General features: G+C 69.6%; 51 protein-coding genes (1 of these 51 only partly in view). 29 read left to right on the top strand and 22 right to left on the bottom strand.

Going from position 1 to position 56,519, the window contains the following annotated elements; genetic code table 11:
- Positions 1-86: 86 nt before the first annotated feature.
- The 6 genes from rplS (at position 87) to ACWDRB_RS32800 (ending at position 5,950) form a co-directional block, all read left to right on the top strand.
- Complete coding sequence (rplS, locus tag ACWDRB_RS32825) at positions 87-449, top strand: 50S ribosomal protein L19 (RefSeq protein ID WP_185071559.1); 363 nt, start codon at positions 87-89, stop codon at positions 447-449.
- 139 nt (positions 450-588) lie between these two features.
- The gene (lepB, locus tag ACWDRB_RS32820; RefSeq protein ID WP_397368742.1) at positions 589-1,449 is read left to right on the top strand and encodes a signal peptidase I; all 861 of its coding nucleotides are present in this window, start codon (positions 589-591) and stop codon (positions 1,447-1,449) included.
- Positions 1,449-2,045: a signal peptidase I gene (lepB, locus tag ACWDRB_RS32815; RefSeq protein ID WP_449900248.1), complete on the top strand. Its 597-nt coding sequence runs from the start codon at positions 1,449-1,451 to the stop codon at positions 2,043-2,045. The genes lepB (ACWDRB_RS32820) and lepB (ACWDRB_RS32815) overlap by 1 nt, the downstream gene beginning before the upstream one ends.
- 52 nt (positions 2,046-2,097) lie before the next feature.
- Complete coding sequence (locus ACWDRB_RS32810) at positions 2,098-2,766, top strand: ribonuclease HII (RefSeq protein ID WP_350730342.1); 669 nt, start codon at positions 2,098-2,100, stop codon at positions 2,764-2,766.
- A 39-nt stretch (positions 2,767-2,805) separates the two neighbouring features.
- Positions 2,806-3,129 carry a DUF2469 domain-containing protein gene (locus ACWDRB_RS32805; RefSeq protein WP_026215037.1) on the top strand — a complete coding sequence of 108 codons (324 nt, stop codon included), beginning with the start codon at positions 2,806-2,808 and terminating at the stop codon, positions 3,127-3,129.
- A 745-nt stretch (positions 3,130-3,874) separates the two neighbouring features.
- A complete protein-coding gene (locus ACWDRB_RS32800) occupies positions 3,875-5,950 on the top strand; it encodes a peptidoglycan DD-metalloendopeptidase family protein (RefSeq protein WP_449900537.1) in 2,076 nt (691 codons plus the stop codon).
- Between the two features lie 69 nt (positions 5,951-6,019).
- Here the strand turns inward: ACWDRB_RS32800 and ACWDRB_RS32795 are convergent, their stop codons facing one another.
- Positions 6,020-6,913 carry a tyrosine recombinase XerC gene (locus ACWDRB_RS32795; protein WP_449900246.1) on the bottom strand — a complete coding sequence of 298 codons (894 nt, stop codon included), beginning with the start codon at positions 6,911-6,913 and terminating at the stop codon, positions 6,020-6,022.
- A gap of 1,868 nt (positions 6,914-8,781) precedes the next feature.
- The gene (dprA, locus tag ACWDRB_RS32790) at positions 8,782-10,044 is read right to left on the bottom strand and encodes a DNA-processing protein DprA (protein ID WP_449900244.1); all 1,263 of its coding nucleotides are present in this window, start codon (positions 10,042-10,044) and stop codon (positions 8,782-8,784) included.
- Between dprA and ACWDRB_RS32785 the strand changes: the two genes are divergently transcribed.
- Positions 10,043-10,411 (top strand): hypothetical protein, encoded by a 369-nt coding sequence (locus ACWDRB_RS32785; protein ID WP_449900241.1) that lies wholly within the window; start codon positions 10,043-10,045, stop codon positions 10,409-10,411. The genes dprA and ACWDRB_RS32785 overlap by 2 nt on opposite strands.
- Before the next feature lie 516 nt (positions 10,412-10,927).
- On the opposite strand, the gene ACWDRB_RS32780 is transcribed toward ACWDRB_RS32785, so the two are convergent.
- Genes ACWDRB_RS32780 through ACWDRB_RS32770 form a run of 3 tightly spaced genes read right to left on the bottom strand, consistent with a single transcriptional unit; the run spans position 10,928 to position 13,055 of the window.
- Positions 10,928-11,116: a hypothetical protein gene (locus ACWDRB_RS32780; RefSeq protein WP_449900239.1), complete on the bottom strand. Its 189-nt coding sequence runs from the start codon at positions 11,114-11,116 to the stop codon at positions 10,928-10,930.
- Positions 11,117-11,159: 43 nt separating this feature from the next.
- Positions 11,160-12,695 (bottom strand): YifB family Mg chelatase-like AAA ATPase, encoded by a 1,536-nt coding sequence (locus ACWDRB_RS32775; RefSeq protein WP_449900237.1) that lies wholly within the window; start codon positions 12,693-12,695, stop codon positions 11,160-11,162.
- A complete protein-coding gene (locus ACWDRB_RS32770; protein WP_363962937.1) occupies positions 12,696-13,055 on the bottom strand; it encodes a YraN family protein in 360 nt (119 codons plus the stop codon).
- Between the two features lie 245 nt (positions 13,056-13,300).
- Between ACWDRB_RS32770 and ACWDRB_RS32765 the strand changes: the two genes are divergently transcribed.
- Complete coding sequence (locus ACWDRB_RS32765; RefSeq protein ID WP_449900234.1) at positions 13,301-14,542, top strand: epoxide hydrolase family protein; 1,242 nt, start codon at positions 13,301-13,303, stop codon at positions 14,540-14,542.
- A gap of 84 nt (positions 14,543-14,626) precedes the next feature.
- Here ACWDRB_RS32765 and ACWDRB_RS32760 read toward each other — a convergent pair whose 3' ends face one another.
- Positions 14,627-15,934 carry an MFS transporter gene (locus tag ACWDRB_RS32760; RefSeq protein ID WP_449900534.1) on the bottom strand — a complete coding sequence of 436 codons (1,308 nt, stop codon included), beginning with the start codon at positions 15,932-15,934 and terminating at the stop codon, positions 14,627-14,629.
- A gap of 940 nt (positions 15,935-16,874) precedes the next feature.
- Between ACWDRB_RS32760 and ACWDRB_RS32755 the strand changes: the two genes are divergently transcribed.
- The 6 genes from ACWDRB_RS32755 (at position 16,875) to ACWDRB_RS32730 (ending at position 23,450) form a co-directional block, all read left to right on the top strand.
- Positions 16,875-17,483 (top strand): ArsR/SmtB family transcription factor, encoded by a 609-nt coding sequence (locus ACWDRB_RS32755; RefSeq protein WP_449900232.1) that lies wholly within the window; start codon positions 16,875-16,877, stop codon positions 17,481-17,483.
- A 593-nt stretch (positions 17,484-18,076) separates the two neighbouring features.
- Positions 18,077-19,021 (top strand): 30S ribosomal protein S2, encoded by a 945-nt coding sequence (rpsB, locus tag ACWDRB_RS32750; RefSeq protein ID WP_449900229.1) that lies wholly within the window; start codon positions 18,077-18,079, stop codon positions 19,019-19,021.
- Between the two features lie 925 nt (positions 19,022-19,946).
- Entirely contained in the window at positions 19,947-20,780 is an 834-nt protein-coding gene (gene tsf / locus ACWDRB_RS32745) for a translation elongation factor Ts (protein WP_449900226.1), read from the top strand.
- Positions 20,781-20,987: 207 nt separating this feature from the next.
- Positions 20,988-21,686, top strand: coding sequence for a UMP kinase (gene pyrH / locus ACWDRB_RS32740; protein ID WP_219912434.1), 699 nt, complete (start codon positions 20,988-20,990; stop codon positions 21,684-21,686).
- Positions 21,687-21,729: 43 nt separating this feature from the next.
- Positions 21,730-22,287 (top strand): ribosome recycling factor, encoded by a 558-nt coding sequence (gene frr, locus ACWDRB_RS32735; protein ID WP_192790776.1) that lies wholly within the window; start codon positions 21,730-21,732, stop codon positions 22,285-22,287.
- 323 nt (positions 22,288-22,610) lie between these two features.
- Positions 22,611-23,450: a phosphatidate cytidylyltransferase gene (locus ACWDRB_RS32730; protein WP_350739047.1), complete on the top strand. Its 840-nt coding sequence runs from the start codon at positions 22,611-22,613 to the stop codon at positions 23,448-23,450.
- Here the strand turns inward: ACWDRB_RS32730 and ACWDRB_RS32725 are convergent, their stop codons facing one another.
- A complete protein-coding gene (locus ACWDRB_RS32725) occupies positions 23,451-24,473 on the bottom strand; it encodes a suppressor of fused domain protein (protein WP_449900222.1) in 1,023 nt (340 codons plus the stop codon). It abuts the gene before it with no gap.
- Positions 24,474-24,593: 120 nt separating this feature from the next.
- Here ACWDRB_RS32725 and rlmN point away from each other — a divergent pair, with 120 nt between their 5' ends.
- Complete coding sequence (rlmN, locus tag ACWDRB_RS32720) at positions 24,594-25,694, top strand: 23S rRNA (adenine(2503)-C(2))-methyltransferase RlmN (RefSeq protein ID WP_449900220.1); 1,101 nt, start codon at positions 24,594-24,596, stop codon at positions 25,692-25,694.
- 34 nt (positions 25,695-25,728) lie between these two features.
- On the opposite strand, the gene ACWDRB_RS32715 is transcribed toward rlmN, so the two are convergent.
- From ACWDRB_RS32715 to ACWDRB_RS32705, 3 genes are read right to left on the bottom strand one after another with little or no spacing between them, the layout of a single operon-like run.
- Positions 25,729-26,436: an SGNH/GDSL hydrolase family protein gene (locus tag ACWDRB_RS32715; RefSeq protein ID WP_449900532.1), complete on the bottom strand. Its 708-nt coding sequence runs from the start codon at positions 26,434-26,436 to the stop codon at positions 25,729-25,731.
- A gap of 37 nt (positions 26,437-26,473) precedes the next feature.
- Positions 26,474-27,145: a hypothetical protein gene (locus ACWDRB_RS32710; RefSeq protein ID WP_397368729.1), complete on the bottom strand. Its 672-nt coding sequence runs from the start codon at positions 27,143-27,145 to the stop codon at positions 26,474-26,476.
- The gene (locus ACWDRB_RS32705) at positions 27,142-27,873 is read right to left on the bottom strand and encodes an ABC transporter ATP-binding protein (RefSeq protein ID WP_449900217.1); all 732 of its coding nucleotides are present in this window, start codon (positions 27,871-27,873) and stop codon (positions 27,142-27,144) included. The genes ACWDRB_RS32710 and ACWDRB_RS32705 overlap by 4 nt, the downstream gene beginning before the upstream one ends.
- Positions 27,874-27,957: 84 nt before the next feature.
- On the opposite strand from ACWDRB_RS32705, the gene ACWDRB_RS32700 reads away from it, so the two are divergent.
- Positions 27,958-28,512 (top strand): DivIVA domain-containing protein, encoded by a 555-nt coding sequence (locus tag ACWDRB_RS32700; protein ID WP_449900215.1) that lies wholly within the window; start codon positions 27,958-27,960, stop codon positions 28,510-28,512.
- Here ACWDRB_RS32700 and ACWDRB_RS32695 read toward each other — a convergent pair.
- Entirely contained in the window at positions 28,509-29,156 is a 648-nt protein-coding gene (locus tag ACWDRB_RS32695) for an HAD-IA family hydrolase (protein ID WP_449900213.1), read from the bottom strand. The two genes, ACWDRB_RS32700 and ACWDRB_RS32695, sit on opposite strands and share 4 nt — an antisense overlap.
- Positions 29,157-29,175: 19 nt before the next feature.
- Between ACWDRB_RS32695 and ACWDRB_RS32690 the strand changes: the two genes are divergently transcribed.
- Positions 29,176-29,658 (top strand): GNAT family N-acetyltransferase, encoded by a 483-nt coding sequence (locus ACWDRB_RS32690; RefSeq protein ID WP_449900211.1) that lies wholly within the window; start codon positions 29,176-29,178, stop codon positions 29,656-29,658.
- Positions 29,659-29,700: 42 nt separating this feature from the next.
- On the opposite strand, the gene ACWDRB_RS32685 is transcribed toward ACWDRB_RS32690, so the two are convergent.
- Both ACWDRB_RS32685 and ACWDRB_RS32680 read right to left on the bottom strand, forming a co-directional pair.
- Positions 29,701-31,239: an FAD-dependent monooxygenase gene (locus tag ACWDRB_RS32685; RefSeq protein WP_449900209.1), complete on the bottom strand. Its 1,539-nt coding sequence runs from the start codon at positions 31,237-31,239 to the stop codon at positions 29,701-29,703.
- The gene (locus ACWDRB_RS32680; RefSeq protein ID WP_449900207.1) at positions 31,236-31,694 is read right to left on the bottom strand and encodes a hypothetical protein; all 459 of its coding nucleotides are present in this window, start codon (positions 31,692-31,694) and stop codon (positions 31,236-31,238) included. Before ACWDRB_RS32680 ends, ACWDRB_RS32685 begins: the two co-directional genes overlap by 4 nt.
- Before the next feature lie 65 nt (positions 31,695-31,759).
- Between ACWDRB_RS32680 and ACWDRB_RS32675 the strand changes: the two genes are divergently transcribed.
- Complete coding sequence (locus ACWDRB_RS32675) at positions 31,760-32,356, top strand: PadR family transcriptional regulator (protein WP_350739020.1); 597 nt, start codon at positions 31,760-31,762, stop codon at positions 32,354-32,356.
- Here the strand turns inward: ACWDRB_RS32675 and ACWDRB_RS32670 are convergent.
- The 5 genes from ACWDRB_RS32670 to iolC form a co-directional block, all read right to left on the bottom strand.
- Positions 32,307-33,347, bottom strand: a complete 1,041-nt coding sequence (locus ACWDRB_RS32670; protein WP_449900203.1) for an AI-2E family transporter — start codon at positions 33,345-33,347, stop codon at positions 32,307-32,309. The genes ACWDRB_RS32675 and ACWDRB_RS32670 overlap by 50 nt on opposite strands.
- Before the next feature lie 61 nt (positions 33,348-33,408).
- Positions 33,409-35,244, bottom strand: a complete 1,836-nt coding sequence (iolD, locus tag ACWDRB_RS32665) for a 3D-(3,5/4)-trihydroxycyclohexane-1,2-dione acylhydrolase (decyclizing) (RefSeq protein WP_449900529.1) — start codon at positions 35,242-35,244, stop codon at positions 33,409-33,411.
- 5 nt (positions 35,245-35,249) lie between these two features.
- Positions 35,250-36,089, bottom strand: a complete 840-nt coding sequence (gene iolB / locus ACWDRB_RS32660; RefSeq protein ID WP_449900201.1) for a 5-deoxy-glucuronate isomerase — start codon at positions 36,087-36,089, stop codon at positions 35,250-35,252.
- Complete coding sequence (locus ACWDRB_RS32655; protein WP_449900199.1) at positions 36,086-36,991, bottom strand: Cgl0159 family (beta/alpha)8-fold protein; 906 nt, start codon at positions 36,989-36,991, stop codon at positions 36,086-36,088. Before ACWDRB_RS32655 ends, iolB begins: the two co-directional genes overlap by 4 nt.
- The gene (gene iolC / locus ACWDRB_RS32650; protein ID WP_350739009.1) at positions 36,988-37,926 is read right to left on the bottom strand and encodes a 5-dehydro-2-deoxygluconokinase; all 939 of its coding nucleotides are present in this window, start codon (positions 37,924-37,926) and stop codon (positions 36,988-36,990) included. Before iolC ends, ACWDRB_RS32655 begins: the two co-directional genes overlap by 4 nt.
- A 264-nt stretch (positions 37,927-38,190) precedes the next feature.
- Between iolC and ACWDRB_RS32645 the strand changes: the two genes are divergently transcribed.
- From ACWDRB_RS32645 to ACWDRB_RS32610, 8 genes are read left to right on the top strand one after another with little or no spacing between them, the layout of a single operon-like run.
- Positions 38,191-39,585: an extracellular solute-binding protein gene (locus ACWDRB_RS32645; RefSeq protein ID WP_449900197.1), complete on the top strand. Its 1,395-nt coding sequence runs from the start codon at positions 38,191-38,193 to the stop codon at positions 39,583-39,585.
- Positions 39,560-40,486, top strand: coding sequence for a carbohydrate ABC transporter permease (locus ACWDRB_RS32640; protein ID WP_350739004.1), 927 nt, complete (start codon positions 39,560-39,562; stop codon positions 40,484-40,486). The genes ACWDRB_RS32645 and ACWDRB_RS32640 overlap by 26 nt, the downstream gene beginning before the upstream one ends.
- Entirely contained in the window at positions 40,483-41,301 is an 819-nt protein-coding gene (locus tag ACWDRB_RS32635) for a carbohydrate ABC transporter permease (RefSeq protein ID WP_355209965.1), read from the top strand. Before ACWDRB_RS32640 ends, ACWDRB_RS32635 begins: the two co-directional genes overlap by 4 nt.
- The gene (locus tag ACWDRB_RS32630) at positions 41,301-42,365 is read left to right on the top strand and encodes an ABC transporter ATP-binding protein (RefSeq protein WP_449900194.1); all 1,065 of its coding nucleotides are present in this window, start codon (positions 41,301-41,303) and stop codon (positions 42,363-42,365) included. The genes ACWDRB_RS32635 and ACWDRB_RS32630 overlap by 1 nt, the downstream gene beginning before the upstream one ends.
- Complete coding sequence (locus ACWDRB_RS32625; protein WP_449900192.1) at positions 42,362-43,540, top strand: CehA/McbA family metallohydrolase; 1,179 nt, start codon at positions 42,362-42,364, stop codon at positions 43,538-43,540. Before ACWDRB_RS32630 ends, ACWDRB_RS32625 begins: the two co-directional genes overlap by 4 nt.
- Positions 43,531-44,427: a TIM barrel protein gene (locus tag ACWDRB_RS32620; RefSeq protein ID WP_449900189.1), complete on the top strand. Its 897-nt coding sequence runs from the start codon at positions 43,531-43,533 to the stop codon at positions 44,425-44,427. The genes ACWDRB_RS32625 and ACWDRB_RS32620 overlap by 10 nt, the downstream gene beginning before the upstream one ends.
- Complete coding sequence (locus ACWDRB_RS32615; protein ID WP_449900187.1) at positions 44,424-45,572, top strand: Gfo/Idh/MocA family protein; 1,149 nt, start codon at positions 44,424-44,426, stop codon at positions 45,570-45,572. The genes ACWDRB_RS32620 and ACWDRB_RS32615 overlap by 4 nt, the downstream gene beginning before the upstream one ends.
- Entirely contained in the window at positions 45,569-48,259 is a 2,691-nt protein-coding gene (locus ACWDRB_RS32610) for a glycoside hydrolase family 38 N-terminal domain-containing protein (protein WP_449900185.1), read from the top strand. Before ACWDRB_RS32615 ends, ACWDRB_RS32610 begins: the two co-directional genes overlap by 4 nt.
- A 28-nt stretch (positions 48,260-48,287) precedes the next feature.
- On the opposite strand, the gene ACWDRB_RS32605 is transcribed toward ACWDRB_RS32610, so the two are convergent.
- Both ACWDRB_RS32605 and ACWDRB_RS32600 read right to left on the bottom strand, forming a co-directional pair.
- Positions 48,288-50,093 (bottom strand): tetratricopeptide repeat protein, encoded by a 1,806-nt coding sequence (locus ACWDRB_RS32605; RefSeq protein ID WP_449900182.1) that lies wholly within the window; start codon positions 50,091-50,093, stop codon positions 48,288-48,290.
- Positions 50,090-51,031, bottom strand: coding sequence for an SIR2 family NAD-dependent protein deacylase (locus ACWDRB_RS32600; RefSeq protein ID WP_350738981.1), 942 nt, complete (start codon positions 51,029-51,031; stop codon positions 50,090-50,092). Before ACWDRB_RS32600 ends, ACWDRB_RS32605 begins: the two co-directional genes overlap by 4 nt.
- Before the next feature lie 304 nt (positions 51,032-51,335).
- On the opposite strand from ACWDRB_RS32600, the gene fxsT reads away from it, so the two are divergent.
- Positions 51,336-53,897: an FxSxx-COOH system tetratricopeptide repeat protein gene (gene fxsT, locus ACWDRB_RS32595; RefSeq protein WP_449900180.1), complete on the top strand. Its 2,562-nt coding sequence runs from the start codon at positions 51,336-51,338 to the stop codon at positions 53,895-53,897.
- Between the two features lie 4 nt (positions 53,898-53,901).
- Here fxsT and ACWDRB_RS32590 read toward each other — a convergent pair whose 3' ends face one another.
- Positions 53,902-55,107, bottom strand: coding sequence for an aKG-HExxH-type peptide beta-hydroxylase (locus tag ACWDRB_RS32590; protein ID WP_449900177.1), 1,206 nt, complete (start codon positions 55,105-55,107; stop codon positions 53,902-53,904).
- Positions 55,095-55,232 carry a hypothetical protein gene (locus ACWDRB_RS32585; protein ID WP_350738974.1) on the bottom strand — a complete coding sequence of 46 codons (138 nt, stop codon included), beginning with the start codon at positions 55,230-55,232 and terminating at the stop codon, positions 55,095-55,097. Before ACWDRB_RS32585 ends, ACWDRB_RS32590 begins: the two co-directional genes overlap by 13 nt.
- A gap of 248 nt (positions 55,233-55,480) precedes the next feature.
- On the opposite strand from ACWDRB_RS32585, the gene speB reads away from it, so the two are divergent.
- Together speB and ACWDRB_RS32575 are read left to right on the top strand one after the other, a co-directional pair.
- On the top strand, positions 55,481-56,413 hold the full coding sequence (gene speB / locus ACWDRB_RS32580; RefSeq protein ID WP_350738971.1) for an agmatinase: 933 nt from the start codon (positions 55,481-55,483) through the stop codon (positions 56,411-56,413).
- Positions 56,410-56,519 carry the beginning of a purine-cytosine permease family protein gene (locus ACWDRB_RS32575; RefSeq protein ID WP_449900174.1) on the top strand. The gene runs 1,387 nt beyond the window's last position, so the window shows 110 of its 1,497 coding nt (coding positions 1-110); the start codon lies at positions 56,410-56,412; its stop codon lies off the right edge, out of view. Before speB ends, ACWDRB_RS32575 begins: the two co-directional genes overlap by 4 nt.

Genomic DNA, 56,519 nt, shown 5'->3' with positions numbered 1-56,519 from the left:
GGGTTCATCACATCAGCAGGCGTGTCCGCCGCGAGCCACGGCCGGGTGGACCTCCGCGTGCTCGCGAGGACTTGAGGACAGCTCTCATGCACACGAAGATCCAGGAGCTCGAGAAGGCGACGCTGCGCAGCGACGTGCCGAGCTTCCGCCCCGGTGACACGCTCGAGGTTCACGTGCGAGTCGTCGAAGGAAACCGCTCCCGTATCCAGGTCTTCAAGGGCTTCGTGCTGCGCAGGCAGGGCAGCGGCGCCCGTGAGACCTTCACGGTCCGCAAGGTCAGCTACGGCGTCGGCGTCGAGCGCACCTTCCCCGTGCACAGCCCGGTCATCGAGAAGATCGTGCTCGTGACCCGCGGCGACGTGCGCCGGGCCAAGCTCTACTACATGCGCGACCTGCGCGGCAAGGCCGCCCGTATCCGCGAGAAGCGCGAGACGACGGCCGCCAAGTAGCCCGGTCTTTTCGTGGCCCGCGCACTCGCGCGGGCCATTCGGCTTTACAGGGCCGTTTCCTTTATGTGGAGCGACTCGTGCATGGGTGTAACGTCGGTCGAGGCTTGTCGAGCCGAAGCATCATCTAGGCTCGTCAGCGATGACTAGCGAGAGCCAGGAGCACGGCGCGGCGCGCCGCCCTGTCGAGGACGAGGTGGACGTGGTCGCCGAAGAGACTCAGAAGCCAGCAAAAGGCGAGAAAAAGGAGAAGAAGGGGTCGTTCTGGAAAGAGCTGCCCGTTCTTGTCGTCGTGGCCTTGGTGCTGGCCCTGATCATCAAGACGTTTGTGGTCCAGGCCTTCTACATTCCGTCGGAGTCGATGGAGAACACCCTGTTGAAAAACGACAGGGTTCTGGTCAACAAGCTCGTCTACCACACGCGTGACATCGAGCGCGGAGATGTGGTGGTCTTCTCGGGAGTCGACTCCTGGGACGGTGAGTTCCAGATGGAGGAGCCGTCCAACCCGGTCGCGGCCTTCTTCCGCTGGGTCGGCACGGCGTTCGGCATCGTGCCCGGCGAGAAGGACTACATCAAGCGGGTCATCGGCGTCGGTGGCGACCACGTGAAGTGCTGCGACTCCAAGAATCGCATCACGGTCAACGGCACGCCCATCGACGAGGAGAGCTATCTCTATCCGGGCAACGTGCCGTCCGACAAGTTCTTCAACATCACGGTGCCTGAGGGGCGGCTGTGGGTGATGGGAGACCACCGGTCGGTCTCGCTCGACTCCCGATCCCACACCGGTGACGCGGGCGGTGGCTCCATTCCCGTGAGCCAGGTCATCGGGCGGGCCTTCGTGATCGTCTGGCCGTTCAACCGGGCGACCTCGATCGACATTCCGGACACGTTCTCGCAGCCGGCGCTTCAGGCGCTCGGCGGCTCCGTACCGCTGGTCGCTGGGTTCGGGCTGGCCCTACCCTTGGTCCTGGTTCGTCGCCGCTGGAAGGGGAAGAGGCGCTGATGGCCGTCACCAAGAAGGCGGAGGGCGTGGGGAAAGAGAAGAAGAAGGGCGGCTTCCGCGAGACGGTGCTGCTGCTGGTCCTGGGCGTGGGCATCGCGCTGCTGCTGCAGGCGTTCGTGGTCGGCTCGTTCTACATCCCGTCCGTCTCGATGGAGAACACTCTGCTGGTCAACGACCGGGTCTTCGTCAACAAGCTGGCGGGCAAGCCCGAGCGCGGCGACATCGTGGTCTTCAAGGGCTGGACCACCGGTGAGGACACCATCAAGCGGGTCATCGGCGTCGGCGGCGACAAGGTGGTGTGCTGCGACTCCAAGAAGCGCATCACGGTCAACGGCACGCCGCTGGAGGAGACTTCCTACCTCTACCCCGGCGATTACGCTTCCGGCGATAAGTTCAACGTCACCGTGCCGTCCGGAAAGCTCTGGCTGATGGGCGACCACCGCAGCGCCTCGGCCGACTCGCGGGCCCACATGGACGAGGCCGGAGGCGGGTTCATCTCGGAGAACGACGTGATCGGCAAGGCCGTGGTGCGCTACTGGCCGCTGTCCCGGGGGTATCTCTTCTCCCGTCCTGACACTTTCGACAAGGTCAAATAGCGGTCGCTTTCGGTCGCGGTTCGCGGCGTTTGGGGCGTACGCTGCCTCTGTCATGACAGTTGCGTTCCGCCCTCGGCCAAGCGTCGTCCGGCGCGATTCCGGACTCTACGCCTATGAGCGGGCGCTCGCCCGCCGCGGCCTCACCCCCATCGCGGGCGTCGACGAGGCCGGCCGCGGCGCCTGCGCGGGGCCCCTCGTCGTCGCGGCCGTGATCCTGCGCAGGCAGATCGACGGCCTCGGCGACTCGAAGCTGCTGTCCCCGGCGGTGCGCGAACGGCTGTACGACCAGATCGTCCGCGTCTCCCACATCGGATTGGTGATCATCCCGCCGGGGGAGATCGACGCTAAAGGTCTTCACAAATGCAACGTTTCAGGAATGCGGCGGGCTGTCGCACAGTTGCCTTGTGACCCGGAGTACATCCTGACGGACGGCTTCCCGGTGCCGGGCCTCCCGGCGCCGTCGCTGGCCGTGTGGAAGGGGGACCAGGTGGCCGCATGCGTGGCGGCGGCGTCGATCGTGGCCAAGGTGACTCGAGACCGCCTCATGGTCGCGCTCGACGGGCGCTACCCGCAGTACGGTTTCGCCGTGCACAAGGGGTATGTCACACCAGGACACCGGCTGGCGCTGGAAACGCACGGGCCGTGTCCTGATCACCGATACTCCTTCGTCACGGTGGCGAGGGGGATGGGTGAAAATGAAATGGGGGCCGGGGTTGCCTGACCAGGCGAACCGGGGGACCGGTACGACAGGAGGACCGCGATGAGCGCAGAAGATCTCGAAAAGTACGAAACCGAGATGGAGCTGCAGCTTTACCGCGAATACCGGGATGTCGTCGGTTTGTTCACATACGTGGTCGAGACTGAGCGTCGGTTCTATCTGACCAACTCGGTCGACCTCGACGTCCGTACCGCGGAGAACGGCGACGTCTTCTTCGACGTGAAGATGCAGGACGCCTGGGTGTGGGACATGTACCGGCCGGCGCGGTTCGTGAAGAACGTTCGGGTGGTCACGTTTAAAGATGTGAACGTGGAAGAACTGGCCAAGGCAGACCTCGAGATGCCCAAGGAGGGGTTCTCGGGGTAACGAGGCGGGGGCCGTACCCTCTCGCAGCTTGACCGGCCGCCGGCGGCACGGCCCTGGACGGGCTCAGCCAGCACGCGCCCCACAACCTCACCACCAGGCGCCACAGACACCTCTCGCGGGCCACACGCGTGCTTCCCGCCGGGGAACCGCCGCCGTGGACTGTAACCGCGAGCCGTCACCATGGGACTGCAACGGCGAACCACCACCGTGGACTGCAACGGTCAGCCGCTACTGAGGACTGGGACCGGGCAGCCGCTACTGAGCGCTGCCCCGGCAAGCCGTCACCGTGCGCCATGCGAGGCGGCCAGCGCCGCGTACCCACGCTCATGAGCCCACCGCGCCCTATGGCGTCCCAGGGCGCCTCATGTCGGCGCTGTGGCGCCCGGATGGCTCAACGCGGCGTACAGCCCCCAAACCGCCACCCACATCGACCCCTGTGAGCCAGCCGCCAACCCTGGTGCGCCGGTCAGGTCGACTGACGCCGCGGACCACTCCCATGAGTGTCATCACTCAGGCCCCCAAGCTGCCATCTTGCATCGGCCGTTGCGAGCCAGGGGCTGAGGCCCTCACCGCTCGATGAGCGACGCAATCCACCGCCACAAGCCGCGATAACGCACAGCCGCGGCAACCCACGCATACCCGCAGGCCTGCCCACACCACCCACCGCACCGCGCTGCCCCACCGCACCGCGCTGCCCCACCGCACCGCGCTGCCCCACGGCGCCGAGCCCACAGCCACACCACCTATGCCCACGTGCGACCAACTGGCCAAAATGCCAGATCACCACAGCCATCGGCACTGCAAACCCTCACCCGACGAACCGGACCCACGGCCCCAGACCGCTGGCCCTCAGACCGTCGGCCCCTGCCTGACCCGAGCCTCGTCCACGGACCCGTGGCCCCCACCACGTGAGGCCCGTGCGACCGAGCCACCCGCCGACCAGCACAGCCGAGCCTCAGCCCCCACCCATCCCCGGACCCAGAACCGCGCCATCCAATACCGAGAATCGCAACCCCGCCCGCCGCAACCCCGCTATCCACAACCGAGCCCTGACCCACCCCCACCATCCCCAGAACCCCGTTCGCCTCCCAACCACCCCGACGCGCTCAACCAAACTCGCGCCATGACCTCTCTCCCTCCCACCCCGACAACCCACCCACCAGCATCAACAACCATCCTCACAACCCGAGGACGGCCCACCCACTCCACAGGGCCCGACACCCACCACCCCATCGGCGCCCTCACCCTGGGCAGCCTCCACCAAACACTCCACCCAAACAGAACGCCTTACCCACCCAAGGCAACACAGAGCACCCCACCACCGCCCACCCACCAGTTCCCCAAACCGGCCCAAGCTGCCGCATCATCTCCACCCCACCGCCCCCTCAATCCACCCCGAGAAGACGAACCACCCCACACTCACCAAGCCCCCATTCCCAGCCAAGAACCCACACCTCCCCGTACTGGCCAGGCCCCCACCCCCGGGCAAAAAGCCATGCCGCCCCACCCTCGCCAAACCCCCACACCACCCCCCACTGGCCAAGCCCTCACACCCAGGCAAAAGGCCACACCACCCCGCCCTCGCCAAGCCCCCGCACCCAGCCAAGAACCCGCAGCACCCCGTACCGGCCAGGCCCCCACACCCGGGCAAAGAGCCATGTCGCCCCACCCTCGCCATGCCCTCACGGCAGCCCAGGGCACCCTGACAATGCTGCTCTTCGCTGCCGCCGCGATCCTTCTTCTCCCCGCTCCCCCAGCGAGAGCATCTCCACCCACATGGCGCTGGCCACTGGACGGCCATCCCCGCGTGCTGCGCCGCTTCACCCCACCGCCCGAGCCCTGGCTTGCCGGACACCGCGGCATCGACCTGGCCGCTGCCCCATCCACCCCAGTCCTGGCAGCCGGCCCCGGCACAATCCGCTTCGCCGGCCCCGTAGCCGGAAAAGGTGTGGTCACCGTCGAACACGAGGGCGGCCTCCGTACGACGTACCTCCCTGTCAAAGCGTCCGTACGGCGAGGCGAACCCGTCGCCCCGGGATCCAGGCTCGGCGTCGTAGAAGCCTCATCAGGCCACTGCCGGGAATCTTGCCTGCACTGGGGCCTCCGACGCGGCACCCACTACCTCGATCCCCTCCTACTCCTGGGCCAGGCGACCATCCGCCTCCTCCCCTTCTGGCACGAAGACGAGAACCCGCTCCCGCCCGTGCATGAGCACTCTCTACGGGATGTCGACGAGCACGAACATTTCCTCCAACCGCCAGCCGGAGAGACCACCAGACCGCTAACCACCCAGCCAAGACGCTCCCCAGCCGCCCTCAGCCCTGCACCCCCAGCAACGCCGAGGGCCCTGGCCGCCACCCCACCCACCCTCATCTTGATCAAGCACGGGACCCACAGCCTGCCCCGGGACACCCCATCGCCAAGCCGTCACGACAGCACGGCAACTCAACACCACCCCCTGGCAGCCGCCGGCTCCTTCACACCCACCACCTCACGCCGGAGACACCACCCCGCTCTCGCCACCCCGACGCTCGACTTCCTGACCCGCTCGGCCTCGACCACCACCACGACATCGGCTATTGGCCTCGGCACCCTGCTAGGGATAGGACTCCTGATCACAGCCCTGCGCAGCCACAGACGTACTCGAACAGACCACCGTCCCCGAAGAAGGGGCCAGCACCGCGCCACCACAGGAGAAGAGCAAGGGCCCGCGAACACCGGCGCCCGGCACCGTGGTGAGAAGCACCCAGAGCCCAGCCGCTCCACAACCACCAACGCAAAGTCCGGCCGCCACCGCAAATCCGCGACCGACAGAAATTAGAAGATCATCCGACGACGCATCCCCCCAAACCATCGACGTACTCGCATGCTTGATCATCCCTTTCCCTCGTCAGGCCCTCGGATGCGCCTGTCGGTAAGCCGCCCGCAGCCGCTCGATCGAGACATGCGTATAGATCTGCGTGGTGTTCAGAGACGCATGGCCAAGCAACTCCTGAACACTCCGTAGATCCGCACCACCCTCAAGCAAGTGAGTCGCCGCACTGTGCCGCAACCCATGCGGCCCCATGTCCGGAGCCCCCTCCACCTGAGCCAGCCGCGCATGCACGACCCGCCGAATAGTCCCCGCATCGATGCGGCCACCCCGTACCCCAAGGAAGAGCGCAGCCCCTGACCGCGCCCGAACCCACAACGGCCGCCCGTGAATGCACCATTTGTCCACCGCCCGAAGAGCAGGCAGCCCAAAGGGCACAGACCGTTCCTTGCGCCCTTTTCCCAGGACCCGGATGACATGCCGATCCCGATCCACATCATCCACGTCGAGCCCGCACAACTCACTCACCCGCACACCGGTGGCGTACAGCAACTCAAGAAGGGCTTGATCTCGAAGTTCCTTCGGCTCCCCAGCCGAGGGCACCTCCAGGACGGCCTGCGCCTGCTCCGGAGCGAGAACAGCAGGCAACGGCCGAGCCGCCTTCGCGCTGCCCAGCAACAACCCCGGATCGGCCGCAAGCCAGCCGCGGCGGTAGCAGTAGGCGGTAAAGGTACGAACGCAAGCGGTCCGCCGCGCCAGCGTGGCCCGAGCCTTGCCGGCCCGATACTGCTCAGCCAGCCACTCACGAAGCACCCCGATATCAAGTCCTTCCAGCCGCCCATCCACATGATCAAGCAAGGAGTTCACGTCACTCAGATAGGCCCGCACCGTGTGCTGCGAAAGATCCCGCTCCATCCGCAGATGCCGCCCGAACTCCCCCACCACTTCTTCACGACCGACACCCCCACTCATCCCAGAACCCCCACTCCGATCCCTCCCACTGCCAAGCCATGACAGGCAGGAAAAACTTCACCGCCCCACTCAAGCTCAACCCCATCCCAGGAACAACTCATAACGACCGGAGTCAGAACAACACCTCACCTCTCAACCAGAAACCAACCCCGCCCGTGGTCAACCAGCACCTGGTTTGCCCTGTCTCAGGTCAATTCGCGTCAGGTTCGCCAGCCCCGGTGGTGCCCAGAACCCGATTGTGCGCCAGGCCAGGCCCTCGACCGGGGCCCGCAGCTGTCCATCCCGTCCCGCCCGAGCTAGCGGCACCTCGAAGACCCGTTCGAAGTCGGCCAGGTTGCAGGTTCTCGTCGGTGCCGTGGTGAACGGCTCCGGGCCCTCCACCCTGGCATGGACCACCTCCACTCAACCCGGGGCGCACCAGCGACTCCACCGAAGTCGGGGCGCACCAAGGCCTCCATCAAAGTCGGGCGGTTCACGCTGCCTTCCCGCGTTTGAGCCGACCCAGCACCATGGAGTGGAGTCACACCGCCTGGCCGCGCATCTTCGCCCTGGACCCTTTCGGCCATGACAGCAGTAGGCGCAGTGCCGCCTCAACTTGATCGTGGTTTGCACCATAGGACCAAGCGAACTCGAACGACCGCTCACGAGCGTGGAGTTGGAAGTTCAAGAGCGAGGAGCTGGGAAATGGTGACGGCCATCGCTTGATCCTTCGAGGGCCTAAGTCGAGACCGAAGGAGAGCAAAGCGATGGCCGCAGACATCAGTCTGCCCCGCGAGCGGTGGTTCGCGAAGGGGATCTGTAACCGGTGACCCCGACTTTGTCGCAGACCGTGATCAATGCTCTGACCAGCACAGACAAAGCCTTTCACATCCCTGATTTCACTGACATCTTCGTCGTTCCGCTGACATTCACCAGTTGAAGCGGCCGACATTTAAGCGGAGAAAACCTCCCTCAGCCCCACTGCGTCCACCGACTCCTGGATGCCGGGCGCACTCTCCGGCGGATCAGCGGACGCGCGGTCTGAGGATGTGGTTGAGGCCGCGAGGGAACGCAGCGATGGGTGCCGGCAAAGACTGAGAGCACTTCAGAGACGACGGACTCTGGAGCACCTATGCGCTCCACGAAAACAAGAACGCCGGGCGGGGCGGGACTCGAATGCGTGGCGGCGGGCCCGGGCGCGGGGTTACGCCCCACGGAGGCCGGCTTGGTGGAGTATGTTCGCCTGCCTCCACGTCTCAGCGGCGGTGACTTATGGCATCGCCCGAACGGACACCCTCGCCTCGTACCAAACGCCGGTCGGACAATTGTCACTGCCCACCGCCCAGCCCACTGCATGGACGAACTCGGCGGTCTTGTCCAGGCCGGAGTTGTCCGTCAGACGGCGACACACCGTCCAGCCCACCGCCGACCGCCATCCAGCCCGCCGTCCAGCCCACGTCCAGTCCACCGCCGACCGCCCGCCGTCCAGCCCACCGCCGACCGCCATCCAGCCCGCCGTCCAGCCCACGTCCAGTCCACCGCCGACCGCCGACCGCCGACCGCCGACCGCCGACCGCCGACCGCCGACCGCCGACCGCCGACCGCCGACCAGAGCATCGCGGGCCGCTACCCACGTGACAAGCCGTTGCCCAGTTCCCAAGGCTCTGTCGTGTCGGACGTCATCCCCGTACATCACGGCCGGCAGTCGGCGCATGGCTGGGCGGCCTGACGGGCCATTCCCAGCCCGAGCTGACAGGCGATTCCCAGCCCGAGCTGGCGGGCCATTCCCTGCCCGAGGGCCCTGTACCGATCGGGCAGCAGTTTCTCGGGCCATAGCGGCCGTCGCATCGGCTCGGTCCGGGCGCCTTCAGAGGTGGATTGTTTGTGCCTCAGCGCCAACCGTGCTGCTCGGGTTCGAGGGGGAAGTCGTCGTCTGGGAACGGGGGGTCGTCGGATGCGTCGGGCTCGGGGGTGGCTGGGGGTTCTAGGGCTGCGCAATCGGGGGCTTTGGGGTAAGAGGCGAACTGTTTGCGGAGGCGCCAGCCGTTTGTGGTTCGTTCTACGTAGCCCGCGGCTGCTAGGCCGCCCAAAGCACTCAAGGTGGCGTCCAGGCTTAGCCCTGCGGCGACCGCTATGGACGCAGGACCTGCGCCGCCTCGGCGGGGGATCGCGTCGAGGACTTTTCGGGTGGGTTCGTTAAGTTTGTCTCTGGGGACTGCAGGAGCTCGGGACTGAGAGGCCAGGTCGTCGCCTATTACACCGACCAGGTCGATCATCTCCTCCGGAGAGGTTACGCATACGGCTTTGCGGTCGCGGAGAAGCTTGTGGCAGCCGGCCGACATGCTCGAGGTGACCGGGCCAGGGACGGCCGCCAGGTGTCTGTTGAGCGATACGGCGTGGGCGGCTGTGTTGAGGGCTCCGCTGCGTAGGGCTGCCTCGACCACTACCGTCCCCCTCGACAGGGCGGCTATCAGGCGGTTTCTGATGAGGAAGCGGGCTCGGGTGGGGTGGACGCCGGGCGGGCATTCGCTGATCACGACGCCCCGATCTCTAACGGCGGCGAACAGGACTTCGTGGCTCGCCGGGTAACAGATGTCCACACCGCAGGCCAGGACTACGACCGTTGGTGCGTCGGCGGCCAGGGCTCCTCGGTGAGCCGCACCGTCCACACCGTGGGCACCGCCCGACACGACGGTCCAGCCCGACTCGCCGAGACCGACGCCGAACTCGGCTGCGATGTGGGTGCCGTACGACGTGGCGGCTCGCGCTCCGACGACCGCCACTGACTTGAGACAGGAGAAGCGCAGGTCGGCCGTGCCATGAAGCCACAGACCGAGGGGGCGGCCGGGGCCTAGCTGGTCGAGTTGGGTGGGCCATTCCGGGCTTCCCGGGGTGACCAATCGAGCTCCGGACCTTTCTCCGTTTTCGAGGTCTGCTGCTGGGTTGGCCGCTGCCAGGCGGGCGTGCCAGGCGTTGAGACGGGCGGTGAGGTCGGGGGGACGATCTTGGTGAGCTTCCTGAGCTCGCTTGACTTCCTGGGCTACGAACTCTGGCGGCAGGGTGCGGGCGCGGATCGCCTCCACTACCGATGAGGCCCCGTACTGCATCACTAGACGGCCCATGATGGGGTCGCCGACGTCCGCCGCCCTCATGAGCGCGGCTCTGCCCTTAGCTTCGCTCCTGGCCGAGATTGAGGCCGAGGTCGATGTAGTGGCCGATGCAGCGACCCTGGCCGAGGGGGCAACCGTAGCCGAGGGGGTGATGGCGGGCGAGGTGGTGATCGTGGCCGAGGTTGCGCTCGTGGCGGTGTTAGCGGTGGTGGCCGGGATGACGATCGTGGACGGTGTGGTGGCGACGGTGGCTGGAGCGGGGGAGGTGGTGGCTGGGGCGGCAGCGGTGGATGGGGTGGCGGTAGTGGATGGGGTGGCGCTAGTGGTTGTGGGCGAGGACAACGGCGACGGCGCGGCCGAAGGTCGGGGCGAAGATGTGGATGTGGGCTGGGTGGTGGTCCCCGTCTGAGGCATGATCACGGGCTGATGCTTGGTTTCGCTTTCGGGCTTGGTTGCGGGCTCATGCTGCGTATTGCTGGTCGTTGGGGTGGTGCTGGTGGGCCCAGGCGTTTCCCGCAGCTGATCGACGGGAGTAATGCCGACGTCGACGGCGACGCCCTCGCCCATGCCGGTGGTGGTTTCTGTGGCAGTGCCAGCGCTGGTGCGGCTTGTGTAGGCGATTGTGGCGGTGCCATTGCCTGCGCTGATGGCGGGGGTGACACCCGTTTCGGCGGAGGTGGGGAGGCTCGTGCAGGCGACAACGGCGGTACCCAGTTCGCCGAGCGTATCGGGGCTTGTGCAGGTGGTCGCGGCCGTGGCGGTACCCGTGTTGGCGCCCGGAGCGGTCTCGGCGGCTGCTGGAAGGGTGTTGGTCAAGGCTGTTTCGGTAGGCGCATGGGTCATGCCGTGGTCCGTATGGGGGCTTTGTGGAGCATCTGACCGCGGTAGGCCAGGGGTAGCGGCTGGTGGGGGTGCGAGGGGTGTGTCAGCTTCCGGGATGGAGCTGGGCATGGGGGCTCCTGGAGGGATGGGGTGGGCGATGGCGAGAGCTGAACGGGATGAGGACCTGGTCGTAGTGCGGGAGCAGGTCATGGTGCCGGAGCACGTCGTAGTGCCAAAGCACGTCGCGGTGCTGGAGCACGTCGCGGTGCCAAAGCACATCGCGGTGCTGCATGGGGCGCAGTGTGGGGTGGTGGGGGTTGGGTTTGGGGTGGGTGTTAGGACTTCACTCCTAGCCAGAAGCTGAGGGCGGCGTTGGTTTCGTCCTCCTCCGGGGTGTCCTTGTCGGCCAGGTCGGCGAGGGTCCATGCGACGCGTACGACGCGGTCCAGGCCGCGGGCGGTGAGGGTGCCGGAGTCGAGGCAGGACGTCATGGGTTTCATGGCTTCGTTGGACGGGCGGTAGTCGGAGTGGAGCAGGGAGGAGGGGATTTCGGCATTCGTGCGCCAGGGCGTGCCGGTCAGGCGTTTGGCGGCGCGTTCGCGGGCCAGGAGGACGCGTTCGGCCACTGTCTTGCTCGTTTCTACGAACTGGCGGTCGGCCAGGAGTTCGCGTCTGGACGAGCGGACCACGGTGACCTTCATGTCTATGCGGTCCAGGAGCGGGCCGGAGAGCCTGCCCAGGTAGCGGCGCTTGATCGTGGAGGTGCACTTGCAGGTATCCCCTTGGTCCTCGGCCTGGGCGCACGGGCAGGGGTTGGCGGCCATGACGAGCATGAACCTGGCCGGGAACGTGACCGAGCCAGCAGACCTCGACACCGTCACGCGGCCGGACTCCAGAGGCTGCCGGAGGGCGTCGAGCACGTGGCGGGGGAACTCGGGAGCCTCGTCCAGGAAGAGGACGCCTCTGTGGGCGAGGGAGACCGCTCCTGGACGTACGATCGCGCTGCCTCCGCCGATGATCGCGGCGGACGTCGCCGTGTGATGAGGGCTGACGAACGGGGGTCTGCTCATCATGGGAGCGTTCGGCGGCAGGGCGCCCGCGACGGAGTGGATGGCCGTGACCTCCAGGGCGTGGTCGAGCTCCAGGTCCGGCAGGAGGGTGGGGAGGCGTTCGGCCAGCATGGTCTTGCCGGTGCCCGGCGGGCCGAGCATCCAGAGGTTGTGGCCGCCTGCCGCGCACACCTCCAGAGCCCGTCGGGCGACCGGCTGACCCACGACGTCCGCAAGATCCACCGTCGGGCCGTCGGTGGACTTGGGCAACTCGGCGCACTCCTCGACCCGGGGCTCGGGCTCGTCGTCTCCCCTGCGCAGCCACTCCACGAGCTGGCGGAGGTGTGAAACCGGGATCACTTTGACGTTGGGCACCAGGGCGGCCTCGGCTGAGTTCGCGGCGGGGACGACGACTGTGACGTCACCGTGTTTGGCCGCACCGAGGATGGAGGGCAGCACACCGCGTACAGGTCTGATGCGGCCGTCGAGGCCGAGCTCACCCAGGAAGAACGGCTCCGCGATGCGCTCGGCCGGGATCACGCCAGCGGCGCCCAGAATGGCCACGGCTATGGCGAGATCGAACTGGGAACCGCGCTTGGGGAGGCTGGCCGGGAAGAGACTGACGATGATGCGGGCGTCGGGCCAGGGATAGGCGCTGTTGACCATCGCGGACCTGACCCGATCTCGGGCCTCGCTGAGCGCCGTGTCGGGGAGGCCGATGAGGTGGATGCCGGCCAGGCCGTTGCCCACGTCGGCCTCGACCTCGACGGTGCGGCCTGCGACTCCGATAACGGCCACGCTGCGTGTACGGGCCACGGCCATCTAGATCGCCCCCCGTACGTGACTCAGGGCGAAGTCACCGGCGAAACGCTCGAGGGCGACCACGTCCACCCGTACGGTGCGGAACGTGCGCGGCTGCGCGGCCAGCCACTTGGCCGCGAGCATCCTCAGCCTGGCCAGCTTGACCGGGCTCACGGATTCCAGGGCTGTGCCGTGAGATCTGCCCGATCGGGTTTTGACCTCGACGACGACCAGGGTGGCGCCTTCTTCGGCGATGATGTCGATCTCGCCGTGGCGGCAGCGCCAGTTGCGGGCGATTATCTGCATCCCCTCGGCCTCCAGGTAGGTCACCGCTACCTGTTCGCCTTGTTTGCCGAGGTCTTGGTCGTGTTTCGCGGCCATATGCCACCTCCGTCGTCGGTCTGGTGCTGGTCCGGGCACCGACTTTCGTGGATGAGGGGTGGTGGAGGTGGGGCCGAACGGGGTTCTGGGGATGGAGCGGGCGAGGTGTTTATGGGCTGTGGATAACTGGCCCGATGGCGGCTCGGGGCGGGATGAAGCGCTGCGATGATGAGGCTGCCGGTTCTGGCCTTGTACAGGTCAGTGGGGAGGGGACACGCGCCGGACGGTCTGGTCGGGGCGCGTGAGTGGGGAACCGGCGGGGCTTTGCCGAGGAAGCGGTTGCTGGGTGGATCGCATGTGCTGAATCGTCGGCGGATTGCGGAAGGAAGTGTGCCGCATTGGCTCCTAGCGTGGTGAACACTCAAGCCGACAAGGAGCGTCAGATGGAGATTCGGCCGTTCACCATCGCTGTCCCTCAGCCCGACGTCGATGACCTGAAAGTCCGGTTGGCCCGGACTCGCTGGCCGGACGAACTGCCCGGTATCGGGTGGAGTCGCGGGGTGCCGCTGGAGTTTCTGAAGGAGCTGGTTGCGTATTGGGCCGAGAGTTACGACTGGCGCGCTGCCGAGGCGCGGCTCAACGAGTACCCGCAGTTCACCACCGAGATCGACGGGCAGCGGATCCACTTCCTGCACGTCCGATCCGGCAACCCCGACGCTCTGCCGCTGGTGCTCACTCACGGCTACCCCAGCGCGTTCGCCGAGTTCACCATGCTGATCGAGCACCTGCGGCAGGACTTTCACGTGGTGGTCCCGTCACTGCCCGGCTTCGCCTTCTCCACGCCGGTGGGCGAGGCGGGCTGGGCGATGGCTCGTACCGCTCGGGCCTGGACAGAGCTGATGCGGCGGCTCGGCTACGACCGATACGGTGTCCACGGCGGCGACATCGGCGCCGGCGTCTCCGGTGCGGTGGCCGGCCTTGATGGCGAGCATGTCGTGGGCGTTCATGCGGTGACCGATCCGTACACGGCGGCGGCCACGGCCACGTTCCTGCCCGGCATGGCCGACAGGCTCGACCCGGCGGACCCGGTCGACCAGGCGGCCCTGGAGCGGATGGCCGAGTTCCGCGCCGACGGCTCCGGTTATCTGGCGATCCAGAACACCCGCCCCCAGAACATCGGCTACCTGCTCAACGACTCGCCCGCCGGGCAGCTCGGTTGGATCGCAGAGAGCTTCGAGCGGTCGACCGACCTGCCCTACGACCGGGATCAGCTTCTCACGATCGCCAGCCTCTACTGGTTCACCGGCTCAGGCATCTCCGCCGCTCGATTCCTGTACGAACAGGCTCACTCTTCCGAGTGGGGTGCGCCGCCGGCCGTGCCGCAGGGTTTCGCGGTGTTCAGCGCCGATCCCACCGTCCGCAAGCTCGTCAACCCGCCGGCCGAGGCCCATTGGACCGAGTATGAGCGGGGCGGACACTTTCCGGCCATGGAGGCACCGGAGATGCTGGCGAAGGATCTGCGGGTCTTCTTCGGGGGGTTGAAGTGATCAAACGCCTCTGACTCGACCGCACTTTCGCCCGCCATCTTTGGTTTCGGGGCTCGGGTTGGGCTTCGTCTGAGGGGTGGCGGGTCAGCGAGGAGCGTGGCGTTTGCAAGCGATCAAGGAGTCTCTGGTTTGGGATGGGGGCGGCTCGCTGCTGGGTTTCGCCAGGCGGGTGGGGCGTGGTTGGCGGTGAGGGCGTAGGGGAGATGTCCAGATCCAGACGGCGCTCAGGGCGATGCCTGCTGCGCAAATGAGGATGACGGGGCGTAGACCGATGAATTCGGCGAGGATGCCGCCGGTTATGCCGCCGAGGGCCAGGACGCCTTGCACTGCGAAGGTCATGGTGGCGTTCACCCGGCCGCGGAGCTCTGGGGAGGTTTCGCGCAGGGTGATGGCGCCCATGCAGGTGGCGAAGGCTACGACGATGCCGCCTGTGATCGTTCCGGTTAGGGCGAGCAGCGAGAGTTTCCACCAAAGGGGGCCGGTCAGCAGGCCTACCGCGAGGATTTCGATGGGGAAGAAGAGCACCGAGACGAGCAGTATGCGGTTCTCGCCGTAGCGCTTGGACAGGCGGGCCGTGATCCAGGCGCCCAGCATGCCGCCGATGCCGCTCAGGGCGATGAGGGCGCCTAGCAGGGGCTTGGGGATGTTGAGCGTGTTCACCATGTAGAGCATGTAGATGGCCGTGTACGCCATGGCGAAGAAGTTGATCGTGACGCCTGCGCCCAGGAGAGCGCGGAGTACGGGATGGGTGACGCTGGTCCGCAGGCCCTCCATGACGTCGTTCCACATGCCACGGGAGGTTGCCGGCTCGTTCTTCTCCGGGGTGCGGATGGCGCGGAGCAAGAGGGCTGAGGTCAGGAACGACAATGCCTCCGCCAACACGGCCAGCGGGGCCGTGAAGAGCTGAACCAGGAGACCGGCCAGGCTGGGGCCGCTGACCGACGCCACCGAGTAGGAGGCGTTCAAGCCGGCCATCGCCTCGGTTCGCTGGGGAGGGGCGGCGACTGCTGCCACGTAGGGGAAGTTCGCTGCCCTGAAGAGTACGCCGGCTGTGCCGATCACCAGGGCCACGGTGATCAGCCATGCGACGCTGAGGAGGTCGAGGAGCCAGGCCAGGGGGACTGTGGCGGCGGCTGCGCATGAGACGAGTTCACAGGCGATCATGAGGGGCCGGTGCCGGGTGAGCCGGTCCGCGATGGCGCCTGACTGCAGGCCGAACACGAGGGCGGGGACCGAGGCGGCGGCCGTCAGCAGGCCCATCTGGGAGGGGGAGGCGGCCAGCAGGGTTACCGCGGTCAGGGGGATGGCCAGCTTGGATACCTCCGAGCCGGTGACGGAGATCGTTCGGGCGGCCCAGAGGAAGCGGTAGTCGCGCTGTTTCCTGAGTGGGATGGGCGCGTCTGAGCTGCGGTCATCGTGGTTGGGGTGATTCGAGTTGGAGGTGTCGTCGGGAGCCGCGTGGTTGGGGCGGTTCGAGCTGGAGGTGTCATCACGAGCTACATGGTTGGGGTGGTTCGAGCTCGTGCTGGGGTCGTTGGAGGTGTCGTCGGGAACTGCGTGGCTGGGGTGGTTTGAGCTGGGGGTGCTGTCGGGAGTTGCGTGATGGTGGCTCGAATCGGCGGTGGGGTCGTCGGAGGTGCCGTCACGAGCCGCGTGCTTGGGGTCGGGGGTGTGGCGCTGGGGGATGTGGCGCGCAGTGGCGGCGTGGTTGTGGTGAGGGGCGCGGTTTTCGTTAGTGAGGTTGCGGTCAGGCATTCGATCCTCCGGTCGATGGCGTGGCGGTCTCGGTCATGGCGCCTGCAGCCTCGGACGTGGCCGGCTGGAGGGATGGACTGAGCTGATTGGGGTCGGGCTTGGGCGCCGGCCTCGTGGCTGTTACTGGGGTGCGCGGCGGTAAGGGCCGGGTGGGTTGGTGGTTATGGGCACTTGGGCTGATATGCGGGGTTGGCGTTTGGTGGTGCTGGGCTGAGCGGGGGTTGGCCTGGCCGTTGGGCCTTTTGGCTGGTTATGGCTTGCGGGGGGATGTGGTTTGGGTCGTCGTCGGTTGTGGGTGCCCAGGCCGTGGGCCCGGGGAGCGTCGGGCCGGTGGGTTGATCGCGGGTGGTGGGAGTGGCTTCGGCGTTGGTGTTGTGAGGGTGGGGGACGGGGTGTTGGACGTATTGGTTGGCTGTGGGCGGTGCTTGGGTGGGCGTGGTTTGGGGTGATTGACGAGCGTTCTGGCTGGTGCGGGGGCATGGTGGAGTTGTGAAGGGAACGCTTCATAACTGTGAAGATATCCCTTCACAGTTATGAAGGCAATGCTTCATACCTTGGGACGGGTAATCTTGGCGGCATGAGTGAGGGGCTCAGTGATCCCAGGGCGATGCGGGCGCTGGCCCACCCGGCGCGCCTGATGATCCTCAATCGGCTGGGTCTCGAGGGCAGTGCCACTGCCACTGAAGTGGCGGAGATCGCGGGGATCACGCCCAGCGCCGCGAGCTATCACCTGCGCATGCTGGCCAAGTACGGGTTCGTGGAGGACGCGCCGCCGCGTGGTGATGGCAGGGAACGGCTGTGGAAGAGCGTGAACAAGCCGATCAGCGTCGGAGTCAAGCCGGGCGACCAGCCGGACGTACGGGATGCCAAGGTGGCTCTGATGCTGGCGTTTCGCCGGGAAGCGCATGAAGAGGCGGATCGCGCTATGGCGGCCGTTGAGGCTGAGCCTGATGAGTGGCGGGATGTCACCCGGTTCAACCGAATGCGGATCAGGGTCGACCCGGACGAGCTGGCTCAGCTCAACGAGTCGATCGAGAAGTTGGTCGAGCCGTACCTCATTGCCAATCGCGATGAGAAGGCCGCGCCGAGCGGGGCCAGGATCGCCGAAGCGCAACTGAACCTTTTCCCGGTCGCGAAGAGGCCGACGCCGGGGCTGCCTACCGAGGATCACGATGCGGCCGGCTGAGATGGAACCGGCAAGGGTGGGCCTGGCTGAGGCGGTGGTCGACGTGCGGGATTGTGCGCTGGTCCGCGGCTGAGGCGGTGGTTGGCGTGCGGGACCGTGTTCTGGTTCTCGGCAAGGGTGGGTGGAGGGCCAAGGGTGGGCGGAGGGCCTGGTTGAGGCGGTGGTTGACGTGCGGAATCGTGCTCTGGTCCGCGGCTGAGGTGCGGGTTTGCCCGGGCGGTTGGTGGGGGTGAGCTGCCGGGCGTTGGTCGAGTTACAGGAAGCGGCCGATGTTGGCGTGGTGCATGTCAGATGTTGATGGTGTTTGGTGCCTGGATGACTGAGTGATCACGATGGAGGTGGGTGTGGGGGTAGAGAGCTGGATGTCTGATTGACCGTTGACGGTCAGGCTGGGCTGGTGCGGGAGGTAGACTTTTCGGTGGCCTGTGACCACAGGCCGACTTCGCATGCCCCACTGCGGACCGCGCCATCGGTCCGGGCCATGGGCCCGGCTGGCGGGGTTTCGGGGCATCAGGGCGGCAGACGACGCGCTGCTGCGGCACAACCGAGAACCGCGCCCTTCCGCAGGGCGCCAAGACCTGGAGGACCAGCACATGGCCCCCGTCGTCACCATGCGACAGCTGCTTGAGAGCGGCGTTCACTTCGGTCACCAGACCCGGCGCTGGAACCCGAAGATGAAGCGATTCATCTTCACCGAGCGCAACGGCATCTACATCATTGACCTGCAGAAGTCGCTCTCTTACATCGACCGCGCGTACGACTTCGTCAAGGAGACCGTCGCCCACGGCGGCACCATCCTGTTCATCGGCACCAAGAAGCAGGCTCAGGAGGCCATCTCCGAGCAGGCTGCCCGAGTCGGGATGCCGTACGTCAACCAGCGCTGGCTGGGCGGCATGCTCACCAACTTCTCCACCGTGCACAAGAGGCTTCAGCGGCTGAAGGAGCTCGAGGAGCTCGACTTCGACAACGTCGCGGCCTCGGGGCTCACCAAGAAGGAGCTCCTCATGCGCCGTCGCGAGAAGGACAAGCTCGAGCGCACGCTCGGCGGTATCCGTGACATGGGCCGCGTGCCCAGCGCCGTGTGGGTCGTCGACACCAAGAAGGAGCACATCGCGATCAGCGAGGCCAAGAAGCTTGGCATCCCTGTGGTCGCGATCCTCGACACCAACTGCGACCCCGACGAGGTCGACTACCCGATCCCGGGCAACGACGACGCCATTCGCGCCGTCGGTCTGCTGACCAGGGTCGTCGCCGACGGTGTCGCGGCCGGTCTGATGGCTCGCTCCGGCGCCGCCCGCGGTGACGAGAAGCCTGCCGCCGCCGAGCCGCTGGCCGAGTGGGAGCGCGAGCTCATCGAGCAGGGCACCGGCGACGCCGCTGCCGAGGCGCCGGCCGAGGCTGAGGCGCCCGCCCCCGTGGCCGAAGCTGCTCCTGAGGCCGCCCCCACGGCCGAGGCTGCTCCTGAGGCCGCTCCTGCGGCTGAGGCGGCCCCCGCGGAGGAGACTGCTCCTGAGGCTGACGCCGAGCCGCAGGCCTGACGTCAGCGCTCAGGTACCCGGGGTTTCCCAGGTACGGGCCCGTCCCGGTCGGGTGGGTGAAGAGTCCACCAGGCAGGGCGCGCGCCTTGCTCCGGCGAACGGAACGGCAGGACGAGGGATGTCCCTGGTCCTGCCGTGACCGGGCAAGGAACGGGCCACGAAGACAAGTGAACGGTTGAGCGAGGGGCCGCGGCCTCGCCGGGTGAGTGATCGCCAGGCGAGGACGCTTCCCAGTCAGGCAAGGACCAAGAGCCGGGCTGAGGTCGAGGCTCAAGGTTCAGGGCCGATGCCGAGGCTGAGGCTGTGAGCCGGGATCTGGGCCGTAGGTCAAAGGCCTGGGTCGCGGTCCAGGGCCGGGCCCGTGAGGTCACGGTCCAGGGCCGTAGTTCAAGGGCCGCGGTTCAGGGCCGGGTCCGTGAGGTCGCGCTTCAAGGCCCGGGGCCGAGGCCCTGAGCCGAGGTTCGGGCCGGGGCCTGAGGTCTGGGTCGCGGGCCGGGGCCTCAGGTCTGGGTCCCGAGCTGGGGTTGCGAGCCGAGGTCCGGGTTGCGATCCAGGTCTGGGTCGCAGGCCGGGCCGGTGGTGAGCCGGGCCGTTCCGGGTGACCGGGGCGGATGACCGGGCCGGGTTGGACCGGGCAGTTCAGCGGGCCAGGGTGGTCGGCCGGGCCGGAGAGGGCGGGTTCGCCCGAACCGGGCGCGGCGGGTCGGCCGGGTGGCGTCGGTGCTGGCTGGTGATGGTCCAGGATGGTAAGCCAGGGCGAGGCTGGGCAGTATGCCAGGCGAGCCGGGCCCCGAAACGCAAGACAGAGGCTGACGCAAGACAAAGGCTTCCGTACGGCAAGCGCCCGCCGTACGAACCAAGGGTGAGCAGGCGCGCCGTTGCCCACCTGATCCACGACGACGACGAAATCCCACAAGGAAAAGCAATGGCTTCCGTGAACATGGCCGATGTCAAGCGGCTTCGCGAAATCACCGCTGCCGGCATGATGGACTGCAAGAAGGCGCTCGAGGAGTCCGAGGGTGACTTCGACCGCGCTATCGAGCTCCTGCGCCTCAAGGGCGCCAAGGACGTAGGTAAGCGCGAGGCCCGCACCGCCTCCAACGGCCTGGTCGCGCTCAAGCAGGACGGCGACTCCGCTGCCGCGCTGCTCGAGCTCAACTGCGAGACCGACTTCGTGGCCAAGGGCGAGCGCTTCCAGGAGCTGGCCGCCCAGGTTGTCGAACACATCCTCGAGACCAAGCCCGCCGACGTGGCGTCGCTGCTCGAGTCGTCCTTCGACGGCAAGAGCGTCAAGGAGCACCTCGACGTCGCCAACGCCGCGCTCGGCGAGAAGATCGAGATCCGCCGGTTCGCGGTCCTCGAGGGCGGCTACATCGGTGTTTACATGCACAAGACCGACCCGGCGCTGCCGCCGGCCGTCGGCGTGCTGATCCAGCTCGACAAGCCGAACGCCGAGGTCGCCAAGGACATCGCGCAGCACGCCGCCGCGATGGCCCCGCAGTACCTCAAGGCCGCCTCCGTCCCGGCCGACGTGGTCGAGAAGGAGCGCAAGCTCTTCGAGGAGATGACCCGCGAGGAGGGCAAGCCCGAGGCCGCCATCTCCAAGATCGTCGAGGGCCGCGTGAACGGCTGGTACAAGGACTTCACCCTCCTCCAGCAGGCCTTCGTCAAGGACAACAAGAAGAGCGTGGGCAAGTACGCCGAGGAGAACGGCGTCGAGGTCCAGGCCTTTGTCCGCTTCAAGGTCGGTCAGGCTTAGGCTTAGGCAAGCAACCGGCCAGGCAGGCCCGCCGCTCAAGGTGGGCCGCCCGGCCAAGGCAAGAAGCAAGCCGACAGCCTGAACTTGATTCACCGAACGAAGGAGGCCGCCGCCGTGCAGGACCACCGGGAGCCAGCCCACGAATCCACACGGACGGCGGCTTCCTCATCTCAAAATCCGCACAACCCGCTCAGATGGAAGCGGGTGATGCTGAAGTTGTCAGGAGAGGCGTTCGCCGGTAGCGAGCCGCTGGGCATCGATCCGGTGATCGTCGATCATCTGGCCGATTCGATCGCCGAGGCCGTCAAGGAAGGCGTACAGGTCGCGGTCGTAGTCGGCGGCGGCAACATGTTCCGCGGCGCCACCCTGTCGCAAGGAGGCATCGACCGCGCCAGAGCCGACTACATGGGCATGCTCGGCACGGTCATCAACTGCCTGGCCCTGCAGGACTTCCTCGAGCGGCGGGGCGTCGAGACGCGCGTCCAGACCGCCATCACCATGCAGCAGGTGGCCGAGCCGTTCCTGCCGCGCCGCGCGATCAGGCACCTCGAGAAGGGGCGCGTGGTCATCTTCGGCGCGGGGCTCGGCTCGCCGTACTTCTCCACCGACACCGCGGCGTCCCAGCGGGCCCTGGAGATCGGCGCGGAGGCGCTGCTCAAGGGAACGCAGGTGGACGGGATCTACGACTCCGATCCACGCAAAAATCCGGATGCGGTCAGGTTCGACCACCTTGATTACGGCGAGGTGCTGCTCCGCGACCTCGCTGTCATGGACGCCACCGCGATCAGCCTGTGCAAGGACAACGACCTGCCGATCGTGGTCTTCGACCTCATGGGCGAGGGCAACATCCTGCGAGCGGTACGCGGTGAGAAAATCGGCACGCTGGTGAGTCCCGCAGGCAAATGAGGGAGCGAGCCCGACACCGCCAGCTAGAAGACAGGGAGCCGCTGTGATCGACGAAACCCTCCTCGAAGCCGAGGAAAAAATGGACAAGGCCGTCTCGGTCGCGAAGGAGGACTTCGCGACCATCCGTACGGGCCGCGTCACCCCCTCGATGTTCAACAAGATCAACGCCGAGTACTACGGCACGCCGACGCCGATCCAGCAGCTGGCGTCGTTCCATGTGCCGGAGGCGCGCATGGTGCTCATCCAGCCTTTCGACAAGAGTTCGATGGGCGCCATCGAGAAGGCCATCCGCGATTCCGACCTCGGTGTCAACCCCACCGACGACGGCCAGGTGATCCGCGTGACGTTCCCGGAGCTCTCCGAGGAGCGGCGCAAGGAGTACATCAAGGTCGCCAGGAACAAGGGCGAGCACGCCAAGGTGTCGGTGCGCAACATCCGCCGCTCCGCCAAGGAAGTCCTCGACAAGATGATCAAGGATGGCGAGGCGGGGGAGGACGAGGTCAGGCGGGCCGAGAAGGAGCTCGACGACCTCACCCAGAAGCACGTCGCGAAGATCGACGAGCTGCTCAAGCACAAGGAAGCCGAGCTGCTCGAAGTCTGAGCGGCACGCCGCACGGCGGACCGCGTTCAACTCGCCGCCGCAGGCAGCAGGCCTACGGTGGTCGCGTTGGGCCGGCCGCCGCAGGCGGCGGTTCGCACCTATGGCGGGTCGTCGCAGGCGGTGGTTCGCACTTCCGCGGGTCGTCGCAGGCGGCGGTTCGTGCCTGCGGCGGGTTGTCGTGGGTAAGGGGTTCGTGCCTGCGGCGGTCGTCGCGGGTAGCGGCTTGGGCCTGCGGTGGTCGCGTTGGGCTGGCCGCCGCAGGTAGCGGGTCTTGAACGGCCCTCGCCCCGAGTGGCGGGGGCCGTGGCTCTTGGAGAAACTCTGTGGAAGAACGTACGGCTGACACCAGCTCGAGCGGCGGCGGCCGTACCGGAAGGAACCTGCCCGCCGCGATCGCGGTCGGTGTGGTGCTGGGCGCGCTGGTCATCGGCACGATCTACACGATCAAGGAGCTGTTCCTCCCGGTGGTCGCCGCTGCCGTGGGCGTCGGCGCGATGGAGCTGATCAAGGCCTTCGCCACCCGTGGGATCAAGGTGCCCGCCGTGCCGGTGCTCGCGGGCCTGGTGGCGATGCATGCGGGCGCGTACTGGGGCGGGCCGACGTGGCTGCTGGCCACGTTCGCGGTGTTCGCGTTGGTGCTCCTGGTCTGGCGCATGTTCAGCGACGGGACCGACGGTTACGTACGGGACGCGTCGGCCTCGGTGCTCACGCTGTTCTATCCCGCCATGCTCGCGGCGTTCGTGCCCATGATGCTGCGGCTCCACGACGGCGACCACCGGGTGCTGATCTTCATCGCGGTGACCGTGGCCAGCGACATCGGCGGCTACTTCGCGGGCGTGCTGTTCGGCCGGCACAAGATGACGGCGATCAGCCCGAAGAAGACCTGGGAAGGGCTCGCCGGGTCGGTGATCGCGTGCACGGCCGTCGGCGCGTGGCTGGTGGTCTGGCTGATGCACGGCGCCATCTGGCAGGGCGCGCTGATCGGCGCGCTGGCGGCGGTGCTGGCCACCGTGGGCGACCTGATCGAGTCGATGATCAAGCGGGATCTCGGCATCAAGGACCTGGGCACGATCCTGCCCGGCCACGGCGGTCTGATGGACCGGCTCGACTCGCTGGTGACGACGCTGGTGCCGGTCTGGCTGCTGATGACGCTGTTCTTCTAGCTACCGCTGCTGCGCCTCCAGCGTCTCGGTGGTGACCGGTGAGAGCCAGAGCCACCGTACGGCCTCACCCCCGAACGCGAATCCTGACATGTCTGGCATGTGGGGTGCGTTGGCCAGCATCAGGACCCCCGAATACCGCGGCCCCAACGGGAACGTCGAAGGCTCGTGATACCACTTCGCCGTGTGCCCGTGGCCGAGCCACGTGACCGAGTGCCACGGATACTGCGACAGCCACACCAGCAGCAGCGCCGCGTCGCGCGGGTCCTCGCGGGTGGCCACGGCCAGCTCGATCCTGGCGTACGCGCCCGGCTTGTCGATCCACTGCTCGACCGTGGGCATGCGCTGGCAGCTCATCCCCACCGTGGACAGCACGGTGTAGGCGCGGCCCTGATGCGGCGGCCGTTCGGTGATGCCGACGGTCGGCAGCCGCTCGCCGCTGGCGTCCCAATAGCGTCCCGCGGGACCGAGCGCCCCGTCCAGATGCCCCATCACGAACTGCTGGAACGACGGCCACGACCCCTCGCTGTGCCGCCAGCCCCAGTAGGACCTGGCGTTGGAGAGGCGGGACTGCAGCCCTTCGAGCGCCTCCGACAGCGCCCACGCGAACGGCGACTCGCCCACCGCGTCGCGGGCGTAGCCGGGCATGCCCCTGCTCATGTCGGCCCAGCCGGGGATGACCGCCAGCAGCTCCTCGTCCTCGTACAGGGCGACCCCGTCCCCCTCCTCGAACCACAGCGCGGTGAGCTGCCCGAGCGGCCTGCGGCCGTCCGGGTGGAGGGTGTTGGCCCTGGGCATCAGCGGCGGCAGGCCGGCGTTGATGCGGGCCAGGTCGACCACCGCCGGGGCGGGGCGATGGTTGGCCAGCCAGACGGCGCCGTGCACCGTGCCGTCGGGCGAGCACAGGTAAGCTACCGAGGAGTCCTCGTCACGCTCGACCACGAGCGTCCGGCTGCCGTACGGGTTACCGGCGGCGAGAACGACCTCGGCGCCACCCTCGCCAGATGCCGACCGAAAAATCGCCATACGTGATGACTGTAGATCCGGTGGCAGCCACGATGCGAGCCGTACCGTAACCAGGAATGCCACCTCCGATCCGAACGTTCATTACCCTGATTGACAGCCACTCAAAGCAAAGGCAGGAACGTGTCCCAGCCCCCAGGCCAGCTCACCTTCGTCGCGCCCCGGCGGGCCAAGCCCGCACGGCACCTGGCCGACCTGTCGATGGCCGACCGGCGGGCCGCGGTCACCGAGCTGGGCGAGAAGGCGTTCCGCGCCGACCAGCTCTCGCGCCACTACTTCGAGCGGCTCACCACCGACGTCGGCGCGATGACCGACCTGCCGGCGGCCTCCCGCGAGAAACTGGCCGCGCTCCTGCCCGACCTGCTGACCTCGGTGAGGGAGATGACCACCGACCGGGGCACCACGCGTAAGACGCTGTGGCGGCTGTTCGACGGGGCGCTGGTCGAGTCGGTGCTCATGCGCTATCCCGACCGGGTCACGATGTGCGTGTCCTCGCAGGCCGGCTGCGGCATGAACTGCCCCTTCTGCGCCACCGGCCAGGCCGGCCTCACCCGCAACATGTCCACCGCCGAGATCGTCGAGCAGGTCGTCGCCGGCGCCCGGTCGCTGGCGGCCGGCGAGGTGCCCGGCGGGCCCGGCCGGGTGAACAACGTCGTGTTCATGGGCATGGGAGAGCCGCTGGCCAACTACAAGCAGGTCATCGGGGCGGTGCGGCGGATGGTGGAGCCCGCGCCGCACGGGCTGGGCATCTCGGCCCGGGGGATCACCGTCTCCACCGTCGGGCTGGTGCCCGCGATCGGCAAGCTCGCCGACGAGGGGCTGCCCGTCACGCTGGCGCTGTCGCTGCACGCGCCCGACGACGAGCTGCGTGACACTCTGGTGCCGATCAACACGCGGTGGAAGGTGGCCGAGGTCCTCGACGCGGCGTGGGCGTACGCGGCGAAGACCAAGCGGCGGGTCTCGATCGAGTATGCGCTGATCAAGGACATCAACGACCAGGAGTGGCGGGCCGACCTGCTCGGCAAGCTGGTCCGGAACAAGCTCGTGCACGTCAACCTGATCCCGCTCAACCCGACCCCGGGGTCGAAGTGGACGGCTTCCCGGCCTGAGGACGAGCGGGCGTTCGTGCGGCGGCTGGAGTTCCACGGCGTGCCCGTGACGGTACGCGACACGCGCGGCCGCGAGATCGACGGCGCCTGCGGCCAGCTCGCGGCCGCCGAATAACCCATCCGCCGCGAGTTCCCCGGGCGGAACGGGGCTAGTGGGGTGCGATCGAGCGGGCGGCGAAGCCCTCGATCAGGTCGGCGATCATGGCGGCGCCCCTGCTGTTCAGGTGGATGTTGTCCGTGGTGAGCTGGAGGCCGCGGCCCTTGGAGATGGCGTCCAGGCTGCGGCCGAGCAGGAAGTGCTGCATCGCGGCGGTCTGCGCCAGCCGCCCCTCCGCCTGGTAACGGATGCCGGGAGCCCGGCCCCGCTCCTCCAGGTAAGCCGTCATCCGCTCGTTGAGCGGCAGGTACGTGACGCCCTCGGCCGCCGCGACCCGCCGGACGATCTCGCTGTACTCGGCGGCCCGCCGCACCGAGACCGAGTCGAGCTCCTCGCCGATGACGGGCAGGGAGAGCATCGCCACGCGGGCCATCGTCTCGTCCTGGAGGCGGCGGGCGATGGTGGTGAGGTTGGCGGCGTAGGCCTCCGGGGTGGGGTCCGCGGAGAGTTTCCAGCGCTTGCGCAGGGTCTTGGCGAGTGTCCCGCTGAGCGTGGAGTTCGCGTCGTTCGTGCCGATAAGTACGGTCACCACGTCGGGATCCTGGCTCACGACGTCGTCGAGCCGCTTGACCGTCTCCGACGACGGCTCGTAGTTGACCCCGGCGTTGATCACGGTCGCCTCGGGCAGCCGGGAGCGGAGCATGGCCACGTAGTCGGCGCTCACCTGTGCGCGGGTGATGCTGTCACCCAGGCAGATCATTTTCACCGTCGCCTCCTCTAGGGTGAGTGAATGCTCACTAACCTACCCTACGCCGGAGCCACACGTACGTCCCCAGGCCGATCAGGCACCACACCAGGGTGATGGCGCCGAGCTCGGGGAGCTGGTCGAGGAGGTGACCCCCGTTCGCCGCCTTCATCCAGGCGATGAGCGGGACGGTGAGCCAGTGCAGGGGCGAGGAGCTGAGCAGCAGCATCGCCAGGAACCCCAGCAGCAGCCCCATGATCGAAAGCGCGGGGGAGCTGATGACCGCGCGGCTGGTGAGGGCGCCCAGCGCGGTGCCGGTGAGCGCGGCCAGGGCGTTCAGGACGAGAGCGGCGGCCAGCACGCCGCGCGACGGAGCCTGGCTCACGCCGAGCAGGAGCGCCGCGCCCATGCCGAGCGCCGCGAACGCCACACACGTCACGAACGCCGCCATCAACCCCGCCGCCACCTCCCTGCCCCGCCCGCCCACCTGGATCGCGGACAACTCGCGCTGCCGATCGGGCTCGGTGTCGAGGAGGCTCCTGGTCGCCCAGGCCAGGACGGGGATGATCAGTACGGCGCCGTCCGTGAGGGCCGAGGCCTCGCCGCCGCGCGGCGCCCGGCTGCCGTAGAGGATCGCCAGCATGGCGAAGGCCAGAAGGAGCGCCTGGAACATGCGGTGCGAACGGATGTAGGCGGCCAGCCGGAACGTGGCCAGGGCGATCATCCGGACTCCTCGATCTCGCGGGCCAGGTAACCCTCGCCGCGCATCCTGGCGAGGAAGCCGTGGACTTCGGACGCGGGCACCGTGACGGCCACGACCGTCCCCCTGTCCTCGACCGGTTCGAGACCGGGTGCCGTCGTGCTCTCCTTGAGGCGGCCGTCCACCAGCGACCAATGGCGTATCCCGGGCAGCGAGCGCAGGCCGCCCTGGTGGTCGCTGACGATGACGATGCCGCCGCGGCCCGCCACCTCGCCGGCGATCGAAGGGAGCGCTTCACGGGTGTCCACGTCGAGCCCGGCGAACGGCTCGTCCAGGATCAGCAGCCCGGGCTCCGACATCAGCGCCTGGACCAGGCCGACCTTGTGCGCGCTGCCCTTCGACAGCTCGCCCAGGGCGACGGTGAGGAGGTGGCCCATGTTCAGGCGCTCGGCCCATGGCTCCCAGCGGGCGCCATCGCGTACCCGGGACATGTGGCGCAGATAGGCCGTGACCGTGAACGGCTGGGCGGTCGGGAAGCGGTCGGGAGCGAAGCCGACCACCTCGGGACGCCCGGCGATCGTGCCGGTCGTGGGCCGGGTGAGGCCCGCAAGGAGGCGGAGCAGAGTCGACTTGCCTGCCCCGTTCACGCCGGTCAGCTCGATCACATCGCCGGGGGCGAGCTGGGTGTCGACGTCTTCGATGACGAAAGGATCACGTCTTCGGTAGCGGAAGGAGACCTTGGACAGACGCATGGTCTTGTAACGCTATATGTCGGGTCGCATCGCTAGCATAAAGAGCCCCACAATGGAGACGCCCCCAGCACGTTCTCAAGAGGAGTGGGCTTGAATCGCTTTCCACGCGTCATGGGTATGCGTTCAGGCTATGACCCCGCCGAAGTCGACGCCCTGATCGGGCGGATCGAGTCGACCCTGGGCAGGGGCATGCCCACTGTGGAGCCCGTCAGCGCGGACGACGTGCGGCGGGCCACGTTCCGAGCCAAGCGTGGCGGATATGTCGAGACCGCGGTCGACTTCGCCCTGGAGGCGTTCGTGGTGGCGCTGGAGACCCAGGCCAAGCGGCCGGTACGCCTCGCCATGGCCGAGCCGACCGGCGAGATGCTGCGCGAGGAGTGGTTCGAGACCCAGGCGGCCCGCGTCGAACGGGTGGCCTTCCGCCCGGGTCGCATGGGCACCGGCTACAACGAGGACGAGATCGACGCCTTCCTGGACCGCATCGTGGCCACCCTGCGCGGGACGACCGACTTCCCGGTGACGGCCAAGGAGGTGCGGGCGGCGAAGTTCTCGACCGTGCTGTTCCGGTCCGGCTACCTCATCGCGGACGTGGACTCCTTCCTGTCCGGCATCGCGGACGTGCTGGAGCAGCGCCGTTAGGCGTTCTCGACCACGGAGAGCAGCCCGCCGAGGTCGGGCAGCAGCTGCTGGATGATCTTCTCGTCGGCGGGCCGCTCGCCCTGGCGGTTGATCCACACGCGCGGGATGCCGAGGCGGTGGGCGGGGACCATGTCGTGGAAGTAGCTCTGCGCCACATGCACCCATTGAGTGGGCTCGTACGAGCGCCTGAACGTCTCGAAGTGCGCGTCGGCCGGCTTGTACGCGCCCACGTCCTCCGACGTCAGCACCGCGTCGAACGCCACGGGCAGCCGCCGCCGCGTCTCGGCGATGAGGTCGCGGTCGCAGTTGGTGAGCAGCGCCAGGCGCCAGCCCGCGCCACGCAGCGCCGACAACTCGGCGCCCACCTCGGGGAACACCGGCCAGTACGGGATCGTCGTGCCCAGCACCTGGGCGTCGTCCTCGTTCAGCTCCACCTTCTCGTCGGCGCAGGCCCTGCGGAGCGCCTCGGCCAGCACGTGGCGGTAGCGGAGTGTCGGGCACTCGGCCTGCACGACGTGCTCGTGCCGGTTGTACGCCTCCAGCAGCCGCGCCCCCTGACCCGGCGCGATCAGCTCGGCGCTGGTGCGGATGCCGTGCCGCCAGTCGACAAGTGTTCCGAAGCAGTCGAACGTTACCCATCGCATAGATCTCATAATGAGGGACATGGCGATATCCGTGCGTCCCATCGAGCCGCAAGATCTCGCGAACGTGACCCGGGTGCTGACCGAGAGCTGGGGCGGCTCGACCGTGGTGGCCCTGGGCCGCGGGGAGTTGGTCGACGCGGCCGCGCAGCCGGGCTTCATCGCCGAGATCGAGGGGGAGCCGGCCGGGATCATCACGTACGCCCGGCGTGGCGACTCCGTGGAGATCATCACGATCGACGCGGTGGTGCCCGGCAGGGGAGTGGGGGCGGCGCTGCTGGACGCGGTGCGCGCCGTCGCGACCGAGAGCGGGGCGGCCAGGCTCTGGCTGGTCACCACCAACGACAACACGCACGCCCTGCGGTTCTACCAGCGGTACGGGTTCGACCTGATCGCCCTGCACCGCAACGGCGTGGACCGGGCGCGGGACCTCAAGCCGGGCATTCCCGCCGAGGCCGACGGCATCCCGATCCGGCACGAGCTGGAGCTGGAGCTGCTCCTCTGACCCTCCCGCTCCCCGCGCGCGGGCCGGTGAGGGCCGGCGGGGTCAGTGGAGGATCTGGTGGAGGGTGGCTGTCAGGCGGGTCGCCGGGCCGTCCTCGCTCGCCGAATCGTCCGAGCGCCAGGCCACGTAGCCGTCCGGGCGCACCAGGACGGCGTCGCAGCCGTACCGCGACTCCCAGTGCCCCTCGACGTCGACCAGCTCCGACCCCACCCGGTACACCCGCACGCCTTCGACCGCCACCCGCGCCCATTCCTCCCCGCCGGGCCCGCACAGCAGCACGAACGAGTCGTGGAACAGGTCGTGCACGCCGATCCGCCGCCCGTCGAGGGAGAGCCAGAGGTGCGGGGCCCGGGTGCCGGGAAGGGCGTGTCGTGACACCCCGTCGCCGAACACCGACTCGGGCGGGGTCCCGGCCATCGCCGTGGACGCGTACCGCTGTCCGAGGACGCAGGTGACCGGGTCCACCAGGTCGTCCTCCGGGCCGGAGCCGAACCTGGCGGCCTGGCTGCGCACGGTCACGTCGGCCAGCTCCAGCGCCACCGGGCGGCGCTCGGCCTCGTACGTGTCGAGCAGCGCGTCCGAGGCCCGCCCCGCGAGCACGGCGGCGAGCTTCCAGGCCAGGTTGTGCGCGTCCTGGACGGCCGAGTTGGCCCCCAGTCCCTGGGCGGGCGGCCACACGTGCGCGGCGTCCCCGACGAGGAAGACCCGGCCGGAGCGGTAGCTGTCGGCCACGCCGACCGCCTCCGTCCAGGACGCCTTGCTGACGATCTCGACCGGTACGTCGCGGCCGATGACCGCCTTGGCCGCGGCGACGCAGCGCTCGTCGGTGAAGTCGTCGGGCGACTCCTTGTCCGGGTCGTAGAGCAGGGACAGGCCCCAGTGGTCGGGCAGCGCGTGGGACACGAACGCCGCCGAGGCGGTGCCGCCGGGTTCGCCGACGATCCAGAACAGGGCCCGCTTGGTGATGATCTCGGACAGGTCCGCCTTGATGACGTAGGTCACGAAGTGCCGCAGGGGGCCGAGGCCGGTGCGGGCGATGCCGAGCCGCTCCCTGGTGGCGCCGCCGTAGCCGTCGGCGCCGATCACGTACCGGGCCCTGATCGTGTGCCGCTGGCCGGTGGCGCGGTCCTCCACCACGGCTGTCACGCCGTCGGCGTCGGGCTCGATCGACCGGCACTGCGTGTCGAACCACAGCTCCGCGCCCTTGGCGCGGGCGGCCTCGATCAGGATGGGCTCGACCGTGCTCTGGTCGGCCATGCAGAGCTCGCCCGCGGTCAGCTCGGGCAGCGCCCGCGGGGACTCGTCGCCGAACAGCCACTGCCACTCGCCCGCCAGCGTCGCGCAGCGGGCCACGCCGGCCTCCTCGTCGAAGGGCCGGCCCGCCTCCTTCACGGGTTCGTCCAGGCCGAGCGGCCGGTAGATCTCGAGGGTGCGCGGGTTGATCCCCCGGGCCCTGCCCAGGAGCGACACGCCGGGGTGGCGGTCGACCAGGAGGCAGGGCACGCCCTGGTGGGAGAGGAAGAGGGCCGAGGCGAGGCCGGCGTAGCCGCCGCCGACGATGAGGACGGGGGTCTGCTTCACGACGCCTTCTCCAGGGTGCGGGCGGGGTCGTCGACGGTCGGGTGGGTGCCGTTCCGGTGGGCCTGGCGGACGTCGCGTACGTACTCGGGGGACAACATCGCGGTGATGATCGCGACGCCGCCGCGGCGGACGCGGATCTCGCTGCCGGCGCCCCTGCCGACCAGGCGGATGCGCCGCGCGGAGCCCTCCGCGGGCGCCTGGTGGTCCTTGACCTGGCCCCTGCCGCTCCAGCGCAGGTCCTGGTGCTCGACGGTGGCGTCCTCGGGGACCAGCAGCTTGACCACGCCGCGGTCGAGGTCGAGTCGCAGCTCGATCTCGGCGGGCAGGCCGGGGGAGCGCAGGTCGACGGTGGTCTGGCCGTAGCGGGTGCGGATCTCGAAGCGGCCCGCGGTGGTCCAGTTGCCCAGGCGCCGGGTGACGGCGTGGTCGGTGTGGATGCGTTCGATGTCGCTCATGAGATTGATAGTTGCAGTGAAACTAATTTCACGTCAACTAGTAATTTTGAGGCTAGTATTGGCCCATGGCTCTCGATCGTGGCTCGCCGCTCGCCCTGACCGTGCTGGCCCTGCTGCGCCACCAGCCGCTGCATCCGTACGGGATCCAGCGCATGCTCAAGCAGTGGGGCAAGGACCTGGTGGTCAACGTGGGCCAGCGGGCCGGCCTCTACCGGACCATCGACCGGCTGCTGGAGGCCGGCCTGATCAGCGTCCGGGAGACCGAGCGCGACCAGCAGTACCCCGAGCGCACGGTCTACGAGCTCACTGCCGAGGGCGGGACGGCGCTGCTCAAGTGGCTGGACGAGATGCTGGCCACGCCCAGGCAGGAGTTCCCGCAGTTCCCGGCCGCGCTGGCGAACGCGCTCATGCTCGCCCCGGAGGACCTGGCGGCGGCGCTAGAGCGGCGCGAGCGGGCGGTCGCCGAAACGCTGGCCGGGCTGGAGGCGAGCCTGGCCGACGATGCCGACCTGCCGCGCATCACCATGCTGGAGATCGAATACCTGCGCGAGGTGACGGCCGCGGAGACCCGGTGGCTGCGCGCGGTCATCGACGACCTGCGGGCCGGGCGGCTCACCTGGTCGCGGGAGTCGCTGGAGGAGGTCGCGGCGGAGCGAGAGTGACCGGGGCGGGCTCGGCCCGCGGCCTGTGCAGCAGGGCCACGATCACCGCGGTCACCGGGGCGGCCAGGAACGCGCCGATGATCCCCCAGAGCAGGCCGCCCACCGCGATCGCCACCAGGATGATCACCCCGGGCAGGTCGAGAGCCTTGCCGTAGACCTGCGGCGCCAGCACGTGCCCCTCGATCTGCTGAATCGCCACGGTCACCCCGACCACGATCAGCGCCACCAGCCAGCCCTTGGCCACGAGCGCCACCACCGCGGCCAGCAGCCCCGCCGTGAACGCCCCCACGATCGGCAGGAACGCCCCCACGAACGTCAGCACCGCCAGCGGCAGCGCGATGGGCACGCCCAGGATCCACAGCGCGAGGCCGATGAAGAACCCGTCCACCGCACCCACGATCGCGATCCCGCGGATGTAGCGGCCGATCACGGAGAAGATCAGGACGCCGGTCTCGGTGATGCGGGCCCTGGCCGAAACGGGCGCGAGCTCCACGAGCCAGTGGAAGAGCCGGTCGCCGCCGTGCACGAAGTACACCGACAGGACGAACGCCACCGCCGCCCCCACCACGATCTCGCCCGCGGTCCTGACCCCGGCCAGCGCGCCCGTGGCGATCTGGCGGCCCTGGGCGGTCAGGTACTCCTTGGCCTGCGCGGCGAGCTTACGCGGATCGACCCCGAACCTGGAGGTCAGGTCGTACAGGTTGTCGAGCACCCTGGTGAGGCTGACCCGCAACTGCGCGATGCTGTCGATGGTGGGCGGCACCAGCAGCGCGATCAGCCCTCCGGCCAGCACGATCCCGCCGACGAAGACGATCGCGGTGGCCAGGGCGCGGTTCACCCCGCGTGACCTGAGCCAGCGGGCCGGGGGCAGCAGCAGTGCCGTGATGAACACGCCGACGATGACCGAGATGACCACCGTGGCGATCTGGTTGAGGCAGAAGCCGACCACCGCGATCAGCGCGACCCAACCGAGCAGCCGCCACGGCCCCATCCCCTGCCCCCTATCGTGCCTGGTCAGAGGCCTTCCCCGGGGGGATGGGGGGCAACCCTGGTCAGGCGGGCGGCGTCAGGTGGAGGCGCTGGGAGCGCTTGTTCTCCTCGTACGTCTCCCGCGCCGCGCCGGTCGTGCCGCCGACCTCCGCGACCGGCACGTCCCACCACGCCTCGGAGGACGGGGCGTCGTCCGCCATCGGGTCGGTGCGTACATAGATGACCGTGGTCCTGGAACCCGAGCGGGCTTCCTCGAGCGCCTTGCGCAGGTCGGCGACCGACTCGGGGCGCAGCACCGTGGCGCCGAGGCTGGCCGCGTTGGCGGCCAGGTCGACGGGCAGCGGCCCGCCGTCGCGATGCCGGTACGAGGTGCCGAGCCGCTCCGCGCCCACGCTCTCCGACAGGCGGCCGATGGAGGCGAACCCGGAGTTGTCCACCAGGACGACCACCAGCTTGATCCCCTCGGAGATCGCGGTGATCAGCTCCTGAGCCATCATCAGGTACGAGCCATCGCCCACCAGGACGAACACCTCGCGCTCCGGCACCGCCATCTTGACGCCCAGCCCGCCGGCGATCTCGTAGCCCATGCAGGAGTAGCCGTACTCGACGTGGTAGTTGCCGGGCCCGCTCGGCCGCCAGAGCTTGTGCAGGTCGCCGGGCATCGAGCCGGCCGCGCACACCACCACGCCGTCCTCGGCCGCCGCCGCGTTGACCGCGCCGATCACCGCGGACTGGGGCAGCGGCGAGCCCTCCAGCGAGTAGGCCCGGTCCACCGCCGCGTCCCACTCCCTGGTCAGCTCGGTGGCCCGCGCGCGGTAGTCCTCCGGCGCGCCCCTCCAGCCCGCGAACGCCTCGACCAGGTCCGCCAGCCCGTCGCGGGCGTCGCCGACCAGTTGCAGGCCCGACAGCTTGGCGGCGTCGAAGGCGGTGATGTTGAGGTTGAGGAAGCGGGCGTCGGGAGCGAAGATCGTCCGGGAGGCGGTGGTGAAGTCGCTGTAGCGGGTGCCCACGCCGATGATCAGGTCGGCCTCGCGGGCCAGCGCGTTGGCGGCCGTGGTGCCGGTGGCGCCGATCGCGCCCACGGCGAGCGGGTGCCCGTACGGGAGCGCGCCCTTGCCGGCCTGCGTCTCGGCGACCGGGATGCCGTACGTCTCGGCGAAGATCCGCAGCTGCTCCGTGGCCTCGCTGTAGATCGTCCCGCCGCCCGCGACGATCAGCGGACGCACGGCCGACTTGACCAGCTGGGCCGCCCGGAACACGGCGGCCCGCTCGGGGCGCGGCCTGGGGACGTGCCAGACGCGGCGCGCGAACAGCTCCTCCGGCCAGTCGTGGGCCTCCGCCTGCACGTCCTGCGGCAGCGCCAGCGTCACCGCGCCGGTCTCGGCCGGGTCGGTGAGCACGCGCATGGCGGCCAGCAGCGCCGACGGGAGCTGCTCGGGGCGGTTGATCCGGTCCCAGTAGCGGGAGACCGGCTTGAAGCAGTCGTTGACCGAGATGTCGTACGAGCGCTGGTCCTCCAGCTCCTGCAGCACCGGGCCCGCCACGCGGGTGGAGAAGATGTCGCCGGGCAGCAGGAGCACCGGCAGCCGGTTGATCGTCGCGCCCGCCGCGCCCGTGATCATGTTGGTCGCGCCGGGGCCGATGGAGGTGGTGCAGGCCAGGGTGGCCAGGCGGTTGCTGGCCCGGGCGTAGGCGGCGGCCGTGTGGACCATGGCCTGCTCGTTGCGGCTCAGGTGGTAGGGGAGGTCCTCGGTGGAGGTGGCCAGCGCCTGGCCGAGCCCGGCCACGTTGCCGTGACCGAAGATGCCGGAGCAGCCGCCGAAGAACCTGCGCTCCACGCCGTCGCGCTCGCTCCACTGCCGGGCCAGGAAGCGCACGACGGCCTGGGCGACGGTCATATAGGTCATGAAGTCCTCCCGAACGGCAGTCTCGGGTCTGTGGGCTGGCTTTCCCAGGAGGAGCGGATCCACGCGTGGCGGGGGTCGTCGCAGAAGGCCATCGAGCGTTCCTCGGCCGGGCCCGCCAGGACGTTCAGGTAGTAGAGGTCGTAGCCGGGGGCGGCCATGGCGGGGCCGTGGTAGCCGTACGGGACGAGGACGACGTCGCCCGAGGAGACCTCGGCCAGGGTGTCGATGTGGCCGCGTTCGGAGGAGTAGACGCGCTGGTAGGCGTTGCCCTGGCCGGCCACCTCGAAGTAGTAGATCTCCTCCAGGACCGCCTCGCCGGGGTGGTCGGTGTCGTGTTTGTGCGGCGGGTACGACGACCAGTTGCCGCCCGGGGTGATGACCTCCACGGCCATGAGCTTGTCGCAGTCGAAGGCGCCGGGGGCGCAGAAGTTGTTCACCTGGCGGGTGGCCTGGCCCGCGCCGCGGATCTCGACCGAGACCTGGTCGGCGGGCACGTAGCGGGGCTCGAGGGCGCGGGTGGCGAGGGCGGAGGGCAGGGCGATGCGCCCGGTGCCCCGGAGGGTGACGTGGGAGCCGATCGGGACGTAGGCGAAGTCGCTCGGCCCGCTGAAGACCGAAGGCCGTCCCGTCAGCTCGAACGTCGCGGCGGAGGTGGTGACCGTGCAGGATCCCGACAGCGGGAGGACCAGCGTCTCCTCGTCGCCGGTGTCGAACGAGACCGGTGTGTCCGCCAGGTCCACGATGCGCAGGCCCGAGTACGTCCAGCCCGCCAGGGACGGGGTGATCTCGACGGACCAGGGGCCGTTCGCGGCCTTGCCGAACGGAACGTATGTCATGCGCGGGTCTCCCGTACCAGTGCCGCGGCGTTGTCCACCGCTTTCGCTACGTCGTCATCCGGAGGGTAGAGCAGGGCTCGGCCCACGACGAGGCCGCGTACGCCGGGAAGGCTCAGGGCGCGGTCCCAGTCGGCGTAGGCGGCGTCGATGTCCGGCGGGTCGCCGCCGAGCAGCAGCGCGGGCAGGGTGGTGGCGGCCATCACGCGCTCCATCTCCGCCACCGCCGGGATCTTGAGCCAGGTGTAGGCGGAGGTGGTGCCGAGCGCCTGGGCGATGCTGATCGCGCGGATCACGGCCTCGGGGGACAGGTCGTTGCGCAGCGCCCCGGACTCGGAGCGCCGCGCCCAGAAGGGCTCCACCATGGCCGGCAGGCGGTGGCGGGCCAGGTCGGTGACGGCCCGGGCGCAGGACTCCAGGGTGGCCACCGTGGCGGGGTCGGCCGGGTCGATGCGGAGCAGCATCTTGCCGCCGTCCAGGCGCATCTCGTCGATCGAGGCCGCGTCGAAGCCGGTGAAACGGTCGTCCACCTCGAAGACCGAGCCCAGCAGGCCGCCCCGGTTCATGGAGCCGAAGGCCAGCTTGCCCTCCAGGGCGCCGAGCAGGAGCAGGTCCTCCATGACGTCGGGGGAGGCGAGGATGCCGTCCACGCCGGGGCGGGAGAGCGCCACCTGGAGGCGGTCGAGCAGGTCGGCGCGGCTGGCCATGGCCAGCGGGCGGTCGCGTACGCCCAGGGCGCCGCGGGCCGTGTGGTCGGCGGCGATGATCAGCAGCCGCTCGCCCTCGCCGGGCAGTCCGCGCCGCTGCCGCCGGGCCGCGGCCTCGGCGATCTCCTCCGGCCGGGTGGCCCGGATCTGGGTGAGCCGCTCGTAGCCGGAGGCCCTGGGCAGGGTGAGGTCGCTCAAGAGCCCGCTCCGTTCAGCAGGTCTTCCACCTCGGCCGTGGACGGCATGGCGTCGGCGCAGGCCAGCCGGGCCGCCACGAACGCGCCCGCCGCGTTGGCGAAGCGCACCGTCCGCTCCAGCGGCCAGCCGCGCAGCAGCCCGAGGCAGATCGCCCCGCCGAACGCGTCACCCGCTCCGATGCCGTTGACCACCTTCACCTCCACCGGTTCCGCCACCACGCTCTCCTCGGAGGTACGCGCGAGAACCCCCTCAGGGCCCATTTTCACGATCGCGACCTTCACTCCCGCGTCCAGGAGCGCCTGCGCGGCGGCCTCCGGGTCGCGCACGCCGACCGCGTTCTCCACCTCGTCGAGGTTGCCGACCGCGACGTTCGCGTACGGGAGCGTCCGCCGCGCGGCCTCGTGGGCCGCCTCCCGCGACTTCCAGAGCGACGGCCGCCAGTCGAGGTCGAACACGGTCCAGCCCGACGTGCGCGCCGACAGCGCGGCGGCATGGGCGGCGGCGCTCGGCTCCTGGCTCAGCCCGGTCAGCGAGAACCAGAACAGGCTCGTCTCCGCGATGGCCCCGAGGTCGAGATGGGACGGGGAGATCTGCAGGTCAGGCGGGTGCTCGCCACGGTAGAAGTAGATCGGGAAGTGGTCGGGCGGGAAGATCTCGCAGAACGTCACGGGAGTCGGCGGGCCCTCGACGGTGCTCACGAAGGCGTCGTCCACGCCGAACCCGCGGATCGCCCTGCGGACGAACTCTCCGAAGGGGTCCGCTCCCACGCCGGTGATCACGGCGGAGCGCAGCCCGTGGCGCGCCGCGGCCACGGCGACGTTGGTGGGGCTGCCGCCGAGGAACTTGCCGAAGGATTCGACGTCGGCCAGGCCGACACCGGTCTGCAGCGGGTAGACGTCGACGCCGGAGCGCCCGAACGTGATCAGGTCGTACAAAGCACCTCCAGGATGGAGCTTACCTTCGACACTATGGCATATTGTCATGACATTCGGATGTCCGCTATGTAACCTAATGTCCCTCAGCTCAAACCCCCGGGCGACTCACAACGCGCCTGTTCGGACGGTTGGCTCCCGGCCCGCTGAGCAAAGACACAGCGTGTGAGCACTCTCCGCAATTTTGGCCAGGCCTTTACGTCATATGGATGTCATGACATATTGGCCCAGGGTGTTACCTCCTTACGGACCTGTCGGAGGGTTTGGATGGCATTGCGGAAACGGTCGATAGGTGTGGTCGCGGTCATCACCGCGGCCGGGCTGGGGCTCGCAGCCTGCGGCCAGTCGTCCGGCGGCGGCGGAGGCGGTGACGCCATCGAGCTGACGATCACCCAGAACGCCATCGCGGGCGGGAAGAACGCCGCCGGCGCCAACTTCATCGCGAACTGGGTGATCCCCAAGTTCGAGGCGGCGCAGAAGGTGAAGGGCAAGAACGTCAAGGTCAAGTTCCTCCCCAGCGGCGTCGACGACGAGCAGTACAAGACCAAGCTCTCCCTGGACCTCAAGTCAGGCAAGGGCGCCGACGTGATCGACATCGACGGCATCTGGGCGGGCGAGTTCGCCGAGGCGGGCTACCTCAAGCCGCTGGCGGACCTGGTCGGCGCGGACGCCGACAGCTGGGACGGCTGGTCGCAGATCCCCGAGGCCGTCCAGGGCCTGGCCACGTTCAACGGCAAGAAGTACGCGCTGCCCGTCGGCACCGACGGCCGGGTGCTCTACTTCAACAAGACGCTCTTCCAGAAGGCCGGGCTGCCGGCCGACTGGCAGCCGAAGAGCTGGCAGGAGGTCCTCGACGCCGGGACGAAGCTGAAGTCCTCCGGCGTGCCCGTGCCGATCCAGATCAACGCCGGCACGGCGATGGGCGAGGCCACCTCCATGCAGGGCGTGCTGCCGCTGCTCGCGGGCGCGGGCGGCGAGGTGCAGAAGGACGGCAAGTGGGCGGGCGCCTCCCAGCCGCTGAAGGACGCGCTCGGTCTCTACCAGAAGATCTACGGCGGCGGCCTCGGCGACCCCAAGCTCCAGCAGGAGGCCAAGGGCCGCGACAAGTCGTTCCAGCAGTTCGCCACGGGCAAGATCGGCATCCTGATGGAGGGCGACTACTTCTGGCGCGGCGTCGTCAACCCCGCGACCGGCGTGGCCAAGATGGCCGACCGCGACCAGGTCGTCGGCTATGCCATGATCCCCGCGATGGAGCCCGGCAAGGGCATCCGCGGCCAGGACTTCGTCAGCATGTCGGGCGGCGCGCTGCGTGCGGTGAACCCCAACAGCAAGCACCCGAAGGAGGCCTTCGAGCTGGCGACCTTCACGCTCTCGCCGGAGGGGCTGAAGGAGGAGACCAAGGACGGCAACGTGCGCATCACGCCGCGCACCGACGTCAACAAGGAGATCCTCGCCGGTGAGCCGCTGCTGACGTACATCTCGGAGAAGGTGCTGCCGCTGACGGCCTACCGGCCGCCGGTGGCCGTCTACCCGCAGGTGTCGGTGGCGCTGCAGGAGGCCACGGCCGCGGTGGTGGGCGGCACGGCGCCCGACCAGGCGGCGGCCGACTACCAGAAGAAGCTCGAAGGAATCGTCGGTGGCCCTGGCAACATCGCCTCCTGAGGCCACCGAGGCCGCCGCGCCGGGCCGCTACAGCTCGGACGCGGCGGGCCTGGGCAGGCTGCGGGCAGGGGCCTTCGTGGCCCCCGCCCTGCTGCTCGTCGCGGTCTTCCTCGTCTTCCCCGCGCTCTGGGTGCTCTATCTCGGCCTCACGAACTACCGCCTGACCGGCGCCGCCGCGGCGGCGCCCCAGTTCGTCGGGCCGGCCAACCTCATCGACGCGGTCTCCAACCCGGAGTTCTGGAGCTCCACCTGGCTGACGGTCGAGTTCGTGGCGGGCTCGGCCGTCATCGGGCAGGTCGGGCTCGGCTTCACGATCGCCTGGTTGCTGCGCGACCGGCGCGGGCCAGTGAAGCGTGTGGTCGAGGGCCTGGTCATCCTGGCCTGGATCCTGCCCAGTGCGATCGTGTCGTTCCTGTGGGTGGCGCTGCTCGACCGCGACGCGGGCACGCTGAACGCGCTGCTCGGCATCCAGGGCTTCGCCTGGCTGCTCGACCACCCCATGCTGTCGATCATCGTGTTCAACATCTGGCGCGGCACGGCGTTCTCGATGATGTTGTACGGCGCCGCGCTCGGGAACGTGCCCCCGTCGCACCTGGAGAGCGCCCGCCTGGCCGGGGCCTCCGGCTGGCAGCAGCTCAGGGACGTGGTGTTCCCGCACATCAGAGGCCACATCCTGACGAACCTGCTGCTGATCAGCCTGTGGACCTTCAACGACTTCACCCCCTTCCTGCTCACCGCGGGCGGCCCCGACGGCAAGTCCGAGGTGCTGGCCGTGCACGTGTACAAGGTCGCGCTGCAGAGCGGGGAGCTGGGCCACGGCGCCGCGGTCTCCACGATCATCCTGCTCATCAACCTGGTCGTGGCGGTGTTCTACCTGCGGCTGCTCCGGAGCAAGAAATGACGCGTTTCGTGCTGGGCCGGATCGGCTTCTACACGCTGATCGCGGTGCTGCTGGCCTTCTTCACGATCCCGCTGCTGTGGCTGGTGACGGCGCCCTTCACGTCGAACCCGACGTACCAGGTCACGGTGCCCGACTTCACCTTGGAGAACTTCAAGGCGGTCGTCGAGCATCCGTACGCGCTGCCGTCCCTCTACAACTCCGTGCTGCTGTCGGTCGGCACGGCCGTCCTGGTGGTGATCATGGCCGGGCTGGCCGCGTACGCGCTGAGCCGGGTGCGGCTGCCCGGCCGGGACGCGCTGCTCTACGCGTTGCTGCTGCTGTCGTCGATCATCACGGGGACGGCGGCGATGGTGCCGCTGTTCCAGCTCGCGGTGGAGCTCAACCTCATCGACTCGCAGCTCGGGCTGATCCTCATCCTGACCGGCGGGCTGCTGCCGGCGGCGATCTTCATGCTCAAGGACTTCATGGACTCCACGCCGAAGTCGTACGAGGAGTCGGCGCGGGTGTTCGGGGCCACGCCGCTGCAGATCGTGCGGCACGTGGTGGTGCCGCTCGTACGTCCTGGTCTGGCGACGGTCGCGGTCTGGGCCGTGGCCAACGTGTGGGGAAATTTCCTGATGCCGTATCTGCTGCTGAGGGACGTCGAGCAGTATCCGGCGGCGGTGATCACGTACACCCTCTACACCGAGGGCGGCCAGGCCAACCTCAGCATGTTGTCCACGTTCGGCCTGCTGTACTCGATTCCCGTGGTGCTCATGTACCTGTTCGTCAGCAAGAAGTACGGCTTCCGCTTCCACGGAGGGATCAAGCGTTAATGGCCGGAATCGAACTACGCGGGCTGACCAAGGTCTATCCCGGCGGGGTGAAGGCGCTCGACTCGCTCGATCTGGCCATCCCCGACGGCGAGTTCTTCGCCCTGCTCGGCCCCTCCGGCTGCGGCAAGACCACGCTGCTGCGCACGATCGCCGGCCTGGAGACCGCCACCGGCGGGGCCGTGGTCATCGGCGACCGGGACGTGACGGGCGTGCAGCCCGGCGGCCGGGACGTCGCCATGGTCTTCCAGGACTACGCGCTCTTCCCGCACATGGATGTCACGGACAACATCGCCTACCCGCTGCGCATCAAGAAGGTCGCCAAGGGCACCCGCCGCGACAAGGCCGCCGAGGTGGGGGCGCGGCTCGGGCTGGAACAGCTCATGGACCGGCGGCCGGGCCAGCTCTCGGGCGGGCAGCAGCAGCGGGTGGCGCTGGCCAGGGTGATGGCCACGCAGGCGCAGGCGTTCCTGTTCGACGAGCCGCTGTCCAACCTGGACGCCCGGCTGCGGCTGGAGGCGCGTACGTTCCTGAAGAAGCTCCAGCGCGAGCTCGGCGTCACCACCGTCTTCGTCACCCACGACCAGGCGGAGGCCCTGGCCATGGCCGACCGGATGGCCGTCATGGAAGCCGGGCACATCCGGCAGATCGGCACGCCGGCCGAGGTCTTCCAGCGGCCCGCGAACACGTTCGTGGCCGGATTCATCGGCTCGACACCCATGAACCTGCTCGACGGCGTCGTACGAGGTGACACGCTGGAGGTGGCAGGGTGCAAGGTGGCGGTCCCGGCCTCGGCCGAGGGACGGCTCTCCGACGGGGAGAAGATCGTGTACGGCGTGCGACCCGAATACCTGGCCTACTCGCCCGAGCCCGGCGGGGGCGCGCTGGGCGGCAAGGTGGCCATCGTGGAGAACCTCGGCGCTTCCCACCTGGTGACCCTCGACGTCAACGACGTGACCGTGCAGGCTGTCGTGCCCGAGGGGAGCGAGCCCGAGATCGGCGACGACGGCTACGCGACGCCCCGGCGCGACCGCGCCCTCGTCTACCGGGACGGAGAGCTTGTGTGAGAGGGCACTGGAGCCTGGACGACCGGCTGGAGCGGATCCTGCGCGAGGTGCCCTTCGAGGTGCCCGCGGGGACCGCCGCCGTGACCGTGCGGCTGGCGTACGACCGGTCGCAGGGTGTCATCGACCTCGGCTGCGGCGCGCCCGGCGGTTTCCGCGGCTGGTCGGGCGGCGCGCGTGACGAGTACACGATCACCCCGGACTGGGCGACGCCCGGATACCTGCCGGGCGAGCCTGAGGCGGGCACGTGGCACGTGTGGCTGCGGCTGCACCGCATCCCGCCGCAGGGCCTCGACTACTCGCTGGAGATCACCACCTCGGCCGTCACCCCCGCCGAGCCGGTGGCCGAGGAGCCGCCGCACGGGGAGCGCCCGCCCCGGCGGGACGTGCCCTCCATCGACGGCCTGCGGTGGTTCGCGGGCGACTTCCACGCCCACACCCTGCACAGCGACGGCAGCCTGACCATCGCCGAACTGGCCGAGCTGGCCCACGGGCGCGGCCTCGACTTCCTGGCCGTCACCGACCACAACACCGTCAGCCACCACCCCTGGCTGGGCAAGATCGACCGTGGGATCACGCTCATCCCGGGTCAGGAGGTCACCACCGACCGGGGCCACGCGAACGTGTTCGGGGAGGTCGGCTGGGTGGACTTCCGGCAGCCCGCCGACTCCTGGGTGGAGCACGCCGAGCGCGCGGGCGGGCTGATCTCGATCAACCACCCGCTCGGCGGCGACTGCGCCTGGCTGCTGCCCATCACCCGGCGGCCCCGGATCGCCGAGGTCTGGAGCTCCGGTTGGTGGGACCGCCGCTGGGGCGCGCCGCTGGCCTGGGCGGACGCCTGGCGCGACGACGTGATCGCGATCGGCGGCAGCGACTTCCACCGCCACGGCTCCGACGGCCTGCCCGGCGGACCGACGACGTGGGTGCTGGCCGAGGACACGAGCTCGGTGCTGGACGGCGTGCGCGCCGGGCGCACCGCCGTCTCCACCGGCCCCGACGCACCGGTGCTGCTCAGGCTGGGCGACGAACTGCTCGCCCTGGACGCCGACGGCCTGGTCCTGGTACGCCCCGACGGCAGCCGGCAGGTCGTACGCGGGGAGCGCGTCCTGCTGCGGGCCATCGACGGACGCCACCGCCTGGAAACTTACGAGAACGAGGTGATCGCACTGTGCGAGTGAAAGTCGCCAACGCGCCCGTGAGCTTCGGCGTGTTCGAGCTGGCCACCGAGCCGCCACCGTTGAGCGCCGACGAGATGGTCCGGGCGCTGTCCGAGGCCGGGTACGAGGGCATCGACTCCGGGCCGATCGGCTACCTGGGCACCGGATCCGGGCTCGCCGACCGGCTGGCCGGGAACGGGCTGCTGCTCGCGGGCGGCTGGGTGGACCTGCCCTACGGCGACGCGGCGGCGTACGAGGCCGGGCTGCCCGCGCTGGAGGCCGCGCTCGACGTGTTCGCCGCCGCGCCGCCGGCGCCCGAGGGGTTCGGGCCCCGGCCCACGCTGGCCTGCTCGGGGTCGCCGGAGCGGTTCGCGCGCCCGGGTGGGAGCGTTCCAGGATTGGCGGCGTCCGAGTGGGCGGGCTACGCGGCCCGGGTGCAGAGGGCGGTCGACCGGTGCCGCGAGCGCGGGCTGGAGCCCGTGTTCCACCACCACCTCGGCACCTACGTCGAGACCCCTGACGACGTCGAGCGGCTGCTGGAGCTGACCGACGTGCAGCTCTGCCTGGACACCGGCCACCTGCTGCTGGCCGGGGGCGAGCCGGTGAGCGCGCTGCGCGACTGGTCGGGCCGGGTCGGGCACGTGCACATCAAGGACGGCGACACGAAGATCCTCGCCCAGGCCCTAACCGACGGCGTGGACCTGCGCGAGCTCATGGGGCGCGGCGGATTCGCCCCGCTCGGTGAGGGCGAGCTGGACCTGCCCGCCGTGGTGCGCGTCCTGGACGAGATCGACTACGCGGGCTGGGTCGTCATCGAGCAGGACACCCTGCCCGGACGCCGCACCGTCGCCCAGAACATCGCCGACCAGGCGGCCAACCGCCGCAGGCTGGAGGACTTGGGACTGTGAGAATCGCGCTGGTGGGATGCGGCGCCGTCACGCAGGCGGTCTATGTGCCGTTGCTGTCGAGGCGGCGCGACCTGTTCGAGGTGGTCGCGGTCTGCGACCTGTCGCGGACGCTCGCCGACGCGGTGGGTGACCGGCTGGGCGCCGCCGGGCGCTTCACGTCGGTGGCTGAGCTGCTCTCGGCCGGGGGTTTCGAGGCCGTGCTGGTCCTCGCCTCGGGCTCGCACGGGGAGACGGTCGGCCGGGCGCTGGCCGGCGGGTACGCCGTGCTGTGCGAGAAGCCGCTCGCGCTGACCAGGGCCGAGGTGGCCGGCCTCCCCGAGGGGCGGCTGATGGTGGGCTACATGAAGCAGTACGACCCGGCCGTGCGCCGGGCCGAGGAACTGCTGGCCGAGCTGGGCGGACCGGAGGCGATCAGGTCGGTCGAGGTGACCGTGCTGCATCCGAGCGGGGAGTCGCAGCTGGCGTTCGCGAACCTGACGCAGGCGGGGGACGTGGATCCGGGGCTGCTCGACTCGTTGCGGGCCGCCGAGCGCGACCTGGTCTCGCGGGCGCTGGGGGAGTCGGCGCCCGAGCAGGTACGGGCGCTGTACGGGGTGGCCTTGGGCTCGATATGCCACGATTTGTCGCTCTTGAGGCGCTTTACCGGGTCGCCTGCGGAAATTTCGTATGTTGAGGCATGGGAGCCCGCGCCGGGGTCCATCGAGATCACCGGGCCCCTGCCCGCTCGGGGGCGGTTCTCGATCCGCTGGCACTACCTGGAGGACTACCCGGCCTACCGCGAGACCGTGGCCATCCACCACGACAGGGGCTCGCTGGAGCTGGTCTTCCCCTCGCCCTACCTGATGAACGCGCCCACCACGCTCACCGTGGTCTCCGGCGCCGAGAGCCGCACCGAATACCGCGACGTGACCGAGGCGTTCGAGGTACAGCTGGCCGCCTTTCATGCTTTCGTGAACGATGGCAAGCCGCCCCTCACCGACGCGGGCGGCGGGCTGGAGGACATCGTGACCGCCCAGCGGATCGCCGCTCGTTACGCCGTACAGCATGATCTGCCCATCGGAGGGGAGGCCATGAGCGAGCGGAGCGAGCGACCAATCAAACACAGTAGCGTCGCGCTCATGCGACCGACGGAGGAGGGCGCATGAGCACCGAGATCGTCGTCGTACCGCACACGCACTGGGACCGGGAGTGGTACGAGCCGTTCCAGCGCTTCCGGCTGCGGCTGGTGGCGCTGCTCGACGAGGTGCTCGACACCATGGAGCGCGAGCCCGCCTACCACTTCACCCTCGACGGGCAGCTGGCCTGCGTGGACGACTATCTGGAGGTGCGGCCCGAGAACCGCGACCGCATCGCCGCGCTCGTCGAGTCGGGACGGCTGGCGGTGGGGCCGTGGCAGATCCTGCTCGACGAGTTCCTGTGCTCGGGCGAGAACATCGTGCGCAACCTCGAACTGGGCATGAGCCGGGCGGACAAGCTCGGCGGGGCGATGCCGGTGGGATACCTGCCCGATATGTTCGGGCACACGGCGCAGATGCCGCAGATCCTGCGCAAGGCCGGGCTGCTGCACGCGTGCGTCTACCGCGGGGTGCCGTCCTCGGTGACCACGGACGCCTTCGCCTGGGTCGCGCCGGACGGGACGGCGCTGCGCACCCAGTACCTGCCCGCGGGCGGCTACGGGAACGGGGCGCACCTGTTCTCGGACTCGGCCGGGCTGACCGAGCGGGCGGCCGCGTTCGTCACGACCATGCGGGAGTGGCACGGGCCCGATGGCGCGCTGCTCGCCATGTACGGCACGGACCACTCGGCGCCGGTGCGCGGGCTGCCGGAGATGGTGGCGGCGATCGGCGCCCGGATGGACACCCTGTCCGGATATATCGGGAAATATTCCGGTGAGGTGGACGGGCTGCCGCGCGTCGAAGGCGAGCTGCGCTCCCACGCCCGCGCCAACATCCTGCCCGGCGTCATCTCGGTCCGGGCCCACGTCAAGCAGGCCATGGGCCGTGCCGAGCGGATGGTCGAGCGCTACGCCGAGCCGCTGGCCACCCTCTGGGGCGCCGAGTGGCCGGGCCGCTTCCTCGACATGGCGTGGTGGCGGCTGGTCGACGCCAGCGGACACGACTCGGTGACCGGCTGCGGCGTGGACGACACCGCCCAGCAGGTGGCCGCGCGCATCGCCGAGGCCGAGCACCTCGGCCAGGCCGTACGCGACATGGTGACCGCCCGGCTGGCCGCATCGGTGCCCTCCGACGGGGTGCTCCTCGTCAACCCGACCCCCGCCGCGCGCAGGGGCGTCGTGGTCGTGGACGTGGCCGGCACCGACCCGCTGGTGGACCCCTCGGGCGCGCCGGTGCCGGTGCAGCCGCTGGAGTACGCGCCCACGCTGCTGCTGGACGAGGAGATGGACGCCGCCACGGCGCTGACCTTCGTCCACGGCACCGAGCTGTACGGGCAGCACATCACGGCCTGGTCGGTGGAGGGCGAGACGCTGACGTTCACGGTGGCGCGGGAGACGTCGGCCGTGATCGACCTGGACGACCTGCGCGCGGCGACCGGCGGCGTGCGGCGGGTGCGCATCCTCGCCGAGCCCAGGCGCACGGTCGCCGCCCTGGTGGAGGTCCCGCCGCTTGGCCACACGAGCATCCGGCCGGTGCTCCGCGAGCAGGTGCACGGGTCGCCCGCCGGCGAGGGCCGGCCGGCTCCGGCGCCGGTGCGCGGCGACGAGGAGGTGCTGGACAACGGCCTGCTGCGGGTCACGATCGCCGGCGACGGCACGCTGACGCTGGTGAGCGCGGACGGCACGACGGTCACGGGAGCCGGGCGCATCGTGGACGGCGGCGACGTCGGCGACACCTACAACCACGCGCCTCCGGCCGACGACCTGCTCGTGTCGGAGCCGTCGTCCGTCGAGACGGAGCTGATCTGCTCGGGTCCGCTGGTGGCGGCGGTGGACGTTCGGCGTACGTACCGGTGGCCGGCATCGGGGGACGGGATCGACGGCGCGCCCGAGCTTCCCGCTCTCTCGCGGGCCCCGCGGACCGAGGAGATCGTCGTCACCACCTGCGTCGAGCTGCGGGCCGGCGAGCCGTACGCACGCCTGCGCGTCGAGTTCGACAACCGGTGCGCGGACCATCGGGTTCGGCTGCACGTGCCGCTGCCCGCCCCGGCGACGGAGTCGCACGCCGAGGGCCAGTTCGCAGTGGTCACCCGCGGGCTCACCTCGGAGGGCGGCTGCGGTGAGACCCCGCTGCCCACCTTCCCCGCCTCCTCGTGGGTGGCGGCCGGAGGCGTGGCGGCGCTGCTGGAGCACGTGACGGAGTACGAGCTGGCGGACGGCGAGCTGGCCCTGACGCTCCTGCGTTCGGTCGCCTACCTGTCCCGCAACCGCAACGCCCTGCGCCCCGAGCCGGCCGGGCCGCAGCTGCCGACCCCGGCCGCCCAGTCACGCGGGATCCGCTCGGTGAGCCTGGCGCTGATGCCGTACGCGGAGTCCTGGCAGGAGGTCGTGCCGCAGGCCGAGACCTTCCGCCACGACCTGCTCGTGGTCCCGGGCCAGGGCGACCGCGCTTCGGCGCTGCCCGATCCCGCGTCCGGGCTGTCGGTGACGGGCGACGGCGTGGTGATGACCTCGCTGCGGATGCGTGACGACCGGCAGGAGCTCAGGGTCGTGGCCCTCACGCCGGCCGCCACGGAGGCCGTCATCGAGGGCGCCTTCACCGAGGCCCGCCACGCCGACCTGCGCGGCCGCCCCGGCGACCGGCTCCCGGTCGCGGACGGCGTGCTCCGCCTGGCGCTGAAGCCGTGGGAGATCGCGACGGTTCAGCTCTCCGGATAGCCGCCCCAGCGCCCGCTCGCGCCTCGGTTCAGCTCTCCGGATGGCCGACGAGCCGCCTCAGCGCCTGCTCGCGCGCCTCCCTGGCCAGGTCCTCCTCGGACCGGGGCAGGCCGAGCGCCAGCGCCCGGTCCAGGTCCGCCAGCGCGCCGCGGAAGTCGCGGAGCGCGATCCGGACCTGGCCCCGGCCGTGGAGTGCCCGGGCGGCGTTGCGGTCCAGGTCGAGCGCGTCGTTGTAGGCGGCTTCCGCGTCCGCGGGCGAGCCGGCCCGCCAGAGCGCGTGGGCCAGGAGCGTGCGGGCCGGGACGTCTCCCGGCATCCTGGCCACCGCCTGCCGGCCCAGGTCCACCGCCTCGTCCGGGCTGCCCATCGACAGGCAGACCTCGGCGAGCGCCGTCAGGACCCGTACGGTGGCCAGGGCGTCCTGCTGGCTCTCGAACTGCGAGCGCGCCGCGGTCAGCGTCTCCCTGGCCGCCTCCAGGTCGCCCTCGACCCTGGCCACCTCCGCCTTGAACGCCAGCAGGTTGGCGAACTGCCGCTCGTCGCCCTGCTCCAAGGAGCGGCTGGCCGCCACGTCCGCGAAGCGGCGGGCCGAGATGAAGTTGCCCTCACCGAGCGCGGCCTCGGCGGCGGCGCGGAAGTCGGCGGGCGTGTGCTCCTGCGGCCGGTCGCGGGCAGGCGTGACGTGGTGGGCGGTGCGGATGGCCTCGACCAGGCGTTCCTGGCCGAACTGGTACCACAGGCTCCTGGCGCGCTGCTCCTCCGTGAGGATGTGCCGGGCCACCAGGGCGTCCACCACGGCGTTGGGCATGTCGGCGGTCTGCGTCAGGCCTCGGTAGGCGGTGCCGCGCGTGCCCCGCTCGGTGATGAAGGTCGTCTCGATCCAGGCGCGCAGCTCCGGTTCGGACACGCCGGTCTCCAGGCTCACGTCGCGGACCGCGCGGTCGAAGTAGGCGGCGAGGATGCCGGCGAGGTCGCCGAGCTGGGCGAGCAGCTCCGCGGTGATCGTGTCGTCGTAGTCGCCCAGGCCGGACCACAGCGCCGCGCACGCGATCTGCAGCTCGAAGGGCGAGACCCGCTCGCTGACGATCTCGACGCTCTCGCCCAGCCGGTCGGTGTAGGTCGTCTTGCGCAGCCGCTCGACCAGCCGCTCCGCCACGCCGGGCGCGTAGCGGTGGCCGCTGTGCGAGGCCGGTCTCGTCACCGCGGCCACCGCGGACGCCTGCCCCAGGCCGTCGAGGCGCACATAGGCGAACGGCTGAGGGCTCAGCAGCCCTTCGTAGCCGCTCAGCGTGGCGAGCTGGTCGTCGCGCACCAGGAGCAGCAGGTTGAGCGGCAGGTCCCGCAGGGCCTGGGCCAGCTCGCCGATGAGGCGGTCGCGCTCGGGCAGCCGGGCGGGGAAGGCCGTGAACAGCTCTTCCATGTGGTCGATCGCGGCCAGCACCCGGTGCGGTGCGGCGCCGGCGAGGATGCTCTCCAGCGCCGAGCCGACCGTCTGCCCGGGGTCGGGGGTCTGGCGGGCGGGGGTCCAGCTGCTGATCAGGGTGAAGCGGTAGCCGCCCGGCCCGGACGCGTGCGCGAGGGGCCAGGTGGGCTGGTGGATCAGCCGTCCGACGGGCAGCGTCAGCGTGCGCGGCTCGTCGTCGAGCAGCGGGAGGACCCCGGCGTGCAGCAGGGACGTCTTGCCGACGGCGGCGGGGCCGTGGAGCACCACCACCCGCTCGGACAGCCAGGCGTCCCGCAGGTGGCGGGCCTCCTCCGACCTGCCGTGGAACAGGGCGGACTCGGTGCGGCGGAAGGGGCGCGGGCCGACGTACGGCTCGGGATTGCTGGTCATGGCGTCCCCCGGAGTCCGGCGGCAAGCTTGTCGTTGAGCGAGCGCGGGGTCTCCCACAGGATGCGGATGCTCTGGGCCTGGAAGTAGCGCGCGAGGTATTGGCGCTCCTCGGCGGAGTGGTCGTCCGGGTTGAGCTGGATGCTCGTGTGCTCCCTGCGCATGGTGCCGGGCAGGCCGTGCAGCAGGGTCCGGAACATGACGTGGAACGTCCAGTCGCGCAGGCCGTAGCCGATGAACAGCAGCGCCTTCGTCCGCAGCGCGGTGCGGACCGGGAAGGGCAGCAGCGTCATCGGGTGTCCGCCGCGGAGGGCAGCGGACGACGCGTTGGTGTGCCTGCCGTCCTGGGCCAGCCTGACCAGGAAGTCGAGGTAGTCGTCCTCGATGAGCACGATCGAGTGCGGCTCCTTGTGGTGGCCGTGCAGATGGAACACGAGTGGCCGCTCCACGCACGGGGTGAAGGCTGGTTCACGAAAAGGACTCCCGGTCCAGTCGTCGGAAGACATCGCATACCACGGACACAAGTCCCAGATGGGCTGTTTCCTCGCCTGCTGCAGCGCCAGGAACATGAAGTCGTCGTAGTTCGTGGTGATGTACAGGGGGAGAGGGTAGCGGGCCAGCACGGCGTGCACCGGGAATTGATCCGTCCGGTCGGGCGGGGTCGCGTTGGCGAACTCGGCCCTCAAGAATTCGCGTTTCGTCCTGGTTGCGTCACGATAGACCATCGTGGTCGCGTATTGCATCACGCGTGCCAGATTGTCGGAATCCGCGTACGGGTAGTTGATCTTGCCGGCCCATTTCGCGGCGAGCTGGCCACCGAGCGGGAGCCGCTCCGCGCTGGCTCCCGCGCCGAGAAAGGGGATGCAGTCACCATTGTTGAGATCCCCGATCAGCAGATCCCAGGCGGCCTCGTTGTCGCGGTCGATGCCACCGGCGTGCACGCGTCACCGCCTTCCGGTTCATGGCGGCGAGGTGCGGAACCCTTCAGAGGGTCCATGAAAGGGCCGCCGCAGTCAATAGCCGAGAATGGCCGCATGGTGGCGCGGCGTCATCTCCGACATAGCTCAATATATGTTAGTAATCCCGGCAAAGAGCGCTTTAGGTGACAGAGTAAACCGCCATTAAGGGCGGTCCGCTTCAGGGGGAAATGCTCTTTCCGCTGGGTGCGGACGCGACCTGCGGCGGGCAGATATCGCATTAGGATCGGTGGCGAAAGCCGAATAGCGACCAGTGGCGGTGATCGTGATGGAGGACGTCGCGCGGCAGGAGCGCCGCCCCACCCTCTGGGGGCGGGAGATCCCGTTCCGCAACCGCTGTTTCACCGGTCGTGAGCGTGAGCTCGCCGAGCTCCACAGCCGGCTCGCGCAGCATTCGACCGCGCTGGTCGGCCAGCCGCCCCAGCCGGTCTACGGCATGGGCGGCATCGGCAAGACCGAGATCGCCGCCGAATACGCGCATCGCCACGCGGAGGACTACGACCTCGTCTGGTGGATCAGGGCCGAGCAGGAGGAGACCATCGTCAACTCGCTGATCGGGCTGGGCCGCAAGATGTCCCTCGACGGCTTCCGCCCCGACGATCGCGACTACTCCGCCAGGCTGGTCCTGTCCGCCCTCGCCAATCGCGAGCTCTACGAGCGATGGCTGCTGATCTACGACAACGTCGAGAGCGCCAACGCGGTGCAGCACTACCTGCCCAGCGGCGGCGGCCACGTCATCATCACCACGCGCGACCGCCACTGGCGGCGGGCGATGGACCTCGACGGGATCGAGGTAGGGGAGTTCCTTCCCGACGAAACGGTCAAGTTCTTTCATAGGCGGGTGACCGCCCTGGCCGACCCGGGTAGATCCGGCTCCGTGGAAGCCGAGGCCGACGCGAAGGAGCTGGCCAATCAGCTCGGAAACCTCCCGCTGGCCGCCGAGCACGCCGCCGCGTATCTGAACGAGACCGGCACCAGCATCTCCGAATACCTGGAGTTGTTCCGCGACAACGCGCACGCGCTGCTGGCCAGCTCGGTCGACATCAAATACCCGCAGACCGTGGCCACGACGTGGAGCGTCTCGCGCAGCAAGATCTCGCCGGAGGCCGACGCGCTGTTCAAGCTGCTGGCCAGCCTCTCCGCCGAGCCGATCGCCGAGGAGCTGCTCGTGCAGCCCGCCGTGGCCTCCAAGCTGCCGCCGCCGCTCGACCGGGTGCTGAGCGGCGTGACCGAGTTCCGCAGGGCGGCCAGGGAGCTGGGCCGCTACTCCATGCTCAAGCTCGACGGCGTGCGCAACGTCGTGCAGCTGCACCGCGTCGTGCAGGCCGTGACCAGGGACCGCATGGTGCGCGAGGACCCGGAGGCCGCGGCCCGCTTCCAGGAGGCAGCCCACCTCCTGATGGCCGCCTCCGATCCCGGGGCGGTCGACCGCGAGGACAGCGAGCAGATCTACCAGCGGTCCCTGCAGCACCTGGTGCCCTCGCGGGCGGTCGAGTCCGCCGACCGCCTGGTCCGCAAGCTGATCATCAACCAGGTCGAGCAGCTCTACCGCCGCGGCGGCCACCAGGAGAGCCTGCGGATCGGCCTGCCGACGCTGGAGCTGTGGCGGCAGCGGTTCGGCCAGGACGACAAGCAGACCCTGGCCCTGGCGGTCCAGGTCGGCAACGCGCTGCGCACCGCCGGCCAGTGGGAGGAGAGCCTGCGCCTGCACGCCGACACCCTCCAGCGGCTGCGCGACAACTTCGGAGAGCTGGACGCCGTCTACCTGAGCTGCGCCCGCGTGCACGACGTCGGGCTGCGGCTGCTCGGCCGCTACGCCGACGCGCTGGACAACGACCTGAGGCTGCTGCCGCTCTTCGAGCAGCAGCTGCGCCCCGACCACCCCGACACGCTGCGGATCCGCAGTAACGTGGCGGTGAGCCTGCGCTGCCTGGGCCGCTTCCAGGAGGCCCTGCGCTACGACGACGAGACGCTGGCCGAGCGGCAGCGCATCTTCGGCCCGGTCGAGCACGCGACGCTGAGCTCGCAGTTCGGCCGCTCCCGCGACCTGCGCGGGCTGGGGCGCTACGAGGAGTCCCTCGACCTGATCCGGCGGATCAGCAACGCCATCGACCGCAAGAACCAGCCATGGAACCAGTTCCGGCTCCTGGTCGCCATCGACTTCAGCGTGGCACTCAACCGGGTCGGCCTCTACGAGGACGCCTTCGTCCAGGGCGTGAAGGCCTGGGAGCGGCACAAGTCGACCCTCGGCATGGAGCACCGCCAGACGCTGCAGTCGGCCACCAACCTCATCAACGACTACCGGCTCACCGAAGACCTGGCCGGAGCCCAGCGGCTGGGCGAGGAGACGGTGCTGAGCCTGGAGAAGGTGGCCGGCCCCCACCACCCCAACACGCTGGCGGCCTACAACAACCTGGCCATCGTGCTGCGGGTCAGGAACAATCCGGGCGGCGCCCGCGGGCTGAGCGAACGAGCGGCCGAGGGGATGAAGGCCCTCCTGGGCGACACCCACCCCAACACCCTCATCGCCATGTACAACCTGGCCAGCGACCTGGCCGCGCTGGGCGAGGTGGGGCAGGCCCGGAGGCTGGGCGAGACCGTGCTCGAGCGCAACGTCACGACGCGGGGCCCCGACCACCCCAACACCCTGGCCGCCATGGCCAACCTGTCCCTCGACCGCAACGCCGACGGAGACAAGGACGGCGCCCAGAGCCTGCGGGAGAAGATGCTCGACGGCTACCAGCGCTCGATCATGCCTGACCACCCGCACGCCCGGCTGGCCGCCCAGTACGGCCGGGTCAACCTGGGCATCGAGCCCATGAACGACTGACGGTCTAGATCGAAAACCCGGGATTGGCGCTCAGCCAACGCGCACGGTGCCCGTCCCGGAGCTCGGCCGCCCGCCGCTCGGCCGAGGCGGGCACCGGCTCGTGCAGCCACTCGCCGAGCCGGCCCAGCAGCCCGTTCACCAGCACCTCGCCCGGCCCGGTCAGGCCCTCCGAGCCGCTCGCGCGGGTCAGCGCCTCGAACGTGATGGCCCGGCGGTAGGCGAATTCCGCCTCCGCCCGCTCGACGGCCGGGCTCGCGTGGCGTTCGTCGGCCGGGCTTGCGTGGCGTTCGGCGCGCCAGAACGCGGTGATCGCGAAGTTCGCGAAGCAGCCCTGCAGCAGCGCGCCGAGCGGTCGCGGGTCGGAGCGCCAGGGCGCGTACCAGCGGCGTCCGTCGTCGGGGCCGGTCAGCTCGACCATGTCCTCGACCGCGCCGAGCACCAGGTGCCACACCTCGTGGACCAGGCTCTCCGCGAACGCGACCGGGTCGGGCGGCGGCGAGAGCGCTATCGCCCCGTACGCCCAGCCGGACGTCGCGCTGGCGGGCCGCGCTCGATCCCGGCCCTCCAGCGGCACCAGCGTGGTGAAGACCGCCGCGATCGTTCCGGCGGCGTGGTGATGCCGTTCGCAGAGCACCTGCCAGGCGCGGCCGAGCTCGCGCTGCCACCACACCGGGTCCGCCTCGCCCCGCCTGCCGAAGCCCGCCAGGTACGGGTCGACCGCGTCGAGCCTGACCGCCAGCCCCAGCCCGTCCGCCTGCGCGTGCAGGGACGGGATCGGGACGAGACCGGACGCCGCGAACGTGCCGAGCCCCGGGACGAACGCGCCGGGGCCCAGCTGCGGGCCGGGCGGCGGCCGCCGCCCGGCCCGCAGCGCCGCGCCGGCGCTGAAGGAGACGAGATAGCCGAGGTCCGGATCCTCGCCGTCGCGCAGCCGCCGCAGGCAGTCGACCGCCCAGCAGCCCACCTGGGGGAGCACCAGCAGCTCCGCCATGAGCCGCGGATCGCTCTCCTGCAGTTCGGCCAGCGCGCGGAACGCGGCATCGGCGTCCGTCCCGCGCACCTGCCGCCGCACGGCCTCCACGAGCAGCTGATTCCTGTGGAGCTGGATCTCCCGGAGCCGGGTCAGCAGCTCGGAGGTGAGGTCGTCGTCGACCAGGCGGTGGCAGATCTCGTACGTCTCAGCGGCCGAACACTCGTTCAGCCATCGCACGGGACGGCACCGTTGTTGGCATCCTCCTGCCACAGCCGATCCCACGGCCCCCTTCGCCCGAGGATCTTGCTCACCAGCCCGTCGAGGGTGGCGTCGTCGAGTTCGGTCAGTTGGAGCAGCGTCATGTCAGTCAGCTCCGCAAGCCCGGTGCCAACCGCGTGAGCCGGTTCCCCCATAGAGAGTCCCTCCTAGGCTGCTGTCGAGATCATACGACGGCGCTTTGCCCGAATGAAATGCCGGTGAATACGGCTCGGTTTTCGGCCGGCGCCAAACCCGGGTGACGACCTGCTTGTGGCCACCCACAACACACACCGTGTGACTTCGTTGGTTCTACAATTGCCGCAGGTCAGAGGCATGACGAACACTGGGCCGCATGAACCTTGGCCCTGTCGACTCCTCTCAGGTCCCGCGTTTCGCCGGGCTCGCCACCTTCGCCCGCCTGCCCAGGCTCGACCAGGTCGAGCGGGCCGACGTGGCGGTCGTGGGCGTGCCGTTCGACACCGGCGTGTCCTACCGGCCCGGCGCCAGGTTCGGCCCGGCCGCGGTGCGGGAGGCCTCCCGGCTGCTGCGGCCGTACCACCCGGGGCTGGACGTCTCGCCGTTCGAGCGGGTGCAGGTGGTCGACGCCGGTGACATCGCGGCCAACCCGTTCGACATCGGGGCGGCCATCGAGAGCATCGAGGGCGCGGCGGACTCGATCGACGCCAAGCTCGTCGCGATCGGCGGCGACCACACGATCGCGCTGCCGCTGCTGCGGTCCGTGGCCAGGAAGCACGGCCCGGTGGCGCTGCTGCACTTCGACGCCCACCTCGACACCTGGGACACCTATTTCGGCGCCGAGTACACGCACGGCACCCCGTTCCGGCGGGCGGTGGAGGAGGGCCTGCTGGACACCGAGGCCGTCAGCCACGTCGGGATCAGGGGCCCGCTGTACGGCAAGAAGGACCTCGAGGACGACCGGCGGCTCGGGTTCGGCATCCTGACGGCGGCCGACGTGCTGCGGCGCGGCCTCGACGAGGTGATCGACGTGCTGCGGCAGCGCATCGGCGACCGGCCCCTGTACGTGTCCGTCGACATCGACGTGCTGGACCCGGCCCACGCCCCGGGCACGGGGACGCCGGAGGCGGGCGGGCTCACCAGCCGGGAACTGCTGGAGATCCTGCGCGGCCTGGCCGGCCACAACCTGGTCGGGGCCGACGTCGTCGAGGTGGCCCCGGCGTACGACCATGCGGAGATCACCTCGGTCGCCGCCTCCCACGTGGCCTACGACCTCGTCAGTCTGCTGGCGTTGCAGGAGCAAGCATGAGCCTCACCGAGATCGAGACGTACGGGGTCGAGCGCATCCCCGACGCGGACCGCAACGCGCGCCCGATCGACCTGTTCCGGCTGGCGTTCGGAGGCGCGAACACCTT

The sequence above is a fragment of the Nonomuraea sp. NPDC003707 genome (assembly GCF_053587055.1).
Note: the sequence above shows the minus strand (reverse complement) of the source record. Positions and strands in the feature narration are given on the sequence as shown.

Coding starts and splice junctions, on each gene's coding strand:
- ACWDRB_RS32585 (WP_350738974.1), bottom strand. CDS start 55,232: ATGACGCTGCTCCAACTGACCGAACTCGACGACGCCACCCTCGACGGG.
- rpsB (WP_449900229.1), top strand. CDS start 18,077: ATGGCCCCCGTCGTCACCATGCGACAGCTGCTTGAGAGCGGCGTTCAC.
- rplS (WP_185071559.1), top strand. CDS start 87: ATGCACACGAAGATCCAGGAGCTCGAGAAGGCGACGCTGCGCAGCGAC.
- ACWDRB_RS32795 (WP_449900246.1), bottom strand. CDS start 6,913: ATGAGTGGGGGTGTCGGTCGTGAAGAAGTGGTGGGGGAGTTCGGGCGG.
- iolB (WP_449900201.1), bottom strand. CDS start 36,089: ATGACATACGTTCCGTTCGGCAAGGCCGCGAACGGCCCCTGGTCCGTC.
- ACWDRB_RS32710 (WP_397368729.1), bottom strand. CDS start 27,145: ATGATCGCCCTGGCCACGTTCCGGCTGGCCGCCTACATCCGTTCGCAC.
- ACWDRB_RS32680 (WP_449900207.1), bottom strand. CDS start 31,694: ATGAGCGACATCGAACGCATCCACACCGACCACGCCGTCACCCGGCGC.
- ACWDRB_RS32805 (WP_026215037.1), top strand. CDS start 2,806: ATGAGCGCAGAAGATCTCGAAAAGTACGAAACCGAGATGGAGCTGCAG.
- ACWDRB_RS32605 (WP_449900182.1), bottom strand. CDS start 50,093: ATGACCAGCAATCCCGAGCCGTACGTCGGCCCGCGCCCCTTCCGCCGC.
- speB (WP_350738971.1), top strand. CDS start 55,481: ATGAACCTTGGCCCTGTCGACTCCTCTCAGGTCCCGCGTTTCGCCGGG.
- ACWDRB_RS32670 (WP_449900203.1), bottom strand. CDS start 33,347: ATGGGGCCGTGGCGGCTGCTCGGTTGGGTCGCGCTGATCGCGGTGGTC.
- ACWDRB_RS32610 (WP_449900185.1), top strand. CDS start 45,569: ATGAGCACCGAGATCGTCGTCGTACCGCACACGCACTGGGACCGGGAG.
- tsf (WP_449900226.1), top strand. CDS start 19,947: ATGGCTTCCGTGAACATGGCCGATGTCAAGCGGCTTCGCGAAATCACC.
- dprA (WP_449900244.1), bottom strand. CDS start 10,044: ATGAGGGCGGCGGACGTCGGCGACCCCATCATGGGCCGTCTAGTGATG.
- ACWDRB_RS32705 (WP_449900217.1), bottom strand. CDS start 27,873: ATGCGTCTGTCCAAGGTCTCCTTCCGCTACCGAAGACGTGATCCTTTC.
- ACWDRB_RS32690 (WP_449900211.1), top strand. CDS start 29,176: ATGGCGATATCCGTGCGTCCCATCGAGCCGCAAGATCTCGCGAACGTG.
- lepB (WP_397368742.1), top strand. CDS start 589: ATGACTAGCGAGAGCCAGGAGCACGGCGCGGCGCGCCGCCCTGTCGAG.
- iolD (WP_449900529.1), bottom strand. CDS start 35,244: ATGACCGTCGCCCAGGCCGTCGTGCGCTTCCTGGCCCGGCAGTGGAGC.
- ACWDRB_RS32810 (WP_350730342.1), top strand. CDS start 2,098: ATGACAGTTGCGTTCCGCCCTCGGCCAAGCGTCGTCCGGCGCGATTCC.
- ACWDRB_RS32675 (WP_350739020.1), top strand. CDS start 31,760: ATGGCTCTCGATCGTGGCTCGCCGCTCGCCCTGACCGTGCTGGCCCTG.
- ACWDRB_RS32785 (WP_449900241.1), top strand. CDS start 10,043: ATGAGCGCGGCTCTGCCCTTAGCTTCGCTCCTGGCCGAGATTGAGGCC.
- ACWDRB_RS32645 (WP_449900197.1), top strand. CDS start 38,191: ATGGCATTGCGGAAACGGTCGATAGGTGTGGTCGCGGTCATCACCGCG.
- ACWDRB_RS32695 (WP_449900213.1), bottom strand. CDS start 29,156: ATGCGATGGGTAACGTTCGACTGCTTCGGAACACTTGTCGACTGGCGG.
- ACWDRB_RS32780 (WP_449900239.1), bottom strand. CDS start 11,116: ATGCAGCACCGCGATGTGCTTTGGCACCGCGACGTGCTCCAGCACCGC.
- lepB (WP_449900248.1), top strand. CDS start 1,449: ATGGCCGTCACCAAGAAGGCGGAGGGCGTGGGGAAAGAGAAGAAGAAG.
- ACWDRB_RS32715 (WP_449900532.1), bottom strand. CDS start 26,436: ATGATCTGCCTGGGTGACAGCATCACCCGCGCACAGGTGAGCGCCGAC.
- ACWDRB_RS32800 (WP_449900537.1), top strand. CDS start 3,875: ATGCCCACGTGCGACCAACTGGCCAAAATGCCAGATCACCACAGCCAT.
- ACWDRB_RS32635 (WP_355209965.1), top strand. CDS start 40,483: ATGACGCGTTTCGTGCTGGGCCGGATCGGCTTCTACACGCTGATCGCG.
- ACWDRB_RS32725 (WP_449900222.1), bottom strand. CDS start 24,473: ATGGCGATTTTTCGGTCGGCATCTGGCGAGGGTGGCGCCGAGGTCGTT.
- ACWDRB_RS32755 (WP_449900232.1), top strand. CDS start 16,875: ATGAGTGAGGGGCTCAGTGATCCCAGGGCGATGCGGGCGCTGGCCCAC.
- ACWDRB_RS32775 (WP_449900237.1), bottom strand. CDS start 12,695: ATGGCCGTGGCCCGTACACGCAGCGTGGCCGTTATCGGAGTCGCAGGC.
- pyrH (WP_219912434.1), top strand. CDS start 20,988: ATGCTGAAGTTGTCAGGAGAGGCGTTCGCCGGTAGCGAGCCGCTGGGC.
- fxsT (WP_449900180.1), top strand. CDS start 51,336: ATGGAGGACGTCGCGCGGCAGGAGCGCCGCCCCACCCTCTGGGGGCGG.
- ACWDRB_RS32630 (WP_449900194.1), top strand. CDS start 41,301: ATGGCCGGAATCGAACTACGCGGGCTGACCAAGGTCTATCCCGGCGGG.
- ACWDRB_RS32770 (WP_363962937.1), bottom strand. CDS start 13,055: ATGGCCGCGAAACACGACCAAGACCTCGGCAAACAAGGCGAACAGGTA.